This is a genomic window from Lutibacter sp. (assembly GCF_041596795.1).
Taxonomy (GTDB): domain Bacteria; phylum Bacteroidota; class Bacteroidia; order Flavobacteriales; family Flavobacteriaceae; genus Lutibacter.
On record NZ_JBFHHX010000007.1, the window covers coordinates 1 to 44,432 of the forward strand.

Annotated in this window: 56 protein-coding genes; 7 read left to right on the top strand and 49 right to left on the bottom strand. The window is 30.1% G+C overall.

Features of this window, described 5'->3' with window-relative positions:
- The first annotated feature begins 252 nt into the window (after window positions 1-252).
- Window positions 253-1,377, top strand: coding sequence for a tyrosine-type recombinase/integrase (locus ABY298_RS01730; protein WP_372744262.1), 1,125 nt, complete (start codon window positions 253-255; stop codon window positions 1,375-1,377).
- Here ABY298_RS01730 and ABY298_RS01735 read toward each other — a convergent pair.
- The 16 genes from ABY298_RS01735 to ABY298_RS01810 form a co-directional block, all read right to left on the bottom strand.
- The gene (locus tag ABY298_RS01735; protein WP_372744263.1) at window positions 1,369-3,189 is read right to left on the bottom strand and encodes a hypothetical protein; all 1,821 of its coding nucleotides are present in this window, start codon (window positions 3,187-3,189) and stop codon (window positions 1,369-1,371) included. The two genes, ABY298_RS01730 and ABY298_RS01735, sit on opposite strands and share 9 nt — an antisense overlap.
- Window positions 3,167-4,219 carry a hypothetical protein gene (locus ABY298_RS01740; protein ID WP_372744264.1) on the bottom strand — a complete coding sequence of 351 codons (1,053 nt, stop codon included), beginning with the start codon at window positions 4,217-4,219 and terminating at the stop codon, window positions 3,167-3,169. Before ABY298_RS01740 ends, ABY298_RS01735 begins: the two co-directional genes overlap by 23 nt.
- Entirely contained in the window at window positions 4,219-8,013 is a 3,795-nt protein-coding gene (locus tag ABY298_RS01745) for a phage tail tape measure protein (protein WP_372744265.1), read from the bottom strand. The genes ABY298_RS01740 and ABY298_RS01745 overlap by 1 nt, the downstream gene beginning before the upstream one ends.
- A 275-nt stretch (window positions 8,014-8,288) precedes the next feature.
- Entirely contained in the window at window positions 8,289-8,504 is a 216-nt protein-coding gene (locus ABY298_RS01750) for a hypothetical protein (protein WP_372744266.1), read from the bottom strand.
- A 54-nt stretch (window positions 8,505-8,558) separates the two neighbouring features.
- The gene (locus tag ABY298_RS01755) at window positions 8,559-8,972 is read right to left on the bottom strand and encodes a hypothetical protein (protein WP_372744267.1); all 414 of its coding nucleotides are present in this window, start codon (window positions 8,970-8,972) and stop codon (window positions 8,559-8,561) included.
- A complete protein-coding gene (locus tag ABY298_RS01760) occupies window positions 8,965-9,255 on the bottom strand; it encodes a hypothetical protein (RefSeq protein WP_372744268.1) in 291 nt (96 codons plus the stop codon). The genes ABY298_RS01755 and ABY298_RS01760 overlap by 8 nt, the downstream gene beginning before the upstream one ends.
- Window positions 9,256-9,483: 228 nt before the next feature.
- The gene (locus ABY298_RS01765) at window positions 9,484-10,104 is read right to left on the bottom strand and encodes a DUF4468 domain-containing protein (protein ID WP_372744269.1); all 621 of its coding nucleotides are present in this window, start codon (window positions 10,102-10,104) and stop codon (window positions 9,484-9,486) included.
- 80 nt (window positions 10,105-10,184) lie between these two features.
- A complete protein-coding gene (locus ABY298_RS01770; protein ID WP_372744270.1) occupies window positions 10,185-10,343 on the bottom strand; it encodes a hypothetical protein in 159 nt (52 codons plus the stop codon).
- Window positions 10,344-10,379: 36 nt separating this feature from the next.
- Window positions 10,380-10,757: a hypothetical protein gene (locus tag ABY298_RS01775; protein ID WP_372744271.1), complete on the bottom strand. Its 378-nt coding sequence runs from the start codon at window positions 10,755-10,757 to the stop codon at window positions 10,380-10,382.
- Entirely contained in the window at window positions 10,754-10,933 is a 180-nt protein-coding gene (locus tag ABY298_RS01780) for a hypothetical protein (RefSeq protein ID WP_372744272.1), read from the bottom strand. The genes ABY298_RS01775 and ABY298_RS01780 overlap by 4 nt, the downstream gene beginning before the upstream one ends.
- A gap of 41 nt (window positions 10,934-10,974) precedes the next feature.
- Window positions 10,975-11,433, bottom strand: a complete 459-nt coding sequence (locus tag ABY298_RS01785; protein ID WP_372744273.1) for a hypothetical protein — start codon at window positions 11,431-11,433, stop codon at window positions 10,975-10,977.
- A gap of 2 nt (window positions 11,434-11,435) precedes the next feature.
- Window positions 11,436-12,335: a hypothetical protein gene (locus ABY298_RS01790; protein ID WP_372744274.1), complete on the bottom strand. Its 900-nt coding sequence runs from the start codon at window positions 12,333-12,335 to the stop codon at window positions 11,436-11,438.
- Window positions 12,335-12,649, bottom strand: coding sequence for a hypothetical protein (locus ABY298_RS01795; protein WP_372744275.1), 315 nt, complete (start codon window positions 12,647-12,649; stop codon window positions 12,335-12,337). The genes ABY298_RS01790 and ABY298_RS01795 overlap by 1 nt, the downstream gene beginning before the upstream one ends.
- 4 nt (window positions 12,650-12,653) lie before the next feature.
- Window positions 12,654-13,604: a DUF6712 family protein gene (locus ABY298_RS01800; RefSeq protein WP_372744276.1), complete on the bottom strand. Its 951-nt coding sequence runs from the start codon at window positions 13,602-13,604 to the stop codon at window positions 12,654-12,656.
- A gap of 1 nt (window position 13,605) precedes the next feature.
- Window positions 13,606-14,982 carry a hypothetical protein gene (locus tag ABY298_RS01805; protein WP_372744277.1) on the bottom strand — a complete coding sequence of 459 codons (1,377 nt, stop codon included), beginning with the start codon at window positions 14,980-14,982 and terminating at the stop codon, window positions 13,606-13,608.
- Window positions 14,982-15,272 carry a hypothetical protein gene (locus tag ABY298_RS01810; protein WP_372744278.1) on the bottom strand — a complete coding sequence of 97 codons (291 nt, stop codon included), beginning with the start codon at window positions 15,270-15,272 and terminating at the stop codon, window positions 14,982-14,984. Before ABY298_RS01810 ends, ABY298_RS01805 begins: the two co-directional genes overlap by 1 nt.
- Before the next feature lie 422 nt (window positions 15,273-15,694).
- On the opposite strand from ABY298_RS01810, the gene ABY298_RS01815 reads away from it, so the two are divergent.
- From ABY298_RS01815 to ABY298_RS01835, 5 genes are all read left to right on the top strand, one after another.
- Window positions 15,695-16,162 (top strand): hypothetical protein, encoded by a 468-nt coding sequence (locus ABY298_RS01815; RefSeq protein ID WP_372744279.1) that lies wholly within the window; start codon window positions 15,695-15,697, stop codon window positions 16,160-16,162.
- 63 nt (window positions 16,163-16,225) lie between these two features.
- Window positions 16,226-16,456, top strand: a complete 231-nt coding sequence (locus ABY298_RS01820) for a hypothetical protein (RefSeq protein WP_372744280.1) — start codon at window positions 16,226-16,228, stop codon at window positions 16,454-16,456.
- Window positions 16,440-16,631, top strand: coding sequence for a SymE family type I addiction module toxin (locus ABY298_RS01825; RefSeq protein ID WP_372744281.1), 192 nt, complete (start codon window positions 16,440-16,442; stop codon window positions 16,629-16,631). Before ABY298_RS01820 ends, ABY298_RS01825 begins: the two co-directional genes overlap by 17 nt.
- 1 nt (window position 16,632) lies before the next feature.
- A complete protein-coding gene (locus ABY298_RS01830) occupies window positions 16,633-17,001 on the top strand; it encodes an ArdC-like ssDNA-binding domain-containing protein (protein WP_372744282.1) in 369 nt (122 codons plus the stop codon).
- Entirely contained in the window at window positions 16,994-17,647 is a 654-nt protein-coding gene (locus ABY298_RS01835; RefSeq protein WP_372744283.1) for an N-6 DNA methylase, read from the top strand. Before ABY298_RS01830 ends, ABY298_RS01835 begins: the two co-directional genes overlap by 8 nt.
- Before the next feature lie 108 nt (window positions 17,648-17,755).
- On the opposite strand, the gene ABY298_RS01840 is transcribed toward ABY298_RS01835, so the two are convergent.
- The 33 genes from ABY298_RS01840 to ABY298_RS02000 form a co-directional block, all read right to left on the bottom strand.
- Entirely contained in the window at window positions 17,756-18,658 is a 903-nt protein-coding gene (locus ABY298_RS01840; protein WP_372744284.1) for a hypothetical protein, read from the bottom strand.
- An 83-nt stretch (window positions 18,659-18,741) separates the two neighbouring features.
- Entirely contained in the window at window positions 18,742-20,436 is a 1,695-nt protein-coding gene (locus ABY298_RS01845; protein WP_372744285.1) for a hypothetical protein, read from the bottom strand.
- Window positions 20,408-21,049, bottom strand: coding sequence for a hypothetical protein (locus ABY298_RS01850; protein ID WP_372744286.1), 642 nt, complete (start codon window positions 21,047-21,049; stop codon window positions 20,408-20,410). Before ABY298_RS01850 ends, ABY298_RS01845 begins: the two co-directional genes overlap by 29 nt.
- Window positions 21,039-21,368 (bottom strand): hypothetical protein, encoded by a 330-nt coding sequence (locus tag ABY298_RS01855; protein ID WP_372744287.1) that lies wholly within the window; start codon window positions 21,366-21,368, stop codon window positions 21,039-21,041. The genes ABY298_RS01850 and ABY298_RS01855 overlap by 11 nt, the downstream gene beginning before the upstream one ends.
- A gap of 87 nt (window positions 21,369-21,455) precedes the next feature.
- On the bottom strand, window positions 21,456-22,040 hold the full coding sequence (locus ABY298_RS01860) for a hypothetical protein (protein ID WP_372744288.1): 585 nt from the start codon (window positions 22,038-22,040) through the stop codon (window positions 21,456-21,458).
- On the bottom strand, window positions 22,030-23,121 hold the full coding sequence (locus ABY298_RS01865; RefSeq protein ID WP_372744289.1) for a hypothetical protein: 1,092 nt from the start codon (window positions 23,119-23,121) through the stop codon (window positions 22,030-22,032). Before ABY298_RS01865 ends, ABY298_RS01860 begins: the two co-directional genes overlap by 11 nt.
- Before the next feature lie 278 nt (window positions 23,122-23,399).
- The gene (locus ABY298_RS01870; RefSeq protein ID WP_372744290.1) at window positions 23,400-24,227 is read right to left on the bottom strand and encodes a hypothetical protein; all 828 of its coding nucleotides are present in this window, start codon (window positions 24,225-24,227) and stop codon (window positions 23,400-23,402) included.
- A gap of 12 nt (window positions 24,228-24,239) precedes the next feature.
- On the bottom strand, window positions 24,240-26,375 hold the full coding sequence (locus tag ABY298_RS01875; protein ID WP_372744291.1) for a hypothetical protein: 2,136 nt from the start codon (window positions 26,373-26,375) through the stop codon (window positions 24,240-24,242).
- Between the two features lie 13 nt (window positions 26,376-26,388).
- Window positions 26,389-27,267: a S49 family peptidase gene (locus ABY298_RS01880; protein WP_372744292.1), complete on the bottom strand. Its 879-nt coding sequence runs from the start codon at window positions 27,265-27,267 to the stop codon at window positions 26,389-26,391.
- 58 nt (window positions 27,268-27,325) lie between these two features.
- Window positions 27,326-27,712: a hypothetical protein gene (locus ABY298_RS01885; protein WP_372744293.1), complete on the bottom strand. Its 387-nt coding sequence runs from the start codon at window positions 27,710-27,712 to the stop codon at window positions 27,326-27,328.
- Complete coding sequence (locus ABY298_RS01890; protein WP_372744294.1) at window positions 27,633-27,992, bottom strand: hypothetical protein; 360 nt, start codon at window positions 27,990-27,992, stop codon at window positions 27,633-27,635. Before ABY298_RS01890 ends, ABY298_RS01885 begins: the two co-directional genes overlap by 80 nt.
- 2 nt (window positions 27,993-27,994) lie before the next feature.
- Window positions 27,995-28,435: a DUF5675 family protein gene (locus ABY298_RS01895; RefSeq protein WP_372744295.1), complete on the bottom strand. Its 441-nt coding sequence runs from the start codon at window positions 28,433-28,435 to the stop codon at window positions 27,995-27,997.
- Window positions 28,416-28,925 (bottom strand): phage holin family protein, encoded by a 510-nt coding sequence (locus ABY298_RS01900; protein ID WP_372744296.1) that lies wholly within the window; start codon window positions 28,923-28,925, stop codon window positions 28,416-28,418. The genes ABY298_RS01895 and ABY298_RS01900 overlap by 20 nt, the downstream gene beginning before the upstream one ends.
- Before the next feature lie 137 nt (window positions 28,926-29,062).
- The gene (locus tag ABY298_RS01905; protein WP_372744297.1) at window positions 29,063-29,635 is read right to left on the bottom strand and encodes a hypothetical protein; all 573 of its coding nucleotides are present in this window, start codon (window positions 29,633-29,635) and stop codon (window positions 29,063-29,065) included.
- 22 nt (window positions 29,636-29,657) lie between these two features.
- Entirely contained in the window at window positions 29,658-30,161 is a 504-nt protein-coding gene (locus tag ABY298_RS01910; protein ID WP_372744298.1) for a hypothetical protein, read from the bottom strand.
- Entirely contained in the window at window positions 30,161-30,790 is a 630-nt protein-coding gene (locus ABY298_RS01915) for a hypothetical protein (RefSeq protein WP_372744299.1), read from the bottom strand. Before ABY298_RS01915 ends, ABY298_RS01910 begins: the two co-directional genes overlap by 1 nt.
- Window positions 30,791-30,801: 11 nt before the next feature.
- A complete protein-coding gene (locus tag ABY298_RS01920; RefSeq protein WP_372744300.1) occupies window positions 30,802-34,005 on the bottom strand; it encodes a hypothetical protein in 3,204 nt (1,067 codons plus the stop codon).
- 1 nt (window position 34,006) lies between these two features.
- Window positions 34,007-34,528 (bottom strand): hypothetical protein, encoded by a 522-nt coding sequence (locus ABY298_RS01925; RefSeq protein ID WP_372744301.1) that lies wholly within the window; start codon window positions 34,526-34,528, stop codon window positions 34,007-34,009.
- Between the two features lie 707 nt (window positions 34,529-35,235).
- Entirely contained in the window at window positions 35,236-35,460 is a 225-nt protein-coding gene (locus tag ABY298_RS01930; RefSeq protein WP_372744302.1) for a hypothetical protein, read from the bottom strand.
- A gap of 130 nt (window positions 35,461-35,590) precedes the next feature.
- Window positions 35,591-35,794, bottom strand: a complete 204-nt coding sequence (locus ABY298_RS01935; protein WP_372744303.1) for a hypothetical protein — start codon at window positions 35,792-35,794, stop codon at window positions 35,591-35,593.
- A 155-nt stretch (window positions 35,795-35,949) separates the two neighbouring features.
- Window positions 35,950-36,423, bottom strand: coding sequence for a methyltransferase (locus ABY298_RS01940; protein WP_372744304.1), 474 nt, complete (start codon window positions 36,421-36,423; stop codon window positions 35,950-35,952).
- A gap of 71 nt (window positions 36,424-36,494) precedes the next feature.
- On the bottom strand, window positions 36,495-36,731 hold the full coding sequence (locus tag ABY298_RS01945; RefSeq protein WP_372744305.1) for a hypothetical protein: 237 nt from the start codon (window positions 36,729-36,731) through the stop codon (window positions 36,495-36,497).
- Between the two features lie 90 nt (window positions 36,732-36,821).
- Complete coding sequence (locus ABY298_RS01950; RefSeq protein WP_372744306.1) at window positions 36,822-37,088, bottom strand: hypothetical protein; 267 nt, start codon at window positions 37,086-37,088, stop codon at window positions 36,822-36,824.
- Window positions 37,089-37,094: 6 nt separating this feature from the next.
- Window positions 37,095-37,613 carry a hypothetical protein gene (locus ABY298_RS01955; RefSeq protein ID WP_372744307.1) on the bottom strand — a complete coding sequence of 173 codons (519 nt, stop codon included), beginning with the start codon at window positions 37,611-37,613 and terminating at the stop codon, window positions 37,095-37,097.
- On the bottom strand, window positions 37,610-38,074 hold the full coding sequence (locus ABY298_RS01960) for a hypothetical protein (protein WP_372744308.1): 465 nt from the start codon (window positions 38,072-38,074) through the stop codon (window positions 37,610-37,612). The genes ABY298_RS01955 and ABY298_RS01960 overlap by 4 nt, the downstream gene beginning before the upstream one ends.
- Before the next feature lies 1 nt (window position 38,075).
- Window positions 38,076-38,252 (bottom strand): hypothetical protein, encoded by a 177-nt coding sequence (locus ABY298_RS01965; RefSeq protein WP_372744309.1) that lies wholly within the window; start codon window positions 38,250-38,252, stop codon window positions 38,076-38,078.
- Window positions 38,253-38,254: 2 nt separating this feature from the next.
- Window positions 38,255-41,119 (bottom strand): primase-helicase family protein, encoded by a 2,865-nt coding sequence (locus tag ABY298_RS01970; RefSeq protein WP_372744310.1) that lies wholly within the window; start codon window positions 41,117-41,119, stop codon window positions 38,255-38,257.
- A 93-nt stretch (window positions 41,120-41,212) separates the two neighbouring features.
- Complete coding sequence (locus tag ABY298_RS01975; protein ID WP_372744311.1) at window positions 41,213-41,602, bottom strand: hypothetical protein; 390 nt, start codon at window positions 41,600-41,602, stop codon at window positions 41,213-41,215.
- A gap of 4 nt (window positions 41,603-41,606) precedes the next feature.
- Window positions 41,607-41,873 carry a hypothetical protein gene (locus tag ABY298_RS01980; RefSeq protein ID WP_372744312.1) on the bottom strand — a complete coding sequence of 89 codons (267 nt, stop codon included), beginning with the start codon at window positions 41,871-41,873 and terminating at the stop codon, window positions 41,607-41,609.
- 2 nt (window positions 41,874-41,875) lie between these two features.
- Window positions 41,876-42,550, bottom strand: coding sequence for an HNH endonuclease signature motif containing protein (locus ABY298_RS01985; protein WP_372744313.1), 675 nt, complete (start codon window positions 42,548-42,550; stop codon window positions 41,876-41,878).
- Window positions 42,550-42,723, bottom strand: coding sequence for a hypothetical protein (locus ABY298_RS01990; RefSeq protein WP_372744314.1), 174 nt, complete (start codon window positions 42,721-42,723; stop codon window positions 42,550-42,552). The genes ABY298_RS01985 and ABY298_RS01990 overlap by 1 nt, the downstream gene beginning before the upstream one ends.
- A gap of 330 nt (window positions 42,724-43,053) precedes the next feature.
- Window positions 43,054-43,623, bottom strand: coding sequence for a LuxR family transcriptional regulator (locus ABY298_RS01995; RefSeq protein WP_372744315.1), 570 nt, complete (start codon window positions 43,621-43,623; stop codon window positions 43,054-43,056).
- Window positions 43,624-43,627: 4 nt separating this feature from the next.
- Window positions 43,628-43,903 carry a hypothetical protein gene (locus ABY298_RS02000; RefSeq protein WP_372744316.1) on the bottom strand — a complete coding sequence of 92 codons (276 nt, stop codon included), beginning with the start codon at window positions 43,901-43,903 and terminating at the stop codon, window positions 43,628-43,630.
- A gap of 104 nt (window positions 43,904-44,007) precedes the next feature.
- On the opposite strand from ABY298_RS02000, the gene ABY298_RS02005 reads away from it, so the two are divergent.
- Window positions 44,008-44,325: a hypothetical protein gene (locus ABY298_RS02005; protein ID WP_372744317.1), complete on the top strand. Its 318-nt coding sequence runs from the start codon at window positions 44,008-44,010 to the stop codon at window positions 44,323-44,325.
- The last annotated feature ends 107 nt before the right edge of the window (window positions 44,326-44,432 follow it).

Genomic DNA, 44,432 nt, shown 5'->3' on the forward strand with positions numbered 1-44,432 from the left:
AAGGAGTGTTTTGGCACAAAATAGCCACGAATAATATATAACTAACTGTTAACCTGTGTATTAATTGTTTAAAAATAATCCTGTCGCGATCACAATTGGTTGAGTTAACCAAAAAAACTAAGTGCTATTGCATAGTTAAAACGCTATGTTTTAGCACTTTATTTTTTTAACTCAATAAATCCAATTTTTTAAATGAACACTTCAGAAGCTATTTTTGACACAAGGGTTGACACAAACAAAATTTATGTGTCAATGAAAACAAAATTTGTGCTTAGAAATTATAAAAACAGTGAAAAATTATCTCCTTTATACTTGCATGTATCAGGAAATAGTCAACGTGAGCGTATTAATTTAGATATTTTAGTAAACCCTTTAAACTGGGACGCTAAAAAACAACGTTTAAAACCTTCAAACCCTCGTTTTATTGATATTAATTTAATATTAGACAATATTGAAGGTAAGGTTACAAACATTAAAACAGTATATCGTTTATCTGAAATAGTACTTACTCCGTCTATTTTGAAAAAGGAGATGATAGAAGATTTGCCACGCGTAAATTTTTGTGCCTTTTTTGAACACGCCTTAAAAGAAGAAAAACCAACATTAAAAATAGGAACATACAAAAGATATAAATCTGTTCTAAAAAAATTGAAGGATTATAATGATGAAATTATATTTACAGAAATTAATGACCAATGGTTTGAAAAATACCGAAAACATCTTCGCTCTTTAAATAACGCAACTACAACAATAAATTCAAATATTATTGGAATTAAAAAATATTTGAGAATTGCACAAAAAAGCGGCATTAAAATGCCTTGTAACTTAGAAGATATTAAAAGCGGTTCTACACAAGGAAATAGAATATCATTAAATCCAACAGAATTAAAACGTATTTATAAATTCTATAACTCTGAATTTATAATTGATTCACATAAATTAATTATTGGATATTTTTTATTTGGTTGTATGACCGGTTTACGCTTTAGTGATATTATGGATTTAGAACGACCAAATAAAAATGCAGAATACATTGAGTTTAAAACCAATAAAACTTCTAAAGATCAGGTAATTAGTTTAAATTCTAAAGCGCGTGAAATTGTTACAAAATGCCCAGAGTTATTTAAAACGAAACTTACAAATCAATATATTAATAGGGAATTAAAAATTATTTTTAAGACACTTGGAATACGTAAAAAGATTTCTTTTCACGTAGCCAGACATACATTTGCAACTTCTTTTTTAAGAATGGGTGGCAGGGTAGAGAAGTTACAAATGCTGCTTGGCCATAGTGATATATCTCAAACTATGATTTATGTTCATATCGTTTCAGCAGAAGCTAACGAAAGCATACATTTATTAGATAATTTATTTTAGTGTTTCTGTTTCAATATCAACATCAAATAAATCTTCATCTATTTGTGTTATTTCTAAATTTTTAATAATATGAAATCTACTGTATGCGTATATTTTATTTTTAATTTTCGATAATTTTTCTGCAAACATTGAGAATGACCATTTATAATTTACTGCATTAATTCTAAATTCAATCCAATTTTTATAATGTTTTAAATGCACAGCCGGTATTAATATTGGCTGCGCATCTTTGGTTAAATTTAGTCCAGCAGCATTTACTCCATTGTAAAGCACTGCGTATATTTCATTGTTCCCTCCATTTTCAAAAGCATAGGCAGTTTCTATTCCATTAATATATTTTTGAGGTAATGGCAATGCATTAATTGTTATTTTATTAGTGTCATCAGTTACCTTTTCTTTACCTAAATAGTAGTTTACTGCATTATGAAATATTGAATCAAATTTCACAATATCTACTTCTTGAGGCTCTTTAAATTCTAGTAAAAAAGACATGTTTGAATTTAATGTTTTGTAAGGTTCTAAAACTTCAACAGATTCTAAATTTTCAGCATCATTATAATTAATTTCATTCTCAATAAAATTCATATAAATATCTTTTCCAACAATGTCTAAATCTATATTAAACCAATTTTTTACAACTGTAACAAAACTTCCAAAGGTAATATCCGGAACTACTTTAGTTAAATCAATATCATTATACAAATTTATTTCATCCGGATTACCATCACTTTCTAAAACAACTCTCTCAATTTTTACATCAAAAATATTAAAAACAGTTGTACCTGTTAAACTATAAGCCGTAAGTACAACAGTATGGTCTGACAAATCATCAGCGGTATCAAAAGTGACATCAATATCAAATGTTGTATTAGTTAAGTCTGAACGCTTATAACTAGTTTGCGTTCTTGAAAAAACAATATTACCTCTATATTCAATTTTTATAAATGAAAATTGTTCGCTTTCTGAAGATGCATTTTTATAGGTACATTTCCCTGTTATTTTATAACGCTTGCTTTTTTCAACGGTAATGTTTTGTAAATAATTAGCCATTGTAAAACTTCCTATTGAAACATAGTCAGTATTTTTCACGATAAAGTTTTGCTCTTCTGATGCAACTGATATAAAATAATCTAAATCAGTAAACAAACATAATTGCTTAAAAGTTTCATCCGTAGTAACATCTCCTTTTAAAGTGTAGCCGGCTTCTAAAAACCCTTCCGTTAAAATATGAAGAAAATAAGGCAGTGGTTGCATAATATTTCTATTCCCAAAATTACCAGGATCAAATGTATTTTGTAAAAAATCTGTTCCATTGTAATTATTTATTATTTTTAAAAACGTTTGCCACGTATCTTCCGTAGTATCATATTTATCGGTATGTATTTGCGGAAAATTATAATTTACATTGGGCCACGTTTGTGGTATAATTGTTTTTGCGTGTGCATAAATATCTACAATGGTAGTTTTTTGAAGTGGTAAATCTGTTAATTTTTTATTCCAATTTGGTAGCTCATCAAAACCAAAACGCACATTTGTTGTTAAATTCAAACCCTTTTGGTTTGTTATTTCAAAAATAGCAGCTTCAATTTTATTACCAAAAACATAGAGCACTTCAAAATAATTTTCTGTAAATAAATTAGTATCGTCTAATAAATTTCCAAAAACCTTGATTAATTCTTCGTTTAAATACACATTAAATGGAAATGTATATTTTGTAAAGAACTGATCAGAAAACCAATGGTTTTCTTTTACAATAGAAACTTTATACTTTGTTAAATCTAGTTGAAATTTAGAGTGTATAATTTTGTGCATCTGAAGTTTTATTTATTTTAAATTCTAAATCATATTCATATAAAAACTTATCACTGGTTAGTGGATCTATTTTTTTGGGAATAGGCACTAATTCAATAACTTCATTTTCATTTATAAATAGCCAGGCTTTTTTTGAAAGCATTAAACTATCCATTGTAACTATGTCTGATTTTAATACCCAACCTGTATTTATATTAAATGAATTTTCTTTAGTTGTTTGTATTACTTCATCAACATTTACCCAATTGCGTTTATACGTTTTAGTTGTTTGATTATATTTTATTGGAAAACTATATTCTCCAGTACACTCTAAGGTATCTAATAACTTAAATTCATTAATAAAAAATAATTGATTAGAGCGTGGTTGTTTTGGAAATACAACTATATTTTTAAAAACATCTTTTGTTTTTATAAGGTATTTAAACACATCACCAGGCGTTGCGTTGTAATCACTTACTTTTATACGCTTTGTAATTACATTATTTAAGCTTGTTATTACAATAGTTTCAGTATTTAAAACAACATTATTTTTAGATAATTCTAATTGATGTGTTCCTGTAGGTAATAAAAAACTGATATTTGTTATTCCATTAGGAGTAACTCTTGAAGCTTCAATATTACTATTTAAAATAGCAAAGTTTCCTTCAATTAAATTTGGTTTAAACCCTGCAATAAATTGAATTCCGTCTACTATTTCTGATGAAACAACAGTTTCGGAATCATTAAAAGCAAATTCTTGCAAAGTTATTTTAACAAGTGCTGTTTTATACTGAGGTTCAGTATTATTTAATTGTTGAATATTGCTTAATAACCTATGAATGATTCTACCAACGTTAAATTGCGCTGCTTTTTGAAACAATGGTATTTTATAATTTAATGTTTCAGTTTTTTCAATAGCGCTATAAAAATCGTAATATTTTACAACCATTTCTAATGTAAAATAGGTATTTTCATTTACTGTTGAAATATTTAAAAATTGACTATCATCTAACGTGAAAGCAAAATCAGTTGTATTATAAGGTATATTCATTACATTTTATTTTTATTGCGGAATGATACATACTCATCAATATCTTCCTTTATTAATTTGGCGTTTTTTAAATCTCTGCTCATATATGCAATTACTCCAGATTCTTTTAAATCTTTCATAATAGCAGTATTTTCTTGTACAACTGATAAAACAATAGACATCATTTCATTATTTGCTGTTGAAGTTTCTGTAAATTCTTTGTTTTTAGCATTTTCATTATAATAACCGCTTTCAAAGCCTTTTACACGTGCAATTTCACGATGTAACGCATACTTAATATTTGGGTTTATTTGTTTGTAAGCATTGCTATCTATTATCATTTCAGGTCCGTTTTCACCAGCCATAAATACAGTTGGTTTACCTACCATTCCGCTAGTTGTTTGTCCGCCAAAAGTTGCGTTAAATTGTTTTCCGTCTTGTTCCCTGGTTACTGGGTATAAACCTTTTTCATACCCCTTTGTTTTTTTGTTAGAAAGTAAGGCGCCTAAACCACCAATTGCAGCACTAGCAATAATGCCAGTTTGTTTTAATTTTGAAGAAGCGCCTAATGCAGCATTTTGAATTCCTGCAGCGGCAATTGCTGGCGCATTTAAAGGAGGTGGAGCAGAAGCTACAGCGTTAGCTAAATTAATTTGTTGCGCTGCTGAAGTTGCTATTTTTAACTTCGCAATTTCTATTACTGCATTTAATGCAATGGCTGCTAATTGTGCACCTAAAGAATTTCCCAAAATACCAATTAGCGCTGTGCCTAATTGGTTAGCTAACTCTAGCTTTAGAGTGGCTTTTTCTTTTTCAAAATTAATTTCAATCAAATCGGCTGCTTTTTGTTTTTTTAATCTTTCGGCAGCTGCTTTATCTAATAATTTATTTACATCATTATTATATTTTTCAATTATTTTTAACTTTAAATCAGCTTTTTGTTGTTCTGTATAACTTAAATGTTCTAGTTCTGCTAATTCTTTTTCTAACTGCTGTTCTAATTTTAACTGATCAGCAATGTCCTGCTCCGTTATATTTTGTAAATCAATCTGATTTTGAAGTTCTTTCTTTTTATTTTCAAACTCTTGCGTGCGCTGTAAAATTAAATCTTGCTTTTCTGTTTCTTTTAAATCTAACAACTGTTTAGTTAATTCACTGTTACCCTCAGCCATTTTAAGTTCAGCTCTATACTTTTCATCTATTTGGGCTAAATCTTTTTCTAAAGCAGATTTATGTGCCATTTCACGTTCAGCATATTGTTTAGCTATAAATTCTGTTAAGCGTTTTTCTTTTGACTCCTGCGTATTATCATCAACTGGTTTATAAGTTTGCAACTTTTGCCATTTACCACCTTTAAATACGTATGTTTCTCCGTTAATTTCTTGTGTATCACCTTCACTTGGTCCTTTAGGCGTGTTTTTATCATCACCAGCAGCTGAATTTTTTTTCAATTGCTCTTCATATAATTGTTTAGCTAATTCCGCTTCTTGTTTGGTAACATCTATTAATTTTACTTTATTTTCAATTGCAGTTTCAACATTTGCGCGTTCCATCGCAAAAAACTGCCCGCCTGTTTTCATTGCGCTCCAAGTACGCTCTAACCAATTTATATTTTCTTCTAAACTAGAATTTTCAGCATCTTTTTGAGCTGCTAGTTTCTTTTTCCAATCGTTTAATAAAATATCTGCTAAAATTTCACGCTCTTTTGCTTCAATGTATTTATTTAATTTATTGGTTGCATCTAATGTTTTAGCACTTTCAATAGTTAAATTATTATTATATTCTGGCACACGCTTATTTAATTCATCAATTGCTTTTTGGCGTTGTTCTTTTGATTGCGTTTCATCTCGAGCAATTTTTAATAGCAGTTTTAATTCTTCTTTTTCTGTATTAATATTTTTAGAAGTTTCTTTTAAAGCATCATTTAATAAGCTTTGTTTTGTAGCTGCTTTTTCTGAACTTTCAGAAAAAGCTACATACGAAGCTACTACAGCACCTATAACACCTAAAATTAAACCCCAAGGAGATATTTTTGCTACCGTATTAAAAGCTATCATAGCGGTACGCGCCAAAGCTAGTTGACCTGTTAACGCAAAAAAAGCAGCCTGACCTAATAACGTTGCAGCCGTTAAAAAGTTTGTAGTTAAAGTGGTTGCTTTTTGTACTAAATTATACAATGCAGTAGCTTTATATGCGCTATCGGTCCATAAAGTAGCAAGTTGTAGTCCTGCTTTATACGATAAAACAGAAGTTGTTAAAACCAATACTGTTTTTATTAAGGCAATTAAACGGTTTCGCCAAACAGTAGTTTTACCATCAACATCATCAGTAGCTCCAATAAATTTAGCAAACCAGCCTACAGCCGATTCTAACCAAGCAACTAATCCTTCAGATGAGAACCAACCGTACATTTTCTTTTTAACCTTATCTAATGTAGCGGCTAAATTGTTATTTTTTATAGTGTATTCATTAGTTAAAGAGTTGGCATCTAACATTGATTTGTTTGATAAATCTAATAATTCTCTAAACCTATCAATATTATTTCCGGCAGCTCCAACAATTTTATTTGCACCTTCTGCATTAACTCCTAAATATTGTAATGTATTTGCGGTTTCAGTTGCATTCATTCCTTTTAATCCTTCAGAAAATTTTAAGAAAAATTCTGTTGGATTTGTATTTATCATATTTTCAACTTCTTGCTTTGTAACTCCCATTACTTTAGCAAACTTATCGCTTTCCGTTGAAGCTTGTTTTAAAAATATATTGTAACCACGCCCAGCAATTTCCGCTTCAATTCCGCTTTCTTCAAAAGCAGCTCCTAATGCTAACGCTTGTGAAATTGAAGGTTTTAAAGCGTCTGGTAACGAACCTACTCTTGTAGCAAAATTTGCAATATTTAATTCTGTAGCCACTCCGTTTGCGCCTAAATCATTAATAGCAGAACCTATTGCATTATAAGCTTGTTCAACACCTATTTCTTTAGTTTCATTAAAAAGTAATTTTAATTTACCTAATTTAGATGCCACTTCTTCAACACCGCCAGTAAAGCTATCGCCTAAAGCAACGTTTGCTTTATTCATAACTTCAACAAAAGCGCCAATATCTTCTTTTAAAATACCAATTCGTCCACCTTCTTCTGCTATTTTTAATAAATCTATTCTTGAAGTTCTTGTTAGCAACATTCCAAAAGATTTGGTTAACTCATCTACTTCATCTTTTGTTTGCCCTGTAGTTTTCATTACATCGGCTTGCGCATCTGATAGTTTACCGTTGTAATCTATCATTTTTTGTAATGAAAATACAATACCAGTTCCGGCAGCAATTACCGAAGCTCCTAAAGCAGCATATTTATTAAACCCATCTGCCAATGAGGATAAGGATAGTTTTGTTTGAACAGCTTTACCGCTCAACTCATTCATTCGGTTTTGAACTTCTTTTAGCTCTAATTTATATTTTGCGTAAGCTTCGCCACCAGGAACAGCGTTTAATAATTGAATTTTTAATAATTTAGCTTTATTACTTAGCTGCGCCATTGTTAAACCAGTAATACCAATTTCCTTTTGAAGCTCTTCCATACGAGCTTTATTTAATTTTATGGCATTGGAATTTTCTTTCATTTCTTTTGAAAGATTTTTGTATTCCTGACTTTCTTTTTTGCCTTCGGCTACTAATTTTTTTCGAGCCTCGCTAAGTTCTTTGTTTGCTTTGGTATATTCGCGTGTTTTTTTCTCTAAATCTAACAATTCCTTTTGCGCAGCATTGCCGTTGATTATAAGATTTAAGCGAATGTTTTCGTCTGAAATTGTTTTAGCCATACCCTTGATAATTTTAATCAAGATTAGCACAAACAATTGTTAATTTTAAGACATGAGAAAAGCCACTAAATTGTAGTGGCTTTGTAATATTATTAACGAAACTGTGTTTAACTACTCATAAAACAGATTTCGCTACGCTTCACCGTGTTTTCATCATTAGTTAAATGTAATTTTTGTCCGATGTGTTAACCACAAATCTAATTTTGTGTTTGTTTAAGTTTTTGCCAGTCCGATTAACGGTTGTTTTCTTCTCAAAAACTAAAAGTTAACTGCGTTTATAGCTTATGCTTAAATTTTACTCCATACAAAAAAGCCTTTTTACTAACTTCCTCATACATAAGAATCTGTTTTTTTGTTCTACTCCATAAAAGCATAGCGTAATCCCATTTTGTTCCTCCTAATTTTATAGCGTCGTCAATGCCAAAGTCTGTTGCAACTTCTTCTTTTATTATTTCAATAATCTTTTCTAAATCTTCTTCTTTTAGTTTCATTTTTTTAATTTTAAAATTTTTACTTCTTAATCGCACAAGCCATAAACTTATGCGTTAAACACAATTTAAAGGAAACTCTTCTTTAAACTGCTGTTGGTTAAATTTTACATTTATATTCCAATCATCATCTATTAAAAATAATTGATTGCCTTTTTTGCTCCATAATGCCCCTGGATCTACATCTAATTTATTTTTAAAAACAACAGTTTCATTATTACGGTACAAACCTTCGGTTTCAGTAGTTTCAATTAGTTCTTGTAAAGTTATAGCTTTTGACAAAAATTGTCTAAAATTATTTTTATTAAAATACAATTTTTTACCTGTATTAAACTGAATTTGCATTGGTTGCAAATTAAAAAACGAGTCCGTTTTTAATAATTTATAGGTAATATCTTCAATTGAAACATTTTTAAAAATAACAGTTTTATTTCCTAGAAACTTAACTGTAATGGTTGGAAACTTACTCATTACCCACTAAAATTAAAGATTCGCTTTCTATTTCTGTAGGTTTAAAGCTTTTAATAATGCTTGCCAATTCATTTAATTGAATTTTTGAATGTAGCATTTTACGGCGCAGCTCTAAATCACTGGCAATTTCTGTATCTAAATACAAATCAAATAAATCATTGTAATTTTTTACATTTTTTAACGCTTCTTGTTTAGAGTAGGTTAAAAAATCCTGTGATAATTCCTTATAAAAAGGTAATTGTTGCGTGTTTACTGTGTTCTTTTTTCCGTTGTTGCTTGACATAACTTTTGAATATTTAAAAGACCTATGAGTGGAGTCAAGCAACAACGAAACGTAGTTGGTAATGGACTTTCACCATCGCTCTCATAGGCTGTATTAATAAAAATTTGTTTTGAAATCATAATTTCGTTATTACTTGACAAAGCAAAGATATAAATTTATTTTAAACAATGTGCGTTTGCATAAAAAAACCTGCACGTGCAGGTTTTAGAGGTTTAGAACTATTGGATTTTACCAATCATTATCCGTTTTAGAATTTATGTAATTAAATAAATCATCTGCTATAGTTTCTACTCTATTAGAAGATCCTTTTGTAAATTTATTTGAAGTTGTTAATGAATTTTCATATTGCGATTTTAATTCATTTTCATTTGCTAATAATTTATCCATATATTTTTTAGTAAATTTATCCTTTGCTTCATCCCTAGTTTTTTCATAAAATTTAACGAAATTATTAAAATCTAAATTAGAAAAGTATTGATATAAACCAACCTCATTTTGATCAATTGAAGCATTAAAACTATTCATATTTAATTTATACTTATTTTCTTTAAATGAAATTTCCATAATAAATTTAATTGTAGCTACAAACGAATATTGATGACTACTTACATCTAAATTAAAATTTCCTTTTGTTATAACTTTTTCAGTTGTATTTAGTTTTACTACTTCATTGGCATCTTTAAAGTTTATAGCAATCCACTCCATTGCTTTTTGATGAATTTCTTTTTTAGTTTTGTTTACCTCATAAATTTTTTCAAAAATAACATCTGTTTTAGTTTCATTTAAAACTAATTGAGAGAAAGATAAAATAGGCATAAGCGCCATTAAAATAAATGCGTGCTTTTTCATATAAATTTATTGTTTATTGATTAAGGTATAAAAGTAAAAAAAAACCTTCAATAAATGAAGGTTTTAAAAAGTTAGGTTGGTTAACTAAATATACTGTTTAAATGTTTTATAGCGTTTAGTTTGTTTCTGCGGTCGTTTGTATCACTGGCAATTTCTGTATCTAAATAAATTTCGAACATATCATTCAATTCTTTAACCATAGCAATTGTTTCACTTTTTTTTACTTGTAATCTTTTCATTTTATTTTTATTAAATTATACAAGTTAAAAGTTCACTTAAATATTTGTATTATCAAGTTTTGTTAAATCATTTTTAATAGCCTCAGTAAATCCAAAGTTTAACTCGCGAATAATATTGTTTAAATGGCCAAATATAGGCTTGTTATGTATTGCATAATTTTTTTTACGATTAATAGTTCCATTTTTCTGGCGCGTTTTCATATCCAAAAACCTATGCTGCAACTTTGTTGTATAAACCAAGGTTGTGTTTTGTACCGCAAAATTACGATCGCTCCAAAAAGAAGAACTAAAACCACTTATTTTAGCCGTAATTGCCTTATCAATTTCCTGTGCGTTTTCATTAAGTACTTTTGCAATAAAACGTCCTTCTAAAATGGCATTTGATGTTTTTTGCCTTTCTTCTAATAAACTCATTTTGGCTGTATAGTTATTGCTCCTGCTTTATACAAACATTGAAGCATTGTTCCTAAACTAATATTTGTGCTATTTCGGTATTTATAAACGTTACGGCGATCTATTCCGGCACGTTTACCAAAATCTATTTTTGCAACTTCTTGGTTAAATAATTCGGTTATTTGTTCTGCTGTCATAATTAGTGTTAATTTGTCTACTAATATACGACATTATTTTGTTAAAAATGTGTTTTTAATTGAAAATCTATTTGGTAACCATCGCAACCAAATAAGCCCCAAATTGGATTTACATCTATACTTTCAATTGACAAAAATTTCATTACAGTACAAAACTCCTCTTCATTTAAATAATCGGCACGCATTTTTAAAATTACATTCCTGGTAATTGTTTGTGCTTCCTCAAATGTTTCTAAAAAATTGTTGTGTGTTTGGTCGGACCGTGTTACTTTTTTCAATATTAATATAGAAGCTGTATCAATAGATTGAATATTATCTACATCACCAACAGGATTGTGCTTTGGTAAAATACCTAACACTATGTATTTATTATCATCTGGGATCGCTTCCAAAAAACGAGACAATTGCGTATCGTCAATTACAACTTCGTGCCTTTCAATTTGGTTAAAAGCCGTTTTTATACTTTCAACATAGTTTCTAAAATCAGGTATTAATAGCATAATTAGGTTGTTTTTTCAAGTTTTTTTTGTTGCGCAATAGCATCTAAATCGCGCTTACGAATGTCATACATTCTTATTAACACTTCCCACAAAGGCGTATTTCTTACTTCTTTTAAGGTTCCAAAAATACCAGATTCAGCAATGGTGTATAATGTAGATTTCATTCCAATGCCTGGTATATCACTTTCAATAGTTTCTTCGCCATCAAAAAGAATGGATAAATCAATTTCTTTGCCTTGCACATATAATTTTGCTGTAGTTAAATATTTTTGAAAACTGGCAAAGAGTAAGTAAAATCCGTAAATCACGCCAATGTTTTGGACTCTAAAAACTTTTGCCAGTTTATCAACTCTTTCAGAGTTGTAGACTACTCTTATATCTTTTGTAAACTTTTCTTTACTTAATTTTTTTGAGCGTTTTTCTCGGTAAAACGTTGCCATTAACAAATATAAATACTGTGTTTCGCCAGTTTCGTGGAAATCGGCAAAATGAGAAAGCGCATCTACATATTCTCCAAACTTTACATTATTAAATTCATTGGATGGACCATAATAATTTTTGGAAGCTCCAACTATTTTATAAATAGGATTGTTGATGTAAAATTGTTTGATTGTTTTTACAGTGCCTTCTTCATTGGTTTCAAAAAAGCTATCTACCAAATCTGCCAACAAACTTAAATTGCTAAATTTTTGTATTTCAGTAGCTTCATCTACTTTTTGGCTTGGGACCATATTCAATAAATAATAAATGCCGTGCGTTTTAAACTCGGTATAATTAATTTGATTGGTTATAAATTTAAAAGCCAAGTTGCACATATTTATATACTGTTCTGCAGAGCATTCGCCTAAATGCTCTGGAACGTATATTTTTATGTTTTTATCTGGAATTTCAACAGTATGCATTATACAACTTGTAGTTTAGAATTTAATTTTACATTTAAAGCTTTCATTTGCTTACCAAATTTTAAATCTACCTGAAAGCGAATTTCTGCTTTTGTTTTTTCATCTAAAGGAATGTATTTTGAAACATTATCCTTATCCCACTTTGTATATTTTTTAATGAGCGTTGTAATTTCATAACGAAGTTTTAAACGCTCTTTGGTTTTATTGGTTACGGCTTTTTTTAATTTTTTATTGATGAAATAAAATTTTAAATATTTATTGTAACTTAAAATTGAGATAAAAAATGTTTGGATGGTTTTAATTAATTTTTTCATTTGTTTAGGTGCTTAAAAATTTATCGTTTGAATCTGGATTAAAAGTTATTGGCTCAATAACTTCATCAGGTAATTTATTTAGTTGGTAAATAATTGTTTCAATTTCTTTGAAGATTTCTTTTGCATCTGCTTCAAAATAATGTGCAACCGCATACGGCTCGTTGTATTCAGGTGCTTTTTTAGCGTTGATTGTCATACGTTCAGATACAAAACCTTGCAATACGCCTTCAGGAAATAGCTGCACAGACAAACGGCGCATAGCCCAAGCCATTGAACTATATACACACGCTTCTTTTATTTTTTTAACTAAATCTTTATTGGTTGAAGGATCTTCTTTTAGTGAAGTATATAAAGCTTCACCAATGCGTGCCTTTATATTATTATCTTCACATCTGCGAATACCAGGAGCTAATTTTAAAAATAGTAAGCGAGAATTTCCTATTGGGAAAATATCATCAAACTCATTGGCTGTACTAATAAATAGCGAATGTGTTTTTTTGTAAGCTTCGGTTTCTTCCCACGCTTCAATAGATGATTCTAAATACATTATTAAATCATCCATAGCGCGGTAATAACTTTTCTCCAACGCTTTATCGTCTTTATCAATCATCCATTCAAAAGCCGTTTTTTCCTTATCTTCTAATCTGTTAAGACGTCCTTTATTGGTATGACTTAAATCGTTATGAGGAGCAAACAATCTATACGCTTGAATAGCTATTGGATTGCGCATTGAAAAAATTAGATCTTTATTTTTATTTTCTGCCTCTGGAGCTTTTTCGTATTCAAGCACCGCTAAATCATACATTTCTTTTCCAACTACAGCAATAACATCATTAGTTGCTGTTATTATTTTGGAACGAATGTTTGCAAATTTTATATCCGCATCAATAAAACCTAATAATTCTTTAAGTTCCGCTGTAGCTAGTGTATCATCACTATTAAAAAGTAGTTTCATTTTAGTTTGGATTTTGGTTTAACGGTCTTTCAGAAGGAGTTGTGTCTTGTAGTTTTTTTACACCTACATGATAAAAACCCATTTTTAAATTTTTCTCAGGAAAATTTACACGCAATGCATAATTCATCATTTTCATTACAATACTTTCCGGAATATCATTTTGAGTTAATAAGTAATTTTGAAGCGCATTGTTTTGCTCGCTCCCACTATTTACTTTGGTTTGCTCACCAGAACCACTAATTGCTGAATGCACTCCAATACTTGTAGATATTTTTAAACTTGAATGATCAGAAATATCAACCTGCGCTTTTACAAAGTCTTTTAACTTTTGATCAATTGGTTTAATTTCCCAACCGTGCTCAATTAGGTTAGTTCCATCAACGGTAAATGATTTTTTAGTATGCCAAAATTTCCCTGTGTTTTCTTCAGAAGAAAGTACTTTTGAAACACCTTTTAACAATTGTTGCTCATAATCAGCCAACATTTTATCGTTGTAGGTAATTCCCCTTTCTCCACAGTTGTTTTTTAATCTTTCTTCCGCTTGATCCCAAAACTCCTGCGGAGAAACTACGTGGTAACTTAAATTAATACTGTTTTTTGAGAGCGCTTTTAATATTAACGGAATTGCATTGGAGCGTCTAATCCATTCTAACGTTCCGTAAATATCTGGTACAGTGTAATAATCTGCACAGAAACTGTACATATTACTGTAATAAATAGCATTTTTATATTTAAAAGGGTTTTTAAAATCAAAAATTGGATATACTTTCATATCCAACAAAGAGTTTAATGTTTCAAATGAAAAATCAGTAACAACTATATGCGTTGGATTTCTGGTAGCATTTTCATACAATGAAGCTAAACGAGCTCTATCAACACTTACGTGCTCAAGCTTTGATACCATTTCTCCTTTTCCTATCCTTACACCTCTATTTATATAAGCTTTTGAAAATGATCCTTCAATATAAGAGAAGTCAACAGCGCTTTTCATTAAGTACCCTTCATAATCCCAACTATCTAACCATTTTTGAACATCCTTATCTTCAGTCCACATTTTATTAAACTGATTATCTTTATCAATAGCCTCTCTATATAATTTAGGCCCTTTACCCCACAATAAACCTGACTTACGCTTTAACATCCCAGGAGCGTCTGAGTTAGCCTGTATTACACGTTGTATTTCTTTAGGAAGATTATTATTATCTCCATACGGATGTATTCGCCAATCTCCAATATGATAGTCTTTATCAACCCAATCCAACGTATCTTGAGAAGTTCTGAAGCTCGCAAAATCCCTTGGGGATTCCGACACTTGAAATGTGTAGGCCATATTATCTCCAGTAACAATGGCATCTTTACCTATATATTCTATATTCATTATGGTATTACTTTTACTCCGTTAAACATCATTAATAATGGAATGTAGAACCATCTGTTCTTATCTTCCTTTTGAACATCTATATAACCAATCAACACGTTAGCCTTACCACTTTGGTTATCTCTGTAGCCCACACGTAACAATCCTTTACTAACTACCTTATATCCATCTGATGTACCATTGGTTGTATTACAAGTGTAGAAACCAAAAGAAAATGGAATGTTTAGTTCGGTTAACTCTCGCATTCGTTGTAATGCTTCGTGTAGCTTTATTGGTTGGTTGTTACTCATTGTGTATTGCATTTGCATTAGTACAAGTTTACATCAACATACTATTACATTTAAGACATGAACAATATCACTGTTTAACAAGGAAAGAGAGCTTAGTTGATTGGTTTTGTCGCTCGCTCTCTCAATCATATATCTATAAAAAGACTCTTTTGCACATACAAAGACGATTTTCAGCGTGGCGGGGAGAGTTGTTAAACAATCAATAAGTTAACCTTTTTTGATTTGGTTAACTTATTGATTTTTAACTTTTTGTTGTTTTTATGTTTTTTGCAACTATACAAACCTTTGTATTTTAAATTGCACTTTTACTTATTTAGAATGATTATTAATTAGCGTTTTTATTGAATATTTTCACTCTTTTTGTCGCTTTTTATATGACTTTTTTGTATCTTTAAGTATTAATAATCAATAACTTATGTATTATGAATACACAAAAACAAACGCCTAATAATGGCAACGCACAAAAAAAAGTATTAACTCTTAAACCTACCGAAGAAATGAAAAAAACGGAAAATGCAACACCTAAAAAAGAGGTGAAAAAAGAAGAAATTGTTAAAACAGCAAAAATAAGCGCAGAAGAAACAAAAAAACAAACCGAAACAATTATTAAAAGTTTTGCACCAAGCGCAGAAGAACGTATAAAAAATGCGGAAAACTTCAAAATTTTAACAAATAAGTTTGCGCACTTAAAAACTAAAAGTGATGAATTGAAACGCTTTAAAATTTCGAGTGATGGAACTAAAGAAAAAATTTATTTAGAAAATGCGGAAGGCTTCAAATTTGAGGTTTCAAATTCTAAAATAATAGATGAAACTTTAAACCTTTTAGAAACTACTCTTAACAATATTTTAGGAGAAACAGAGGAGCAAGTTAAAAATTTCGTGATTTAATATTAACCAAAAAGAAAGCCCTTTTTGTCGAGAAAAGGGCTTTTAATCTTAACACATTAGTTTATGACACTTACAGTTATTAAGACAGACAAATCTAAATCTTTTTTGCTTTCCGAACAAGTTAAAAGATACCTAAATGAAAAAGGATTTTTAAAAGTTTTCAACTACTCGGACTATGAGTATTTTAAAAGAAAAGTAACAAACGCACGTAACAAAGCGCAAGAAATTGCAAACCTTTTTATTGAAGAAAACCAACACACCACTAAAAGCGATTTTAATGAGTACATTTTTTAGCATTAGAACGCTTACTATTTCTTCACAATATTTTAAAAACATTTGGAAAAAGCCAACTAAAACACCAAAAATTATAATTCAAGGAGTTTGGCTACAAAATGCAGGTTTTGAAATAGGGGAAAAAGTACAAATTAAGGTAAAACAAAACGAGTTAATTATATCAAAAATTATTTAAAATGGGAGCACAGGACAAAAAAGAGCAATTAAAATTATTATCCTTACAAGCCAGGGAATTAAAACAACATTTAATTAATAAAGCGCCAACCCTGGAACAAGCCGAAGCAATAGACAGTTTAAGAGTAAATGATATTATTATTGATCACTTTTACAAAGATGATAATAATACAGAGTTTCACAGTTATAAAGGCTGGCAAGAGTTAGGCTACCAAGTAAAAAAAGGAAGTAAAGCCTTTTTAATTTGGGGAAGAAAGCGAGAAAATATAAGCCAAGAGCAAGCAAGCGCAGAGGAAAAAGACCAATATAAATTTTTTCCGTTGGCTTTTATCTTTTCTAATAACCAAGTAGAACCAATTAAACATGATTAAAAACAACGAAGTACAAAGCGAGTTGAAAAGTTTTAACTCGCTTTTTTTTAGCTTTAAATATAAGTACGATTTATATACTTTATTTGATGATTTACTAACTATTATAATTTGTTGTTTAGCGCGAGGAACTGAGGAACAACTTTATTTTGAAACTATAAAACGATACAAAAAAGAGGAGTTAAATATATTTGCTAACTTATTTGGGGAGTTAATTTTAATTTACGTAAAAGCAAAATTTTCTGAAAGCTGGGCGGACCCTCTCGGAGATTATTACGAACTACTTGCAAGTAATTCTAAAAAAAGCGCCTTTGGTCAATTTTTTACACCAAAACCAATTTGCGAAATGATTGCAAAAATAATACAACTACCCAACGAATGGGGTAAAACCATAAACGAACCGTGCGCCGGTAGTGGTCGTTTTATTTTAGCCAGTAACCACCACGCAAATGGAAATTATTTTGTAGCGCAAGACCTTGACCCTATTTGCTGTAAAATGACCGCAATTAATATGTGTTTACACGAAATTAGGGGAGAAGTACATAATATGGACACTTTAAGAAACGAAAATTTACGAATAAGTTATAGTATAAATTATGATTTTCACAGGCATAAAACTCCTTTAATTTTAATAAAAAGACCTACTTAATGTAGGTCTTTTTATTGTTGTAATGTAAAAAAAAAAAAAAACGCCCTAGCGGGCGGGGTGTTCAGTCGACATTGTTAGTCTCCTTTTTTTATGATAGTTTAACTTTTTTTAAATTAATTTTACTTGCGTTTCCTCTGTCCTTTCTTCTAAACTATGAATTTTAATTATATCAAATCTATTCGATTCAATCCATGTATTAAATCTCTTGTCAAATTTATAATATACTACTAAATCAACTATTAATCTATCTCCTTGACCAACCCTCAATCCGTTATTTATATCTTTTAAAAATTTATTGTCAGTAATTTTAGCCTTTATATCTCTACCTCTATGTATAAATTCCCAAATCCATACTCTATTTTTTTGGGGAAATAAATTTGGCTTTTTAATAAATACCCTCTCATTATAAAGAGTGTTTTCCGTTTGTGATTTATCAAGATATTCATTTGATTTTGATATATCTTCAAACGAATCTCTACCAATATTTAAAATATCTTTTTTAGTTTTCCCTTTAACTTCAGTTATTTTAATACCCTCAATTTCTGTATCATTATTTAATAATTCAAAATTCTTTTCTATTGCTTTATTAACAATTGAACTATTTTGATATATATTAAAAACAGCATTGTTAACAGTTATTTTATTTCCATTTCCGATTGTTACTTCTACATTTCCGTTTTTACCTTCTACTTTTTCCGCTTTTTTGCCTTTCAAAGCTTTCCTAATAGCCAACAAAGACGCAAACCCTCCTAAAACCTTCCCTGCAACTTCAACATTATCCTGATTAAACAAATTCTCTAACCAAGTTGTTTCTGATAGTAACTCTAAAATAAAACTACCTTCTTTAAAAGCTCCTACTTTTATTTTTACAGAAGCATCCGGATATAGTTCCTTTTGCAGCTCATTAAAAGTAGCAAGAAAGTGAAATTGAGAAGTTATTAATGTATTTAAATCAATAAAATTATCTCCTGCATAACTAAATTCAAATACAGATTGATTGTTTTTTGACATAGCAAATTAAGGTTAATGTTTGTGCAATCAAATATATATAATATATTCGATTTAGATTTATTAAAATATTTCAAATAATTTTTTTACCCCACAGTAGGCGCACTCATTTTAGTAATTTTACGTTTCATTGCTATTTTTACCCATTTAGGGCGGAAGAAGAAATATTTTGCTCCATCACTCATATTGGTACTTAACATTGGCAATTTTACGTGTGCTAATTTTTCGGATGATTTTTCTTTGTGTATTGTTTTGCTACCGTTTGGCTTTACTTTAATTTTTGTTTTTGCGAGTTCCATTGAGCTTTTTAATTCGCGACATCCAAACTTATCAATTTTTACATCTGGCAAGTTTTCATCATAACCACCCAACATATTTTTCATTAAGTTGTATTCTTCTTCTTGCATTATGGTAGCCTGATTTTTATTCATTAAGTTTACGGTCCAACCTGTTGAAATACCGTCTTTATACTCAATATAATCAGCCAACTCTGAAACCCAATCTCTACGTATAGAGCTATATTGATTTCCGGAACGGTCATAATACAAATTTAATACTTTGCGCTTGTGATGTTTGTAAAAGTTTAAATACTGCTCCGCCAATTCTTTACTGCTTTCAGGAGGCAAAGTGTAAAAGTTTTTTAATAAATACACTGTTTTACCTAAATCTTGACCAGTAACCATACTACACATACTTCCAAAGTCTACGCCTGCATCTATTTCTCTGTTATGATCTATATATTTTAATGCTAACGAACTTTGCTCAACCTTATCGCCAATTTTAAATTTATCGTAATAACTTGCTATAATTCCATCTTCATAAAAATGACTATCATTTAAATTTATATAAAACTTTTCGCCTTTTTTTAATGTTGGCCTTAAACTAATAACAGCGCTTTTGAATTCTTCAATTCCTAACGCTTCTAATGAATCTTTAAAATAACCAGGCGTTAAAATATCGGCATTAGCAAATGATGAAACTACATAAAATAAGGTAGAGCCTTTACGCACACGCACCCAATCAATCATCCAACGAATGACTTGTTTTTGTAATAGCGATGCTTTTTTAGCGTCTTTATCGCGAATAGCATTATACAACTCCTTTTTTACATTATTTAACGTTATAGCTACGCTTAAACAATCTTTAATTTGTTGTACATCCATTTCTTTTTCACGATCGAAAATCCAATCGAAATCACCTTCAATAACATTAGGCATATCGGTAGTAAAGGAACTTCCACGATAAAACACTGAATCTCCAAATTGCGGATATCCACGTAGGGCAGGCGTTAACTTTTTAATTTTATCAAAATCTAAATATTTTGTTTCATCACCAAATAAATGTTGGTAAGAGTTACCGGCCGCCGAAGTAGGCGTGTCCATACTTACTAAAATAAAAAAGTTTCCCCAACGTGTAGAAATGGTATGTTTGTATGTTTGAGGCGCTTTATATGGTAATTTAAAATGTGCTGGAGGAGGAGCGTCAACCACAAAATCAATTCCTTCTTTCCAACCTTTACGTTTCCACCCCTCAATAAGTGAAGGAATAATATTTTTTAACGCATTTACATACGTATCAGAAACAAACGCAAAATACGCTCCTGGCATATCTTGGCAAATGCGCATTGATCGTTCTGCTAAAATATCGGTAGTTTTAGCAGTTGCTCTACCAGCTACTAAAAATAAGTTTTTTGGAGCAATAAGGTCCACCATCATTTTTAGCCAAGTAGCAAAACGTACTTCTACGTTTTCATCAATCTTTACGCGCGTCCTCCTGCTCATCTGGGAAAATTATTATATCGTCAATTAACGCTTCACGCATAATTGCCTGACGTTCTTTTTCTGAAAGTTCTGGATAGCTTTCTATTTGTTTTTTAAGTTCAATTCTATTAATAGCAGGCATCCCAGCTTCTAACGCATCTGTAGTGTAGAGTACAAATTGTTTTTTTAGCCATTCATCTGGAATAAATTCTTTTTCTTCTTTGTCGCCACCACGTACCAACCACGCATCTTTTATCATTGAAACAACTGCTTTTGCATCTTTAACATCTGTAATTGCAGTTTCAGCAACAGCAATTAGTCTATCAATTTTATCGGCATACACATTGTTTTGCGCTTGTTTAGATAAATGTTGTGATGCGTAGAAATACTCCAGGGAATTGTAATATAGATTTGTAGCAATGTGCCTGCTTAATTTTTCAACTTTTATTAAATGATTTAAAATTGATTCTTTTGAGCCATAATCAAACGCCCTATGGTGCATACCACGAACTTTGTCCATAAGGTCCAAATACACTACCATTTTTTCAGGCGCATTGTTTGGATCTCCGTTATCTACAAAGTCGTACACATCTGATAGTGTGATGCCTTTTATGAGGTCGTTTTTACTCTCCATTTAAGATTCGTAATTTTTGATTTTCGAATAGCCTTTTTTCTTGGGCTTTTTTATGTTCCTGACTCGCGGTAATATTACCAGTTTTGGCATTTTGTAACAATTTTTCATCTATTTCAAATTGAGCTGTTAAAATTCCTTTGTTATAATGAAAGCGCACTAAACTATCTGGCTTATGGTATTGGCGCAAAAATTCTTTTTGGTCGCAGTCTAAATAAATAGCAATTTGAGTAGGAGCGTAGTTACACGCAGCCATATCTTCAATTTGTTCGTATTGTTCTTGCGAAAGCTTTAATTCCGATACTTGTAAGTAATTGCTCATAGTTTAGGTCTTTTTTTACTTTCTAAATACCAAATGCGGATATATAAAAATATTCCTATTGCAATAATTATTAATTCGCCTTTCATACTACCTTAGTTTAGATTCTGTAAATAATTTTTTTCGAAACTCAAACAATCCTTTGCTATTTGCAAAAAGGTATTGTTCATATAAGGCATTTGCGGCCCAATTTCCTGACCCTTCAACTACATAATAATTAGTTGAAGTTTCCATTACACATACTTTTGCGTGGACCCAAGAAAAAACAACCTCAAAATTAGGTCGTTTACTTATTAATGCTTTTATATAATCTATTGTTGCAGGATTTCGTTTTATTAATGAATCTGACACCATAAGTGTAATACTTTCAATAATACCTTCATCGTGCAATTGAATTAAAGCATCGACCACGTTTCTGCTGATGCTGTACGTACTTGCGTAGAGCTTTTTTATTGCTTCGTGTCTGCCAATTAACGGAATGAACGTGAAGGCATTAAATGATGTGTCGCTTTGTAAAAAGAAAAACTCTTCTGGGGTTGGTAAGCGTTTTATATCGGCATCTAAATTTTTAATGAGCTGGTAATGCGCCAACAAATATTTAGAAACAAAATGCTCGGAAGAATTTTCCTTTTTTACAGCTTTTTTTTCTTTAATATCGAAAAACCTATTTGTCACTAAAACCCAACTTTGCTTTAATTAAACTTAGCTCTATTTTCCAAGCTTCAATTTTCTTTTGAAGTTTTTCCTTAGTTTCTGGCGTTTTAGCTTTTTCCAATGCTTTTGAATCTCTACGGATGTAATTGTCTAAATTGCTTAAACGCTTAGTAGCATCTGGAACTGACATTACATCAATAGACGATTTTAATAAACGCTCTTTAAATATTGGATGTTCTCCTAATATTTTTCCGTTTTGTTTAAAATAATCTAACTCTTTATAAATAGCTTGATTTGCTTCAAAATTTTCTACTGCAGAAAGTGCTAAGGCTGAAATTTCTTCTGAAGACATATTTATTTCTTTAGCTTCTGAAACATCTGCATTTTCTACTATATTTACAAACAACGCTTCGTGCGCTTTTACATACGCATCGTAATGCGCTAGTTTTTTACCTACTAAAATGTATAGTTCATCTGGACACGCAGGATCATTTAAAAAAGGAAATTCTTCACGTAGCTTAACAGCTTCTTTTACTTCATCTGGAGCTTTGGTAAATACTTCTTCTTTGGTTTCAGCAACTACTGTAATTGTAATACCTCTGTCAGGTTCTTTACCTTTAATAACTGGCTCTAAATACTCAACAGCTATTCTAGCAATTGTAGCTTCAAAATCATTTAAAATAGCTGTATTTAAATCTTCTTTTTTTAAGGAAGCTGATTTAATATCATGTTCTTTTACATACGCCTTTAATTCGTTGTAATTATCTGGAATATTAAATTCAGGTAATTCAACTTTTTCTTGCAATAAAAACGCAACTAATTCTTCTGTAGTTTTATTTTTAATATCTTCAAATAACACTACTAATTTAGGTTTTTGAGAAGTTTGAGCCATTCTAATATCCGCATCGCTAATATTGTGTAGCTGTTTTAAATCATACAACAAGTTTTCTAAATTTACTGGAGAATATCCAGCAGCGTTTAAAAAACGTTCCTGAGCAGGATTTTTAGTTGGCGATTTACGGTACATTTCTAACGCTTTATTAAATCGTGCTTCAGGATTTATGTGCGTTGTTTTAAAAAATTCTAATACTACTGCTTTCATTATATATTGTTTTTTATGTAAATATGAGATTGTATGTGCAATTTTTTAAGACATGAAAAAAAGCCGCTATGTCAAACGGCTTTTTTCTTACTAAACTTAATAATGGCTAGAATATTAATAATACGAACACAAGTTATTATTGACTTTAAATATACAATAAAAAATACATATAAGTACATTAAATTGCTAAAAAATAAACCTATAGGTTAATTTTTATACAAAAAAGCCTCTTTTATTACAAAAGAGGCTTTTTTCAAATTAACTAAACCAAACAATTATTATGATCGCGATTGCTCTATTAAATAGGTTGTTGCACCAGCTTTAAATACTTGTAAGCTAATAATTGCATTTTCTAAGGCGGTCCAAGTAGTATCATCTTTTAAAATAACAGTTACCGCACCTTGCGCACCAGAACTTAATGTTGCAGGATCTGTGCCTCCACCACCAACTAATGATATAACAGCTAAATGAGGTTGATCAATTGAAGCTGCTGTAATAGCGTCTGTAGTATCTAAAGAAGGCACTTTGTATACCATACCATTTGCAACTGTCATAGCTATATCAGCTGTAGGCGCATCGTAATTAGCACCTAATGTTATAGCGCCATCATAAAAACCTGCAATGTAAGTATCTTTATAAGTCTGCTCGAACATTAAAGTATGTTTACGTCCATCTTTATCATCAAGGTAACTACCTTTTAATTTCATTGGATTACAAGGAGATCCTAATACTTTTCCTTGACTGTTTCCGCAGCCAATTCCATAAATTACAATAAACCCTTCACCTAATGCATTTTGAACAAATTCATTTACTTCTAATGAATCTCCAGGATGTGTTCCTTCAAACTTTTTAACAAAGCCTTCCATATCTTCTTCTCCTTCAATTTCATGAGAACCTTTTTGAGAAGATGATGTTAAGTATAATTGGTGCATTTTTGCGCCGGCCAATAACACTATATTTCCTAACATTTTTACACCATTAGCATCACGTAATGGAAAAGCCAGTACATCATTGCTATGTATAATTGTTACTAATCCTTTTTTTGGAGTTGGTGCTCCAGCACCTACAGTTGTAGGAGCTGGCACCGATTTTCTAAAATTCGTCATCTTTATATATTATTATGCGATTACACGATTAAACTCTGTCCATACAGCATCTACCAAGATTAACTCTATGTAGTCTGCATCTGTAGCTAATGTTGCTGCACTAGCCACTTTAATATTTCCAACGGTACTTAAAGTAACATCAGATCCTGCTCCTGCTTTACCGCTAATTTTAACTACTTGACCTTGAACACCGTTCAATATTTCAGTAATTGCAACACCTGAACCTGTGTGGTTAAATTCATTACCTAAAGCAGCATCTAAAATACCAGTAGTAAAGTCAACTGCTGTTACTTCTGCAGCTTCCGGAGCAGTTGTTCTAGCTAATTGTTTTAATTTACCATCGGCCATAACTACCATAGTTAAAGTTCCACCTGATTTTAAATCGAAGTCGGAACCAATTACTAAGTCTGCATTGTTTTTTACATTTTTAGTTGCAGCCATTGCAGTATTACCTTGTATACGCACAATAGTTCCAGGAACCATTCCGTTTATTTTTGTAATATCAGTAGCCCAAGCATCATCTACTTGAATTTGATTAAATGTTGCATTAATTTCTCCTGTTGCATCATCAAACGTAGGTACAAAGAAATCTGAACTGAAAATTGGCACATCATTAGACCAAACTGTTTGCACTTTAAATTCATCTGGATCACCAACTTTTACTTTATTACCTATATGTTTTAATCTGATTCCTAATTTGTAATCCGCAAATACATAAATAATACGTTTTAACATTTCAAATTTGTACAATGATTTTTCTTTTGGAAGATTTTCTAAAATTTCAATGTTATCACTAAATGTAATTGCCATAAAGTCTGTCCCTTCAAAATCTACTACTTCTGTAAATCTAATATTAGGATAGTCTTTTGGATATTCAGGCTGACCTTTATAATCTTGATTTAAACTATACAAACTTTCATATCTGCGTTTATACGCTTTTAACCAAGCTGGAGATAATTGCAACTCTAATCCTAAACTATTACGTATTTCTAAAGGCAATGCTTTAATAGCATTATCTATATAATCTACAATATTTGAAGGTGTTGGAGTACCTAATTTAAAAGCACGGTATTTTTTATCAATATCTCTCGCTTTCCAGTACAAGTATAACAACCCGTTTTGTCTGTTTATAAATTTACCTGGTTTTGTAGCTCCATCAGGCGTAGGAACATACACTGCTTTAATTGTAGCAACTCTATCTTCTGCACGGGCTTTTTTATCTAATTCAGCTACTAAGAAACGAACAAACGTCATTTTATACGCTTGACTTCCTTCTTTATTAAACGAGTTTAACCAAGAAGCTTCAATGCTAGATAATAAATGACCTACAAACTCAATATCAATTGAAATTGGAAATATTTTTCCTTCTTCTGGTTGAATTGTTTGTTTATTTTTAGGCAACCAATTTAATTTACGTGCTTGCGAAATATCAGCAGTTGCAATGCTACCGTCAGCAACTCTATCAACAACATTCATACGTTTTGCCCAATGTGCTGGTAATCCAAAATTATCACGATGTAATGATGTTATTTCTTCAGGATTTTCACGGAAGAATAACTCTAAATCGCCGTTTAATTTATCAATTGTAGTTGCTTCTGTATAATCTGTTGCTGAAGTTACTATACCAGCAGCTCTTTTATTCCAGTTTCTATCTTCAAAAGCATCATATGCTTTTGTAGAACCAAATAAATGGGTAGTACTATGTTTCATACTTTCTTTTGCTTTTCCGCCTTTTATAATTTGAAATGGAGCATCGCCTTCAGATTCAGAAATTAACGCTTTAATTAAATCGTCTTTTTCTTTCATTTTAAGTTTTAAGGCTTCTAACTTAGCAAGTGTATCATCCTTATCATCATCTTTAGCATCTGGCTCTTTTTGTTTTTTTGATGCAGCAGCATCTTCTTCAGGAGTTTTCATAGCCGCTAAAATGGCTTCAATCTCTTTATTGATACTTTTAACATCTGAGTTTTCAGCAATTTCTTTATTGAATGCTTCAATCAATTCTGTTAAAGTTTTTTCAGAAAGCTCTTCTTTTAGCTTTGCTGTTTGATCATCCGAAAATGCGACCTGTCCGTCAACTATCGGGATTTCTTTGATTTTTAAAAAGTCCGTTAACATAATAACGGCGGCTAACATTTTTTTAAACATTTTTCTTCATTTTTTAATTATTAAATTTATTTATACTACTCAAAATTACTGCTTGACGTACAGCGCTTTGCATTCCGCCAATACTATCTATCATACCTAAGCGTAAAGCTTCATCAGCAAAAAAAGTTTTGCCAGACAATACGCCAACTTCTTCTAATAAATTGGGTCTGTTTGCTTTTACTCTGCTTTGAAAATTTTTAGCTAATGGCGATAAAAACTCTTCACGAATCATTTCATATTTTCCTTCACGCGCTAAGGCAAAGGCTTTATTTTTGTATTCGCTTTCAACTGGATATACTTCGTGAAACTTAATTCCTTTTTCTTCCATAGCTTTTCTGTTGTCGGCAAATGTTAATACAACACCTACCGAACCGAAACGAGCAGATACATTGTTATCTGCCATAATATGGTCGCATACTTCAACAGCTGTCCAATAATGTAAACTCAATGCTTGGTCACATAAACCAATAATAGGTTTTGATTTTATGTTTTTAGCGAAATACTGGAAAGGACCAATGGAAGAAACAGAACCGCCCGGGCCATCAATAATAAAAATGGTAGCTAGTACATTTTTCATATTGTTAGCTTGTGTTAAAGCTGCAACAATTTCATCGGCTCCATACACGCAAAAATCGCCGTACTTTACTACTTCACCAATCATTTTTACAACTGCAATAGATCCTTTAGGAACTAGCACAACGCCTTCTTCATTTTCTTTTACAACGTTACCGCCCTGGTCTATAAAATTTAAGATTGACTTTGTGTCGCGCTCTAAATTCAATTGCTCACCTGCTAATAATTTTGAAATAATAGGATTGTATGCTTCTAAATTATGAATGTCTATTAACCATTCGCCACGAATTATATCAGAAATTAAGGAATTTACTTTCATAGTGTACTATTTATGGCTAAAGTACCATAGCACCTACTTTTTTTTAAGACATGTTTTTTTATAGAAAAGAAAAGCCTACAACCAACGCAGCACCAACACCAACACCTTTTAAAAAACCAGAGAAGCCTTTTTTACGCGCTCGTTTTTTTTCGTTTGAAATTATTTCTTTCTGATTTTTTATTATCATTAAACTATTATTTAACTGCTGTTGTTGTAAATTAATGCTGTTTTTTTGAATTGAAATAACTGTGGAGCATACTGCAATTACAGAGTCTTTAACTATTATTTGTTTTTTTAAAACAACATTTTCTTCTTGCGCTTGATTGCCTCTTAATATTTTTGAAACAATGCTATCGCGTTGTACCTCAGTTATTAATAAGTTTTGTGAAAAAGTCTGTTTTACCGTTAGGACTAAGAGTATTATAATTAGCGTGTAACGTTTCATATTTTGATGTGATTTTGATTAATTGTTTTTTTTGAAGTTCATCTACTTTTTGCAGCGAATCTATTTTTTGAAGAGATTTGTAAATTAACAAGCTATCTAATTTTAGTTTTTTATTAATTTCTAAATTAAGCGTTGTAAGCGCTTTATTTTCTTTTACCAACACTTTGTTTATTTCTCGTATATTTTTAGTGCTATTCCATTGCCATAGCTGTACAATTATTAAAAAAACAAGAGTTACACTAATTATTTTTTGAAGAGGAGAAAGTATTGGTAACTTCATTATTAAAAAATATTTGGTTCTGTAGTAATTATTAAAATTGCTTTTGTAAATCCTTTTAAAGCTGCGTGAAAATCTTTTAACGTATTCACACTATCAGTAACATCTAAGTATTTATCGCTATTTAAATATTTTGGTCTGCGCCCTGGAGCAATGCAACCGTTTAATTGATGCCAATAATTTGCGGAATGAAATTTACACTCGCTACGATTTGGCACGTTTTTAATTTCCCAAAGGTCCTTTTTAAATTTTGGTGAATACTCTAAAACTACATCATATACTCCAGCAGGAATACAACTTTCTCCTTGTTTATTATTACGCCAACCACGTTCTAGTGTTATGCTTGAATATAACGGATTATTACTATCATCTAAAATAACAGTAGTTGATAATGATTGATTTTGATCTTGTGAATATCTGTGTAATTTAATTAGCGGTGTTTTCATCTTGAATAGGTTTTTTAAGTTCGCTCCAAATACGTTTTATTTTTCCAAAACTTCCTAAAATATCAAAACCTAATTTTTTTACATTTTCAAAAAAAATAGAATACATTTCAACAATCATCCAAATACACATTATTACTATTGTAATAGTAAATTCAAGTGTAGAAAATGAAAAATTAAAAGGATTTATTTTTAATACATTTTCTGCCCAATATGCTATAAAAATGGTACTCATATACAAAAACAATTTAATACCTGTTTTTACTTTAAAAGTCTCTGAAGAAAAGGTGTTTTCTGTTTTTAATTCAGGTTTTAGTTTTTCAGCTTCTTTTTTATTTTTTTTTGAAACTGCAAATCCTGTTGCAAAATCTACTATCATTAATATAGCTAACATTAAACCTACGTGTTGTTTTGTACTTAAAACTGGTAATGATATTGCAATTGTTGGAATTATAAATAAGCCTTTTTTTGTGGCAAATGTAGCTTTAAGCACAAACAATGTTTTTTGTAAGTACGCCAAAATAAGGGACGAAAACTGTATCATAATAGAACGCATATTGGGTTGATTAAACTCTTTTACTTTAAAACCCAAATATCTAATACAATCTTTTATTTTTTAAGACATGAAAATTAACCTTTGTAATTTAATACCCTGTTACTTACTTTGCTTTGCATTCTACTCATTGTTTTATTTTCTGCTACCGATCTATTATATAACCTTTGTAATGAGGCTATTTTATAGCCATACTCATCTAAAGAATATTCTACCATAAAGTCTGAAATAATGTCTTGTACTTTTGTTTTTGGAGAAAAACGCAAAGCGCCTTTAACACGATTTACAAAGGCAATACGAAACTGATCTTCTAAAATATCATTAATATCTTCTGCAACTTGGTATGGCACTTTTAAAAATGAATATTGGCCACTTACATATTTATATATTTTTGCTGAAGCAGTTTTTGAAGCTTCACTATCAGAAACAGCAATATACATATTGAACTTTCCTATTTTATCAATTTCTTTTAACGGATATCCTGATTTTTCTAATGTTATACGTAACATTTTACCAATTGATGATGTCATACTTATTTTACACGCTTTTACTCTTTTATTAAGGTAATGCGCTTCAACACCTTTAAATTCCTCATAAAAAAAAGGAATTAAATGCTCGCGTATTTTAACTGGTATAATGCTTTGGGACATTATTTATTTTTTAAGAACTTATTTAACTTAATTTATTTTTACTTTCAAATAAATAGTGAATGGTTATTGGTAAAATGCCTAAAAATTCTGCTACTAAAAGCGTGTACCAATTAAATAGCACACAGCCTATTAATGCAACGTTTATAAATATGGCGGCTGCAACTTTATACCACAATTGTTTTTGTGTGCTATAAAATACCATTACAATACAGCTGATTTCAAAAAAAGAAGCGGCTAAAATATTATGAAGCTTTGGAAACTGTAAATGTGGAGTTAACGCAACACCTGCTAATAATACGCCTAACAGTATGTTGTAATTTTTACGCCAAATTGCACCGTTTACCATAAACATTCCTGAAGTTGTAAACAATAAGCCATAGTACACTTGGTTGTGTTGCATATATACATAATTACTTATGCTATCTCTAACAATACCATTATCTAAAGCTATTAGTATAAATACCATACACAACATTAAAAATGCTATGTATTTTTCGTAGTTATAAAGACGATTTTGTGTGCTCATTACTGTAATGTTAATTTAATGAGTTGAACAATTGTTAATTCTGTTCCTGCAACGGAATGATTTAAAACTTCTAATACTTCTGGTCTTGTTTCATTGTCTAACGCTTCAATTAGCAATGTTTTATCGCCAAATTTTAGGTAATTTTCGTACTCTTGATAGGTTGAGTACAAAAACTGATAAATTGCTGCGTTTTGGCTTTGTAAATTATTAGCGGAAGCGTATCGCTCTGCTTTTAATATTTCTACCATTTTACGAGAGCTGAAGCCTACAACTGTTTCGTTGCCATCACCAACAAAAACTGGGTGTAAATTAAACATATATGTTTTTGTGCTTACCAATTGCAACTCGCCTGTTGTGTGTAGGTGGTATACTTTTGTTTCTATACCTAAAAAAATGTTTTCATAATCCACTCCATTATAAGTATGTGTACCGTACACACGCTCATACACTTGCCTTACAACTTCTTTGTTGTTTCGCTTTAAAAAGTAGCTTTTTGGTAAACGTTTACCTTGCAAATCTACCTCACCCTCTTTGGCGTATAAATAGCTTAAATGGTCGTAGTTTATTTCGCTAACCATTTGTAATGGTGTTAAACCCATTCGTTTTATTTCGTAGTCTAGTAATAGCATATTTTTATTTTTTATGTGGCTAGTTCTATGTATTTAATATCAATAATATCGAATCCTCTGATATCAAATTTCAATTTTGTATCATAATTTAATACATCATTGAAAGTTTTTCTTAATACTTTATTCTTGTATAAATAAAGAACTCCAGATAAAAATCTAAATTCCAAATCATATAAAAAAACATTATCTCCAGTATCTCCTGCGTTAACAACCCACGCACCGCCGTCTGCTAAAGAATAAGTTTTTAGATAACTTGAAGGACCTGTGGAATAAAGATTTAACCCAACTATTAACTCATTATTTAATGAATTTACAATAGCTATATTTGGTATATTAGAAACTGTACTGTAGTTTCCTGTTGGGCTTTTAACAACTTTAAAATACACTCTAAAATCAATATTGTAGTTTAATACTTTATCCCAAACTCCACTTACTAAGGCATTATAAATAGTTAGCTTAATTTCTCCAGGAGTATCAAAATCACCAGACCCTATTTTATCAATCCAATCACTTTCGGTTGGTTTAAAAACAGTACCCAACACAATTAACAACTGGTTCGGAAAAACTTTTAAAATACCGTTGTTTAGTGTAACATCAAATTCGCCCTCAGCTGCGCCAGTAGTTATGTTTACATTAATTTGGTTGTCGCTTACAAATGTTGCATAGTTAATGGTTTGCCCCTCAATTAAAATACCGTTGGTATTGTTTAAGTTGGCAGTTAAACACATTTCTTCTTTAAAGTATGCGCCCTTTAAGATAAAGTTGCCTGTTGTACTTGGTAAATTACTATCTGGTATTAGTTCTTCTAAAAATGGTGCTGGGAATGATCCAGAGCTTATTTCAATATTTCCACTACCTAATAAATTATTGCCATTAACAGTTTTAATGTTTACACCACTAACTAAAGTGTTTTGTTTAGTAGCTATAGTACCAATAGCATTAATCATTTCTTGTGTAATTTGTTCTAATACACTTAAATTGCTATGTGTGTGCGTTGTTTGTACCGGATTGTTTGGATTGGTGGTAAAACCATCAATTAGTTTTACATTATCTATTCGGTAGTTTAAATTAGCTACTGCCGATGAATAACTTCGCGGACGTATTTCGATATATGTGTAAGCGGTACCTGTAATATTAAATTCTTCTTTTGGTATGTTAATGTTTTGTACGCTGGTTATAGAATTTAAAAAACCGTTTTGATTGCTAAATATGTTTTTACTACCTACTAATTGTGTACCATTATAAATGTTAATGGTAAAATACAATGAAGTAATTGCGGTGTCTAATTTAAAATCGAAATTTAAGGCGGTAAAGTTTGCAAAGTCTTTTGCTGTTGCAAATGCAAATTTGCTAAATATACCTGTGCGCGGCACGTTTAAACCTCTAATACACTTGGTACCACTAATACCGCTATCTGTAGCAATGGTAACTGTAGCGCTACTTGCTGTTACTGTACTTTCGCCACCAGCTTCTGTACCAGTTTCGGCAAATAATACTAAATCTGTAGTATTGGGTGTGCCTGTTGCAGGATCTACTGGTTCTGTTGCGCCTGGTATAATTAATACATCGCGAATAAAGTAATACAAATCGGTATCAATAAACGGTATAAATGCTGTTAACGCTGGCGTACCTTTTATTACTATAATATCGCCAGAAGTGGTGGCTACAATGGCATCTTTTCTGGAGTAACCGTTGGTAATATCTGAAGCGCTTAGCTCGTCTATTGGTAAATTTTTAGGAAGTGCTGTGTGTATATTAACTAAAATTGGATAATTAGTTGCGTAGGCACGTACATTCATACCTCCAATATTCCATACATCGGAGAGTGTTTTTAAGTTAGTTATTAAACTTTCTTGTTTATATTGTAATTGATAATCTGTTAAATTTCCATTAGTAGTGCCTTTATATTTATAAATTGCAGTACCTGAATTTACTAAATTATCATCTGAAGCGTCTATCACTTCAATTAATTCATTTACTAAATGTGTAGATTGATCTGCTATTAATGTATTAATTGTTGCTGTACTTTTATGAACTGTAGCGTTTTTTGCTTGAACTTCGTCTTTTGTTTGAAATAATAAATCGTTAAACAATTCAGAAACTTTACGCGGTATAGCTTGTATATTGTTATTTTCAACACCTTCAACTAAAGCAACATTATCTATTCTAAAAATTTCATTTTGAGTGCGTTTAAAAACAAATTCAATTTCATCAAATGTATTTTTATCATAAATACCTGGCAAACGACTTAATCGTACAATTACTTTTTGTGTGTCTGAAATATTAGAGCCATCAAAATTAAAACCAAAATCAGAGCCAATTCGAACACGTCCGGCAAATCTTGAATCATTTGATTTTAAATAAATATCAATAGTAATTCTTTCTGATGATTTCCATTCCCAAACAGATTCTAATTTTAAGTCAAACACTAAAATACTTTCTGAACTAGTAAAAATAGCTACTGGAGCTTTAAAACTTAATGTAGTATCTTGTGTTACATTTTCACATAAAATACTTTTTAATCCAGATGGAGGATTGTTTAAACTATTTATTTTAACAGTTGTTGCGTTCGATGTTGTTACATTCCATTCTTCAGCATCACCTTCTGCATAAATAAATTTTCTTGAAACATTATCAGGTTCAGATGCGCCTGCAGAAATTGTTACTTCTGTAATTTCTAGTTGATAAGAAGCGTCTAGCGTTGGCTTTAATGGATTTTCAGCTGGATCACTTTCAACAATTTTTAGTATGTAACCTCCTAAACCATCAGCCTCAACAATAAATACTACTCTTTTTTTATAGGTTGGGTTTTCGGTTCCTAAAGGATCTATTGTAATATTTGTGTTTAAAAATAAATGTTCTTCAACTCCATCTATTTTAAAATGACGTACATACGCATAATAATTTAAACCATCTTGCCAAATAGCATCTCCATCAAATAAAGCTGTATCTGTATCAGAAACTGTTGTAGGTATTAAACTGCCTATTTCAGAAAGCTCTACATAACGGCTTAATCCGTTAGAACCGTTGTTAATGAAGTCGGAGGTTTTAGCATATTTTAATAAATTATGTAAAGCATTAATTGCAGCTTCATATAATTTTAACTCTTCGGCAGTGTAATAATATTTAGGATCTACTGTTGCTAATTTTAAAACTCTTGCCGGATGGTCCTCTTTTACGCCTACATTAATAGGAAAAGTAATTTCGTCTGCCATTTTATATGTTAATAAAAGTTATTGGAATATCATGTGGTAACAGATCATCAATTAAATCTGCAATATCATCATCGGCATTTCTAACAAAACCAGAATGAAATATAGATTCTGTTGAAAATGTTACGGTTGTTATTTTTAAATTGGATTCTGTTTTAACTTTTGGTGGTGAATTTTGAAAAAAATCATTGCGACCAATTACTAATTTAGCTCCATTTGTAAGTACGAGCTTTATAAATTTCACCATTTTAAAAAGTTCTAACCTATCGGACCTTAGTAAATCATTGCTAGGAAATGTAATGGTAATTGTTTGATTGTAGCTTGTACCGGCAGTTGATTTTTTTGAAGTTTCAGAAAACGAAATTGTTTTTTTTCCAAAATAGGTTGGTTTCCAAACGTTACCATTTTCGCGAGAATTAAAAAAATTTTGAGCAATTTTAGCATACTCAGGAGTTAACTTTCCTTCGAAGTCTAATTCTACTGCACAAACATCTGGATTAAACGCTACTCTATCAATAATTTCCACTGAACTAAAATTTTATCAAATATAGTAAAAATGTACTTTATAGTACATTAAAAATTGCAAAAATATACTTATAGGTATATTTTTATTTTAAAAAAGTGAAAAAAGCCGGATTTTTTTGTAACAATGTAACCAGTATTAAAAAAACAAACTAATTTACTGATATACATTGTTTTATGAGTTACATAGAAAATGTAACTTAACTATAAAAGAAAAATGTAAAATTGTAACCATTTATTTAGTTACATTTTTTTTGTAACTTCTTATATAAATAAAATTTAAAAATGTAACTAAAAAACCTATATAAGCCGTGGCTTTCTGTAGTTGGTTACAAAGTTACAATTTTTTCGTGGTTTCTGTAATATAGGGGTTGAAGGGGAAATACAGGTAATGTTGTGCGTTTGAAATTTTTGAACGGATTTTACTTAAATAAAAAAGAGAATTAACAAAATCAATCCTCTTTTAAATATTACCAACCCATTACGCTGCAATATTACTCGGCGTGAAAAACGCCTGCGTCATACTGCTTTCAACTACTTATAAAAAAGATTTCGCTGCGCTACACCGTTTTTTATAAGAAAGTTAAATGTAATTTTTGTCCGATGTGTTAACCACAAATCTAATTTTGTGTTTGTTTCAGTTTTTGCCAGTCCGATTAATGGTTGTTTTCTTCTCAAAAACTAAAAGTTAACTCCTCATAAAATAAAAACTTACTCCAATTTTTCAATCAAAGTTTTTAAAGCCTTAATTACATCTTCTCTTTTATCAATTTCTTCTTCGGCTTCTAAAATATCATTTAGTATATATTTTATAATTGCTGGAGCATCTCCATATCTTTCTTCTTGCCAAATTATTTTACCTACTAAGTCTTTTTTTTCTTTTAGGCTTTTAAAACTTATTACTTCTGCTAAATCAATTTTAATTGTATGTATCATAATATTTATTTTATTAAATCGTTCTTATTTTATAAGCGTTAGTTGGTTGTAATACGGCTGATGTCAATCAATACGTTTCTTCATTACGTAGCCGTACTACAAGCCTAAAGGCAATCAACTATGTAAATAATTAATGCTTACTTTGGTCTTTTAAAAGATGGTATAACTCTCTAATCGTGCCTTTTTCTTCTATATCTTCATAAGCTATAACCTCTCCTCCATACAAAAAGTAATTTTTTAACCACTTATAATATAATATTAACATTGGTATAATCAAAATGCACATAATAAATGGCATTGATATAATTCTAGGCACTAAATTTTTTTTATTCATAATATTTTAGTTTTAAAATTCGCACTCAATTATTTACACTTAAAGTTATATTTAATCCTTGCGGATTAATGACACTACGTTTATTTATTGCGGTTATGCAAGCACTAAAAATAACTACTCATAACCGCAAAAATAAAAAGCCATCTACACGTTTTTTATATTTTCATAAAACATAGCCAAATAGTATTACCACTTTTAGAAGTTCTATGTCCAAATAATGGTTGTATATCAGTCAATTTTAATACATCATTTACTTTAATTTTTACTTCATTCCATTTAAAAATTAATATTCCATTTGGTTCTAAAACTCTAAAAGCTTCATTAAATCCTTCTCTTATATGCGTTCGCCAATCAAAAGATAATGTTCCGTACTTTTTTCTAATAATAGAAGATTCAGTTAAATTTTCAACGTGTGGAGGGTCAAATACTACAAGTTTGAATTTTTCATTTTCAAACGGAAGATTTCGAAAGTCTGCAATTACATCTGGTCTAACTTTTAGTAAATGTCCATCGTTAAATAAATGATCTTCTTTTCGAACATCACTAAATAAAACATTAGGGTTTTCTTTATCAAACCAAAACATTTTACCACCACAACAAACATCTAATATTGTCTTATCTTTAATCATATTTTAATTTTTATCAAAATTAATTTGCATGCGTTTTTTTTTATTTCTGACGGTTATAAGTGTACGTTATACTATTCAATTAATTTACTTGAATTGCTTATAAATCCACTAATAGTGTTGTTTTCAAAATCTACAGAATCAACATCAATACTATCTGAAAATTGTTGAAACCAAACAGAGTCAAAAGGCTTAAATTTTATGTAGTGTCTATTTAGACTTGCTGATTCTAACTTTAATATCTTACCTATGTATCTATTTTCAAAAAAAGAATACACTTTAGTCTGAAATTCACTTTTATTTTTTGTCATAATTTCATAGATTTTAAGATTAATTTTGCTTTTTTAAATGTTGGAGCTTCAATAATAATTTTATAGTTGCCTTTGGTGCGCCAAATCCATTTACGATTGTTGGTTGGTTTCATTTGCTAAATTGTTAATTTTCGAATCTGTTAGCAATGTGTTTTTATAATTGTATGGAGGTAATCTTAATTTAATATAATTTTCTATGGTTTTAGTTGAATGTTTTTTACAAAAATCCATACGTCTATTGTCAAATATAATTTCATCGTAAATTAAATTATTACCATTTCCGGATATGTCACAAAATACTGCTGCTGTTTTAAGTTTTAAATCATTAATTTTTATATCAAAGTATCCAGATTTCATAGTTTTTTATCGTGTTAATTCAATTCTAAATTCTATTGATCCGTTAAATTTTAGGAAGGTTTTGTCCTGGTACATTTTTAATAAATCTTTTCTATGTATAAGGCGGCCTTTTAAACGTACTGAAAAACTATCCGTAACATAAAATGCAATTGCATTGTTGTAACCAAATGTGTGTACCGGATTTATTTTTTGTTGATGGTTAAATCGGCCTCTGTCTATTAATAAATATTCTGGACCGGTAGTAAAACTCCATTTTTCGTTCCAGGAATAAAAAACCTTGTTTACATACACATTAAAAGCTGTGTAACTTGGGTTTAAATTTGCGTATTCTGCGCCTAATCCAAATTCAAAGTTGTTATTAAAAGTGTTACCAACATATAAGTATACATCTGCTACAGGTTTTTTATTGTATGTATAAGCGCCAGAAGTTGCTAATTTTGGATCAAACCCAAATGTTACAAAATACCGTTCTTGCGCACGACTTAACGTTGTTATTAATATTATTATTAAAAGTGTTTTTTTCATGATGCTATTTTTTGATTTTCTATTGTTTGAATGTTGTAATTTTTAGTTATGATATACGCAGCTTTGTTAATTATATCTTTATTTAACTGAGTTATATTTGTGTTTTGAGAAATATAAAAAGGCCCTTGAACTTGATTTTTAGTGTTTAAAAGATAAAAGGAACTATTTCTTATATAGCCATCTGCGTTTTTCACATCGGATAGTTCTGCTCGTTTTAAATGGAGTTTAAAAGCTATTGAATCATCTGTATATAAATTATCAATTACATACAGCATTTGTAAATTTAATTCTATCAGTAACTCAAAAATAGGTTTGTTGTTACACAAACAATACGGACCGCTAACAATACCTGTTTTTACTGATTTATAAAAAACCTCACGATTTTCTAAAATATCATTTGCGTAAAACAAATCTTTTTCAGTAGCCTGGCGTAAATAGCTTTTAATTTTAATTGTTTCCATTTTAACTACCTTTTAATAATTGCCTTAGTTTTAGTTGAGTAATAACATTTAAATGCAAACTTTTAACTTGATATTTATTATCAATTAAAAATTTAAACTGCTGGCAAACAGTTAATAATTGCGTTTCATTTTTACAATTATTTACAATAGTTTCTACTTCTTCGCGTGTGTATATCATAACTAATCTTCTAAAATTTCATTAACATTACTACCTTCATTATTTTTAAATACGGTTGGAGTTTCTATGGTTTTTATAAAAAATACTTCAGCAGCTTTATCTCCAATTTTTTGAATAATTCTTCCTGAATTATTATGAAATTCTTTTGGATTTAATACATATCCGTTCCACTTACAAAAGGCTTTCATCGCTTTTTTAAATTTATTTGAAGTCCATTTATTTTGTTTTGTAGTATCTACAAAATCTTTAAACGCCATTTCTTTACTAAAGAAATTATCTAAATATTTAAAGTTTCCTTTCTGCTCAATATTATCTACTTCTGTAGCAAAAAATGCTTCGGCCCAACCAATAAAAGCGTCACCCATTTCTGCTTGCAAACTCCTTTTGGTTACATTATCCATAGGTGGATTTATTTTTTTTGGATGCGTTAAAAAGAACTGAATACATTGTGCGCAAAAATTGTAATATGCATTCCATTCCGTTTGTGTAAAATCTTTAAATAAGTTTTTTCCTCCAAAATCATCACTTACTTGGCGCTCTTCTTTGTACTCGTCATCTTTATTGTAGTGGTAATAGTCTGAAAAAACAGTAATAAGCAATCTTCTAGCAGTTGAAGGATCTATATCTCTAATGGTGTAGTTAGATGAGATTACAAACTTTGGAGCTTTTGTAAAAGGTATCTCAAAAGGTTGTGCATTTTTAGGATTAACTTTTAAACTTCCGGTGATTTCAGAAAAGAAAAAATCAAACTTTAAATACTGTGAAGCATCATCAATTAAAATATAGTCCGTATCTTCAGTAACTCCGTGATAAATAAAATCATTTTGTGTTAATTTTTCATCACGCCCTTTTAAATAAAAACGGCGCTTTAAAATGTTATCTAAATAACTATAACATAAAGATTTTCCAGAACCACCGTGACTTTCGCCCACATCTGATAGTTTGTTATCCATAGCAAAAACACACCAGGCTTTACTTTCATCTTTGTATTTATGAAGCATATAACCAATGCTGTAAATTTTATTTATTAAATGTTGTTTTTGCTCTAAAATTTCATCTTCTGAAAGTCTGCTTCCAGCAATGTTAAATTGATTTTTTTTGAAATATTCATCAGCTTCTTTTTCTGGACGCCCTTCAAAACTTTCTTCCAATTCTTTTCTCCAATGCACACGTGAAGTATTGATTAAATAGTTAAAAAACGGATTGTCTTTTTTTAATATTTCAATATCTAAATCGCCATCTTTATCTGTTGATATTTTAAAATGAGGATCTTCTTTTTGTGGATGGAAATCAATTATTTTATCTTCCCAAATAAATTTATCAACTTCGCCTTGTTTAAATTCTTTAATACCTTCTTTAGTTACTTGCCACACTTTTTTAGGAAAAAATAAATATTGCGTGTGTTTATCAGCATCGGTAAAATCTATTTCAATGTTAGGTAATTTTGATAGTGAACGCTCATTAAGTTGTGGTGATTTGTAAATATAATCTCGTAAATCAGGATGCATTTGTCGCTCTTCTAAAAAAGCGTGCACAAAATTTTCAATTTCATACGGATGCAATACCCTTACAATGCTTCCTTCTTTTCGTATGTATAAAAATCCTTCTTTTAAATTTTCACTTTCGTAGCGACCAAAACCTAAGTTTGCTAAAAAGTGATATAACCTGGTGTTAGATAAATTAAAAACGGTTTTTTTAGTTTTTTTGTTCCAATACTCTGTCCAAAATTGCATTGGTAAAGCGTTATTTTCTAATTTATCAAGCGCATTTATAAACGGATTTGGATTATCCTTTTTATAAAACTTATCTACGTAATCTTTAAAATCTTTGCAAGGATTTCCACGCTTGTCGCTATATTTCTTTAGCTTTTCAGGCAACCAAAGCAATTTAATATCTAAAAATTTTAAACCAACGGTAATAGCTTGTTTTACACCTGTTAGGTCTAAATCTGCTATGTAGTAAATTTCTTTTACCCAAACTTTTAGTTTTTTATAATCGTCCCAATCTAAATGCTCCGATTCTGAATTAAACCATAAAGGAAATTTATTGAAGCTGAACAAATTAATACCATCCGAACCACCACTAATAATAAAAACACTATCTAAACGAGGATCTTTCTTTTTTGAAGCTGCTTCATCTTCATCATCATCATCATCATATTCCATTTCCTCTTCTTCCTGCTGTTTTTTTATGCGCTTAAATTCAGCTTCAATTAAATCTAGTCCAAAAATGTGTTTACTGGGTTTACTACCAGCATAGCGAAAACGGAATTTTTTTTCAAAACTATTAGGCTGATATATTTTTTGCCAGGAGCCAAAATCAAAAACAAAAATTGGATAATTTTCCGTAGCTGTTGTAACAACAGTTTCATTAGCCTTGCAATAAGCAAATGATTTACACGATTTTAAATTAAAAGAGTTACAATGCTTTTCATTAACACGCGGGCCAATTAAGGCAAGTTCAGCAGGCGTAAATTCTTTATAAGTAAAATAGTACGATCCAGGAGTTTCATCTTTTTTTAACGGACGTTTTTCAATTTCTGGCATATACAACTCCAACTTTGCACCTTCTATTTTATAACGCGCTCCTAACAACGCACAAGCTTCACCGTATGTAATGTTTTCCTCAAACATACAAACTTGTATTCCATTTCTTTTTGCGTTATCTCCGCCAAAATCTGTAACAATCCAAACGCCATCATCTAAACGTTTTAAAGCTGCACTTGCCGTTTTTTCGCTTTCACGTAATTTAAAATGTTTAACTCTAGCTCCTTCATTAGATTCTTCTGCTGCTGGGTAATATGCTTTTATTATATCTAATCCGCCGTTTGTTGCGTTTAGTATATCGGTATCTTTTACGTAACTCATTTGGTTGTTTTTATTTGACTGAAAAACTGTTCATATTTTATAGTTGTGTTGAAGTCGCTAATTAGGATAAGTTCAACATTGCTTGTTATTAGGTTATTCTTCATCGTTTCCATTATAAAAGCATTGCACATCTGGATCAAAACACACAAAGTTTTTGTGTATTTTTCTATTTATAAAAAGCAAACATCCTAAGTCTAATTTTGTTTCGCTTTCATCTAAACAAGGTTCAGGTTTAAAATTTTCTTCAGAAAATTGAATAAATAATTCTAGGTTTAAGATTATTTTAGAAAGTTGTTCTTTATTACTTTCTAGATCTACATAAAATTGTACTACTTGGCGTTCTGAATACAATTCAATTTCTCTAAATTTCATACCAAAAGGCATTCTTTTGATAGAATTTAATACCGTAATTATGAATTTTTTATTATTTAAAAAATCTGCTGTAAAAACTTGCTCTAAAGCTATTTGTGTTTGTGTGTTCATAGTTTTATTTATTGTCTATTTCTTTGAAATTTCCCTGTAAATTATCTGGTAATTGACTTGGTTTTATATTGCCACTTGCTACTAATTTCATTGCATCTACTTGCATTTTCATGTTATTAACCATTACTTGCCCAACTTTAGCAACTGCTTCAGCTTTTTCAACTGTAATTTCATTTATTATTTTTCCGTCATTATCTACTTCTGGGTCAATTATATTTTGAATTGTTTGAAATAAAATATCATTCAAATCGATTGCTTTATTTTTTGCCATTTTTAAATTTTAATAGTTCTTTTAAGTTTTTTTAATAATCTGAATGACCTTTGTAATTCATCCGGATAGCGATGTATAGTGTTTAAAATCATATTTGTTTTAAAGTCTATTAGTTCTATGTTATCAATGGAACAATTCATTGTATTTCCATCTTTAAATCTTAAAATTCCATTTTCAGGTTTAGGTCCATAAACACTTTCCCAAACAAAATGATGAAGTAGCTTCCATTCATTATCGCTAACTTTAATCCATTGATACTTACAACCTTTTCTTTGTTTGTAATCAGTTCTAACTCTAATGCATCCAATTTCAACACCAATACTATTATGCGGAATATTCCCTTTTTTAAATCGAGTAGTTTTAGTTCTTTCAATAGCTTCCTGAGACATGTAATCAATTTGTTTCATTCCTTTATTAAAAGGCGCATCACCTTTTTTTCTTCTAGAGTTTAATTTTCTATTTTCAATGATTTCTTTTGGAATCTCTAAATTGTAGTGTTTTAATCTTCCAGTAATTCCTGGAAAACTTCTATTCATTATTTTAGCCATTCTTTTAATTGGCATTTTTAAATAATTTTCAATAATAAAATCATCTTCTTCAACAGAATAATTTGTTTTTCCACGAATAACATCGTTTACAAATTTTCTATTATTATTATTTAAACTCCTTAATTTCATTATTTTATAATTTTTGGTGATTCAACTTCAATTTCTTTCGCTAATTGCGCCAACTCTAATTTTAAAGGAGCTATTAAACTTTCAATTTCTTCTGCAGAAAACAATCCTTCGCTATTTTGAAACTGATTTATACGTGCGTTTAACTGGTTAATTTTGCTCTGAATTGCTGTCATTGTATATTTTTTTGAATTGAGAAAGAGCTATTTGATATGCTGCTTTATCTGCTAACATTAAAAGTATAGGCGCTGTAATTATCCAAATAAAAATAAGCGCTATTAGGTAGTAGTATATAAACTGATAATTATCAGTAGGCTGTAAATTTAATACCAAATAAAAGCAGTGTGTTGTTGGAATAATTAATATAGCTAAGCAAAGAGTAATTGCGTATTTTAAACTTGTTTTCATTTTTTTTAATTCTTTAAAAACCACCGCCTAAACGGTGGTTGAGTTAATCAATAAACTATGTGCTATTGCACAAAAAAAGAACGTAGCATTTAGCCAGGCTAAATAATGTTAAGAGTTATTGCAATAATTGTTAACTCTTGTTTTGTTTGTATGAAACCTAATTTTTCATACAATAATTTTTTATATTTATGATATGACCCTAAAGGAAGATTCAATTGTTCAGCAATTACTTCGTTAGTTAAAGGAGTTGTTAAAAGCTTCATTAATTGAATATCAATAGCATTTAATTTGCTCCCGTTATATTCTGGAGCTTTACACAATACACCATTATGCTCACACTTTGAACGTATAGGACATTCTACATATTCGCTAGGTTGCAATTGATGATTAATGATGTCGGCTTCAAAATCTAAACCGCCAAATCTGCACTTAACAAATTGTTTTAACCGATCGTACTTTGAGTTTGGATACCAGTCTAACAAAGCCATTTTAATAGCTTTATTGTTTTCTATTTCTTCTTCAATAATTTGAATAATACCGAAAGGCAATTCGGTGAAATTGGATATTTTACTGTTTGCGATAAACTTTACTTCATCCTCGACAATGAAGAATTCAAATCCAGCATCATTCATTCCTGGATATAAATTAGGTTGTTTTGTAAGTGCCATATATTTACTTTTTTAAGTTAGATTCTAATTCTAATAATTGTTTTTGATTTTTTTTTGCAACTAAAAGCAACGCATTTAAAACATCTATTCTTGGGTTAGGAACTCTTTTTGTTCTAATATTTCTTATAGTTCCTCCAGATACTTTTATTTTTTTCTTTTGAAGAATTAATTCAACTTCCACCACATATTCATATGGTAAAAACTGATCTAAAAACTCATAGGCTTTATCAATATGCGATTGCATTTTTTTTATTGGCTTTTGGTTTATTATATTTGTCATAGTTTGTGTATATCTGTGTACAAATATATACAATAAAATACATATAGGTACATTTTATTTAAAAAAAATATACCTATGTGTGCAATTTAAAATCATTCTAAATTATGAATATAAATACTAAACTGCGTTTATTCTTTGAGGCAAAGAATATTTCAAATAAAGAGTTGGCATCTATAATTAACTATAGTGAGGTAATGGTTAGTAGATACTTGAGAATAAATAAACCTAATTATGAATTCTTGAAAGCAGTTAAGGATAATTTTCCTGAATTAGATTTAAATAATCTATTTGTAGATGAATTGGATCTACTTTTAAAAGAAGAAGATGATCTTTATAAACAAGATGGAAGCATTTTAATTGATGAAATTGAAATTAATTTGAAAAAATTAAGGAGTGTTTTGGCACAAAATAGCCACGAATAATATATAACTAACTGTTAACCTGTGTATTAATTGTTTAAAAATAATCCTGTCGCGATCACAATTGGTTGAGTTAACCAAAAAAACTAAGTGCTATTGCATAGTTAAAA

Coding starts and splice junctions, on each gene's coding strand:
- ABY298_RS01890 (WP_372744294.1), bottom strand. CDS start 27,992: ATGAAGTTACCAATACTTTCTCCTCTTCAAAAAATAATTAGTGTAACT.
- ABY298_RS01745 (WP_372744265.1), bottom strand. CDS start 8,013: ATGGCTAAAACAATTTCAGACGAAAACATTCGCTTAAATCTTATAATC.
- ABY298_RS01840 (WP_372744284.1), bottom strand. CDS start 18,658: ATGTCAAAAAACAATCAATCTGTATTTGAATTTAGTTATGCAGGAGAT.
- ABY298_RS01765 (WP_372744269.1), bottom strand. CDS start 10,104: ATGAAAAAGCACGCATTTATTTTAATGGCGCTTATGCCTATTTTATCT.
- ABY298_RS01880 (WP_372744292.1), bottom strand. CDS start 27,267: ATGAAAGTAAATTCCTTAATTTCTGATATAATTCGTGGCGAATGGTTA.
- ABY298_RS01795 (WP_372744275.1), bottom strand. CDS start 12,649: ATGAAAAAATTAATTAAAACCATCCAAACATTTTTTATCTCAATTTTA.
- ABY298_RS01815 (WP_372744279.1), top strand. CDS start 15,695: ATGAATACACAAAAACAAACGCCTAATAATGGCAACGCACAAAAAAAA.
- ABY298_RS01995 (WP_372744315.1), bottom strand. CDS start 43,623: ATGGCACTTACAAAACAACCTAATTTATATCCAGGAATGAATGATGCT.
- ABY298_RS01960 (WP_372744308.1), bottom strand. CDS start 38,074: ATGGAAACAATTAAAATTAAAAGCTATTTACGCCAGGCTACTGAAAAA.
- ABY298_RS01915 (WP_372744299.1), bottom strand. CDS start 30,790: ATGCTATTACTAGACTACGAAATAAAACGAATGGGTTTAACACCATTA.
- ABY298_RS01845 (WP_372744285.1), bottom strand. CDS start 20,436: ATGAGCAGGAGGACGCGCGTAAAGATTGATGAAAACGTAGAAGTACGT.
- ABY298_RS01755 (WP_372744267.1), bottom strand. CDS start 8,972: ATGAGTAAGTTTCCAACCATTACAGTTAAGTTTCTAGGAAATAAAACT.
- ABY298_RS01955 (WP_372744307.1), bottom strand. CDS start 37,613: ATGAAAAAAACACTTTTAATAATAATATTAATAACAACGTTAAGTCGT.
- ABY298_RS01780 (WP_372744272.1), bottom strand. CDS start 10,933: ATGACAGCAGAACAAATAACCGAATTATTTAACCAAGAAGTTGCAAAA.
- ABY298_RS01990 (WP_372744314.1), bottom strand. CDS start 42,723: ATGACAGCAATTCAGAGCAAAATTAACCAGTTAAACGCACGTATAAAT.
- ABY298_RS01830 (WP_372744282.1), top strand. CDS start 16,633: ATGGGAGCACAGGACAAAAAAGAGCAATTAAAATTATTATCCTTACAA.
- ABY298_RS01790 (WP_372744274.1), bottom strand. CDS start 12,335: ATGCATACTGTTGAAATTCCAGATAAAAACATAAAAATATACGTTCCA.
- ABY298_RS01975 (WP_372744311.1), bottom strand. CDS start 41,602: ATGAACACACAAACACAAATAGCTTTAGAGCAAGTTTTTACAGCAGAT.
- ABY298_RS01940 (WP_372744304.1), bottom strand. CDS start 36,423: ATGATTAAAGATAAGACAATATTAGATGTTTGTTGTGGTGGTAAAATG.
- ABY298_RS01750 (WP_372744266.1), bottom strand. CDS start 8,504: ATGAAACTAAAAGAAGAAGATTTAGAAAAGATTATTGAAATAATAAAA.
- ABY298_RS01835 (WP_372744283.1), top strand. CDS start 16,994: ATGATTAAAAACAACGAAGTACAAAGCGAGTTGAAAAGTTTTAACTCG.
- ABY298_RS01970 (WP_372744310.1), bottom strand. CDS start 41,119: ATGAGTTACGTAAAAGATACCGATATACTAAACGCAACAAACGGCGGA.
- ABY298_RS02005 (WP_372744317.1), top strand. CDS start 44,008: ATGAATATAAATACTAAACTGCGTTTATTCTTTGAGGCAAAGAATATT.
- ABY298_RS01825 (WP_372744281.1), top strand. CDS start 16,440: ATGAGTACATTTTTTAGCATTAGAACGCTTACTATTTCTTCACAATAT.
- ABY298_RS01735 (WP_372744263.1), bottom strand. CDS start 3,189: ATGCACAAAATTATACACTCTAAATTTCAACTAGATTTAACAAAGTAT.
- ABY298_RS01865 (WP_372744289.1), bottom strand. CDS start 23,121: ATGAAAGCAGTAGTATTAGAATTTTTTAAAACAACGCACATAAATCCT.
- ABY298_RS01935 (WP_372744303.1), bottom strand. CDS start 35,794: ATGAATAAAAAAAATTTAGTGCCTAGAATTATATCAATGCCATTTATT.
- ABY298_RS01805 (WP_372744277.1), bottom strand. CDS start 14,982: ATGAATATAGAATATATAGGTAAAGATGCCATTGTTACTGGAGATAAT.
- ABY298_RS01985 (WP_372744313.1), bottom strand. CDS start 42,550: ATGAAATTAAGGAGTTTAAATAATAATAATAGAAAATTTGTAAACGAT.
- ABY298_RS01810 (WP_372744278.1), bottom strand. CDS start 15,272: ATGAGTAACAACCAACCAATAAAGCTACACGAAGCATTACAACGAATG.
- ABY298_RS01770 (WP_372744270.1), bottom strand. CDS start 10,343: ATGAAAAGATTACAAGTAAAAAAAAGTGAAACAATTGCTATGGTTAAA.
- ABY298_RS01895 (WP_372744295.1), bottom strand. CDS start 28,435: ATGAAAACACCGCTAATTAAATTACACAGATATTCACAAGATCAAAAT.
- ABY298_RS01885 (WP_372744293.1), bottom strand. CDS start 27,712: ATGAAACGTTACACGCTAATTATAATACTCTTAGTCCTAACGGTAAAA.
- ABY298_RS01910 (WP_372744298.1), bottom strand. CDS start 30,161: ATGAGCACACAAAATCGTCTTTATAACTACGAAAAATACATAGCATTT.
- ABY298_RS01905 (WP_372744297.1), bottom strand. CDS start 29,635: ATGTCCCAAAGCATTATACCAGTTAAAATACGCGAGCATTTAATTCCT.
- ABY298_RS01930 (WP_372744302.1), bottom strand. CDS start 35,460: ATGATACATACAATTAAAATTGATTTAGCAGAAGTAATAAGTTTTAAA.
- ABY298_RS01820 (WP_372744280.1), top strand. CDS start 16,226: ATGACACTTACAGTTATTAAGACAGACAAATCTAAATCTTTTTTGCTT.
- ABY298_RS02000 (WP_372744316.1), bottom strand. CDS start 43,903: ATGACAAATATAATAAACCAAAAGCCAATAAAAAAAATGCAATCGCAT.
- ABY298_RS01785 (WP_372744273.1), bottom strand. CDS start 11,433: ATGCTATTAATACCTGATTTTAGAAACTATGTTGAAAGTATAAAAACG.
- ABY298_RS01800 (WP_372744276.1), bottom strand. CDS start 13,604: ATGAAACTACTTTTTAATAGTGATGATACACTAGCTACAGCGGAACTT.
- ABY298_RS01730 (WP_372744262.1), top strand. CDS start 253: ATGAAAACAAAATTTGTGCTTAGAAATTATAAAAACAGTGAAAAATTA.
- ABY298_RS01980 (WP_372744312.1), bottom strand. CDS start 41,873: ATGGCAAAAAATAAAGCAATCGATTTGAATGATATTTTATTTCAAACA.
- ABY298_RS01740 (WP_372744264.1), bottom strand. CDS start 4,219: ATGAATATACCTTATAATACAACTGATTTTGCTTTCACGTTAGATGAT.
- ABY298_RS01945 (WP_372744305.1), bottom strand. CDS start 36,731: ATGACAAAAAATAAAAGTGAATTTCAGACTAAAGTGTATTCTTTTTTT.
- ABY298_RS01875 (WP_372744291.1), bottom strand. CDS start 26,375: ATGTTTAAAAAAATGTTAGCCGCCGTTATTATGTTAACGGACTTTTTA.
- ABY298_RS01870 (WP_372744290.1), bottom strand. CDS start 24,227: ATGACGAATTTTAGAAAATCGGTGCCAGCTCCTACAACTGTAGGTGCT.
- ABY298_RS01920 (WP_372744300.1), bottom strand. CDS start 34,005: ATGGCAGACGAAATTACTTTTCCTATTAATGTAGGCGTAAAAGAGGAC.
- ABY298_RS01760 (WP_372744268.1), bottom strand. CDS start 9,255: ATGTCAAGCAACAACGGAAAAAAGAACACAGTAAACACGCAACAATTA.
- ABY298_RS01850 (WP_372744286.1), bottom strand. CDS start 21,049: ATGGAGAGTAAAAACGACCTCATAAAAGGCATCACACTATCAGATGTG.
- ABY298_RS01855 (WP_372744287.1), bottom strand. CDS start 21,368: ATGAGCAATTACTTACAAGTATCGGAATTAAAGCTTTCGCAAGAACAA.
- ABY298_RS01950 (WP_372744306.1), bottom strand. CDS start 37,088: ATGAAATCTGGATACTTTGATATAAAAATTAATGATTTAAAACTTAAA.
- ABY298_RS01775 (WP_372744271.1), bottom strand. CDS start 10,757: ATGAGTTTATTAGAAGAAAGGCAAAAAACATCAAATGCCATTTTAGAA.
- ABY298_RS01965 (WP_372744309.1), bottom strand. CDS start 38,252: ATGATATACACACGCGAAGAAGTAGAAACTATTGTAAATAATTGTAAA.